A 40,769-nucleotide genomic window follows, 5' to 3' on the forward strand; every position below is an offset into this window, starting at 1 on the left:
CAAGCTGTTCACTATCGAGCGACTGGATCGCAGTCAGCAGGATCAGAGTTGCAAACGGCAGCCACTGCCATGAAACAATAAAGATGATTGAACTGAGCGAGGCATCTTGCAGCCAAACAACCGGTTCCGCTCCGAAAAATCGCCATAAATGTGCGAAAAGGCCATTGACCGGATCCATCATCATGTTTTTCCAGACCAATGCGGACACTGTTGGCATCACAAAGAAAGGTGCAATGACAAGAATGCGGACAATGCCTTGCCCCCACATTGGTTGGTCCAGTAACAGCGCGAAAAGAACGCCGAAGATGATACAAATAGCGAGAACGCCACCGACCATCAAAACCGTAATCTGAACGGATGGCCAGAACGAGCTGGACGAGAAAAACCGTACGTAGTTTTCAAATCCAACCCAGTCGAGACCCTTTGCGATGGAGTCGCCACGCATCGGCAGGAATTTTACGAACGAGAACCAAAGAGTCAGAACCAGAGGCACCAACATCCACCCTAAAAGGAGGACGACAGCTGGTGCCATCATAAGACGAGCCGCGGATCGGGATGCTTTAGTAGCCATAAGAAAATTTCACTTTTTGCAGGCGCGCAGAATTGGCCGCGGGCACACTGGTTTGGGTCATAAAAGCAAATAAAACGTCCAAATAAATCGGAGGGCAAACTCTGTGTTCGCCCTCCGACCTAGGAGGAACTTCTAGCGGTAGCCAGCGGCTTCCATTGCGTCATTGGTGAGAGCCTGAGCTTTTTCCAACGCTTCTTCTACAGTCTGTTGACCTGCATAGGCAGCAGAAAACTCTTGGCTAACTTCAGTCGCGATTCCTGCATACTCTGGAATTGCAACAAACTGGATGCCAACATATGGAACCGGCTTAACGCTTGGGTTTGTTGGATCAGCAGCGTTGATTGAGTCCAGTGTCATCTGTGCGAAAGGCACCTTCAGGTACTCTGGGTTTTCGTAAAGTGATGTACGTGCACCAGGAGGAACATTAGCCCAACCTTCATTTGCTGCGACCAATTCGATGTAGGCTTTAGATGTTGCCCACTCAATAAAGGTCTTCGCTTCAGCTTCTTGCTGTGTGCCAGCAGGGATCGCGAGCGCCCAAGCCCAGAGCCAGTTGGAACGTTTCTCAACGCCTTCAGCGTTTGGTGCCAAAGCGAACCCAACAGAGTCTTTCACGGTTGAATCGTCACCTGTGACAAAAGATGCCGCAACAGTCGCGTCGATCCACATGCCACATTTGCCTTGATTGAAGAGGGACAGGTTTTCGTTGAAACCGTTTGTCGCATAACCTTCAGGACCGTAGTCGTTCATCAAGTTGACGTAAAAGTTGACTGCGTCAGACCATTCAGGTTGATCGAACTGCGCGTTCCAATCTTCGTCAAACCAGCTTGCACCGAAAGAGTTTGCAGTCACAGTGATGAAAGAGCCGCCTTCGCCCCAACCCGCTTTGCCGCGCAAACAGATACCGTTTACGTCGTTTGCAGGATCGTCCATAGCGGCAGCCGCTTCGCGGATGAACTGCCATGTTGGATCTTTTGGCATAGTCAAGCCAGCAGCTTCCATCAGGTCAGTGCGATACATGACCATTGAGCTTTCGCCGTAGAATGGTGCCGCGTAAAGTGTACCATCATGTGACAAACCATTGCGCATCGCAGGCAAGATATCGTCAACGTCGTATTCAGCGGACATGTCGCTTAGTGGCACAAGCCAATCGTTTGCACCCCAGATAGGTGTTTCGTACATGCCGATTGTCATAACGTCGAACTGACCACCCTTGGTGGTGATGTCTGTTGTGACGCGTTGGCGCAAAACATTTTCTTCCAAGGTCACCCAGTCAACGGCAATGCCAGTTTCTGCGGTGAACTGATCTGTATAGCCCTGCATACGGATCATGTCGCCGTTGTTCACTGTCGCGATGGTGATTGTTGCTGTGGGGTCTGCTGCCATTGCACCAGTCGCTGTGACCAATGTAAGCGCGGTTGCCGCACAAAGTGTATTTCTCAAAGACATCTGAAATCCTCCCTGACTAGATGTAGTCCAATCAAGGTAGGGGATAAACTATGCTCGCGTCAATAAATATTTTACGCGCGTAAAATATATGGCAGCTAAGCTGACGCACGCAGGATCAACTTTCCCTCTATCCGCGTGCTTTTCCAAGGATTTTCCTGACCATCGATAGCAGCAAACAAGGCCTTTGCCGCCTGCAATGAGACCGCTTCGTAGTTGTGAGAAACCGTTGTCAAAGGGGGGCAAGTGTAGCGTGTCAGTCGATGACCATCCTGCCCTGCAACCCGAATCGCATCCCCTTCAGACCGACCAACAGAAAGACCATTTTCATAACAGGCTGTCAAAAAACCAATGGCCAAGCGGTCATTGCTGCACAAGATGGTGTTCGTTGAAAACAGCTTGCGGGCCAAGGCATCATTCGCACCTCGGAACCCGATTTCTTCAAAAGCCCAGCCTTCTCCTTCGATAGAGATCACTTGTGGCTCGAACCCGAACGCAGCCATGGCATCTAAATAACTTTGGCGGCGGCGATGTGCATTCGGGTTCGCAGGTGTCTTCATCTCAAAAAAGCACGGCGGCTCCCCCGAGCGACACAAATAATCTGTAATGTCTCTCGCAAACTGCATATTGTCGGAGCCAACAAACTCGATTCCGATGTCCCCGACTTTACTATCAAATATAATTGTCGGTACATCTTCGCAAAATTTTTCCAGAACGTCCCGATCTGATGCACGCCCTAAAGGCGCAATTAAGACACCCGCAGGTTTGAGCGAACGCAGGTTGTCGAGGATTTCAACTTCAAACTTTGGATCGCCGTGCGAACTAAACATCGTCGGTCGATACCCTGCATCGATACAATGCTGTTCAAGGTTTCGTGCAATTTCAGCAAAATATGTATCTGACAATAAAGGCACAACGATACCAATGTTTTTGGTCATCGCTCTGTTCTGGTTCATCGCATAGATGTTGGGTCGATAATTGTATTTATCTATCGCAGCCTCAATGCGTTCGCGCGAAGACCGGCGTACACTATCGGGATCATTGAAATATTTGGAAACGGTCGGTCTGGAAATCCCACTGATCGCGGCAAATTGCTCCATGTTCTTAATACCGCTGTCAGACATGAAACCTCTCCCTATTTTCCGCCATAGCAATTTAAACTTGCCGCGCGCAAAAATTCAATCCTTTGCTGGAAAGCATTTGTAAAATCTAAAAAGCGTGATTTTTTGAACCGTCACGATTCAGGTGCCAATGCCGCACGCGCGACGACACCTAGCGATGACTGCGCTATCCGTCACATTTTGTACGCCCTGCCATTGGAAGGTCAAAGACGAGCCAAGCTGTCGGCGATCTCTGTTGCGATGGCCCGTGCGTCGCAGCCTTCACGCTCAGCAGATACACGCAAGCCCAAAAGGTCCGACTGATATCGCCGCGCGAGCACTTTGGGGTCATGTGCTTCATCGATGTCACCGCATGATTGCGCCTGCGCAAAGAGGTCGGCAAAACCGCCTTCCATGCGCAGCAAATGCTGATTGGCTTCTTTTGCCAAGGGGTGTTTGTGCGCTTGAAGCTCTAACAAGGTTTTGGACAGCATACAGGCTTTCGCTGGCACATCGTCATTATCGATGGCCATCATTGGAAAGCGTTGCAGCGCTTTGAGCGCGCCGTGGTTTTCAACCAACGCGTTGAGGCGTGCAAGCCCATCCGCCGCATATTGAGCCATAGCAAGCTCGAACAAAGCGTCTTTGGACCCAAAGGCGGCATAAAAACTGCCCGGTTTCATTTGCAGAACGGCTTCTAGGTCTTTCAAAGAGGTGCCCGCCCAGCCGCGCCGCCAAAAAAGATCGCGGGAGCGGTTGATCAGGTCAGCCCTGTCATAATTTGGTTTGCGTGGCATTGGGTCACCGATTGTTGAACGATTGCTCAATTATATACTTGAGTGATCACTCAATAAAGCATAAAGATGCGATATACAAACTTTATGAAAGACATTCCAATGTTGAACTTCCCATCACACGATCTCGAAACAGCACCAGAAGCCTCCAAGCCTCTCTTGGAAAATTCACAAAAAGCGTTCGGCCGCCTTCCTGGCTTGCACAAGGTTTTGGCTGAAAGCCCACAAGCCTATGAAGGCTACCAAATCCTTCACAAACTCTTCACTGAGACCGATTTTGACGCGGACGAGCTAACAGTTGTATGGCAGGCCATCAACGTTGAGCACGCGTGCCATTACTGTGTTCCTGCACACACTGGCATCGCTAAAATGATGAAAGTTTCTGATGAGATCACAGAAGCACTGCGCACAGAATCACCTTTGCCATCTGCTAAGCTCGAAGCTTTGCGCACTTTCACCATTCAAATGGTTCGCGCGCGCGGCAACGTGACTGAAGCACAAATGCAAACTTTCTTCGACGCAGGCTATGGCCACCGTGCCGTGCTTGACGTGATCTTGGGCTTGGCTCAAAAAACCATGTCAAATTACATCAACCACGTTGCAGAAACACCTGTTGATGAAGTGTTCAAACCACTTGCATGGACTCGTGGCGACAAACCTCTCGAAGTATAAGATTTTCGAGATTTAAAATTTAAGGGCGCGCTAACACCAAGGTGTAAGCGCGCCCTTTTACATTTCAAAAATTGAAGTATTTAAAATCAGATTAGGTGATGACATCTGGCGCTGTACGGCCAGAAAACCCTTCGATCTGAATGATCGTATGTGCCGCTTTGAGAACATCAGCCAGCGCCTCCTGCGGGTCTTGATCGAAATCTTCCAGATCCAACTTTTCGACATAGAGCCGCAGCGTTGCACCGCTTGTGCCAGTACCAGACAGCCGCACAACAAACCGCGCGCCGCCTTCAAATACCACCCGTACACCTTGATGCGCAGAGGTGCTGCCATCGACAGGATCAAGGTAGGAATAATCATCCGCCGTCTCAACGGTCAGCGCACCAAAGCTTTGACCTTTCAACCCCGCCAAAGCACCGCGCAAGGCGGAGATCATCGCATCGGCCTTGTCGCTTTCAATCGCCTCAAAGTCGTGGCGTGAATAGTAGTTGCGCCCAAACTTGGCCCAGTGATCTTGCATGATCTCAGGCACGGATTTACCCGTGGCAGCCATGATATTGAGCCACATCAGCACAGCCCATACACCATCTTTTTCGCGCACATGATCAGAGCCAGTGCCAAAGCTTTCTTCGCCACACAAAGACACGCGGCCATCGTCCATCAGGTTCCCAAAGAATTTCCAACCCGTTGGCGTCTCGTAACATGCGAGGCCCAGCGCATCGGCCACACGGTCCACAGCCGCCGACGTGGGCATCGAACGCGCAACGCCTTTGAGACCTCCAGCATATCCCGGCGCTACAGTGGCGTTGGCGGCAATCACCGCAAGACTGTCAGAGGGACTGACATAGCAATTGGGCCCAACGATCATATTGCGATCACCGTCACCATCAGAGGCACAGCCGAAAGCTGGCGCGTTTGCCCCCATCATTTCATCCATCAATTCATGCGCCCAAGTCGGGTTGGGATCAGGATGCATTCCGCCGAAATCAGGCAATGGTGTGCCATGCACGACAGAGCCTTTGGCAGCTCCCAGCAGGTTTTCGATAATCGCAGAGGCATATGGTCCGGTGATGGCATTCATCGCGTCAAAGCGAATAGCCGTACCGTTTGCGATCATTTTGCCGATGGCAGGGAAATCAAACAGGCTTTGCATCAGATCAACATAGGCGGTGACCGGATCAACGATCTCGATTTGCATGTCCCCAAGGGTTGCTGCGCCAATTACTGACAGATCAACGGAGCCCCCGTCAAAAATATGGTACTCTTTAATGGATTTGGTCACAGCGAAAATCGCGTCTGTGACGCTTTCAGGCGCAGGACCACCGTTGGCCATGTTGAACTTGATACCGAAATCTTCGTCAATACCACCGGGATTGTGGCTGGCCGACAGGATGATGCCGCCATCGGTCTTCATCGAGCGGATCAAATGCGACGCTGCAGGCGTGGACAGCAAACCGTTTTGCCCCGCAATGGCTTTTGCCGCCCCATTGGCTGCGGCCATGCGCAGGATAATCTCTGTGGCTTTATCGTTGTAGAAACGACCGTCGCCCCCCACGATCAATGTCTTACCTTGAACGCCACCAATGCCATCAAAAATAGCTTGCACAAAGTTCTCTAGATAATGCTCTGTCATGAAAATACGGCATTTTTTACGCAAGCCCGATGTTCCCGGTTTTTGACCTTCAATCGGTGCGGTATTGATCGTTTTTTTCGTCATCATAGAAATCCTTTAGCAAAATTAGGTGGCAGGCATCAGCGCGAAGACACAGACCGAAGCAGCGCGAATAAGTGCGGTATCGCCCGTGACGCATTGTGCGCCCGCATCGGGTGCAGATGTATCAAGAATCAATTCCCATGTCATATCGTCCGCACATGGAGGCAATGTGACTTCTACATCGCCGTCGTTGTTTATCACCAAAAACAACACATCATCAGAGGCACGGTATTCGGGCGTGCCAAAAGATGTGCGCACCTCGGTGCAAATGGTTTTGGTCTCAGCGCTTTCCCACTCTGCGCGTGTCGGCGGCGTACCATCGGGCATCCGCCAAAACACATCTGGCTTACCATCTTTCAGACGAGGTCGCGCATGCAAAAAACGCAACTGGCGCAGAACATTGTGATCGCGGCGCAGTTTTGTCAGCTTTTGAACAAAAGCGAGCAACCCTTCGTCCGCACCCCCCCAATTGACCCAGCCGATAGGGTTGTCTTGACCAAAGGTGTTGTTGTTGCCGTTTTGCGTATTGCCAATCTCATCGCCAGCCAAAATCATCGGCGTACCTTGCGATAAGAACGAACAGGCCAGAAAATTGCGCTGTCGCTGAGCGCGCGCGGCATTGATGGCAGGATCATCCGTAGGGCCTTCAACGCCCATGTTGTCTGAATAGTTGTCGTCTTTGCCGTCGCGATTGTCTTCGCCATTGGCCTCATTATGTTTGGCATTGTAGCTGACGGTGTCGCGCAGAGTCATACCATCATGGCAGGTGATGAAATTGATCGAACTGGTTGCCGCGCGCCCTGAGTGGTCAAAGGTCATCGCACTGCCCAGCAGACGGCGACCGATCAAAGGCATCATGCCCTCATCGCCCCGCCAAAACTTGCGCATATCATCGCGAAATTTGTCGTTATATTCTAAAAACGGATGCGGCCAATTGCCAAGTTGATAACCGCCAGGGCCGATGTCCCAAGGCTCGGCGATCAATTTCACAGTGCTCAACACAGGGTCTTGCCCAAGCGAATCCAAGAAACCGCCCTTGCGATTGAACCCTTCAGCTTCTCGTCCCAGTACAGTGGCCAAATCAAAGCGAAATCCATCGACATGCATGACTTCGACCCAGTACCGCAGACTGTCCATGATCATGCGCAACACCATCGGATGGCGCACGTTCAACGTATTGCCCGTGCCTGTGTCGTTGATGTAGTGGCGTTCATTTTCGGACAAACGATAGTATGATTTGTTGTCGAGACCTTTGAAGGACAGCGTTGGCCCAAACTCGTTGCCCTCGCCCGAATGATTGTACACCACATCCAAGATCACCTCGATGCCAGCGGAATGAAACCGCCGCACCATGGTTTGAAATTCCCAGATGCCTTCTTGCGTCATATAGCGTGGTTCTGGCGCAAAGAATCCCATGGACTGATAGCCCCAGAAATTCGTCAAACCAGCCTCGAGCAAAAACTTATCATCCAAAAACGCGTGTACAGGCATAAGCTGCACCGTGGTGATGCCAAGCTTGGTCAAATAGTCCAGCACAGGCTCGGACGACATGCCAAGAAACTTACCGCGTTGAGTGTTTTGCAAATCAGGAAACTGGGCTGTCATGCCTTTGACATGTGCCTCGTAAATCACCGTGTCTGACGACGACGTTTCAGGGTGGCGATCATCGCCCCACTGAAAGCTTGGGTCCACAACAACACTGCGCTGAACATAGGGTGCTGAATCCCGCGTATCAAAGCTAAGGTCTTTGTCCTTAGCCCCGATCGTATACCCCATGATTGCGTCGTCCCAAATCAAATCACCTGACAGGCGTTTGGCATAAGGATCAAGCAATAGTTTATTGGGGTTAAACCGGTGGCCTTCTTCAGGTCGGTACAGCCCATGAACACGATACCCATAACGCGTTCCAGGGCTCAAACCCGCGACATAGATATGCCAGACATCCCCATCACGTTCCAACAAAGGAATGCGCGCGATCTCATGCTTGCCGTCATCCGAAAACAAACACAGATCGATCCTTTCAGCATGTTCAGAAAATACGGCGAAATTGACGCCCTGCCCGTCATACGTGGCCCCTATTGGGCTAGGCCGCCCTGCTGACATTGAATGGTTTTTAAGCTTGGTCGGCAGGTCGTGTTTGAGATCAAAGATCACTTGGCAACTCGTTCATAAAGGGCGGCATAGGTCGCAGATGACGCGTCCCAGCCCAAGTCTTGGTTCATCCCGCGCTTTTGCAGCCGTGTCCAGTCTGATGTGTTCGAAAAGGCTTCTGTGACACCTTTCAAACAATAGGCGAACGACAATTGATCAACAGGATGAAATTGAAAGCCTGTTGCAACGCCCAATTGGGATGCCGCCACGTTTTGGTTCACCACAGAATCCGCCAAGCCCCCCGTGGCCGCAACCACCGGCACTGTGCCATAACGCAATCCGTACAGTTGCGTCAGGCCACAAGGTTCAAATCGGGATGGCACCAAGACAATATCACCGCCCGCAAACATCCGATGCGACAGCGCCTCGTCATAGCCGATCCGCAAACCCACTTTGCCGGGATGATTGCGCATCAACAACCGCAGCGCGTCTTCGATTTGCGGGTCGCCACTGCCCAAAATCGCCAAAGCGCCGCCGTTTGTGATGAACGCATCCGCAGCGCCTGCGATCAAATCCATCCCCTTTTGCGAGGTCAACCGACTGACAACAATCGCCAATGGACCATCGGCCTTCGACAGGCCAAACTCAGCCATAAGCGCGGCGCGGTTTTTCTTTTTACCCGCCAACGACTTGGCAGAATAAGGCGTGATTTCTGGGTCAGTTTCGGGGTTCCAAACGTCCATATCGATGCCGTTTAAAATACCGGACAGTTCCCCTGCGCGCGCCGCCAGAACGCCTTCTAACCCCATACCAAATTCAGGCCGCATCAATTCTGCCGCATATGTCGGGCTCACGGTCGTTATTGCGTCGGCGTGCACCAAGCCCGCTTTGAGCGTGCTGATCTGCCCCCAGTATTCCAACTCATTTGAATTGAACCCCGCCAAAGGAAGGTCCAACGCCCCAAGCATCGCCGCAGGTGCAAGACCTTGAAACGCAATATTATGCACCGTCATGACAGTACCCACATCACATGGCGTACCGTATTTCAAATAGCTTGGCGCAAGACCCGCTTGCCAATCATGAGCATGTAAAACTTGTGGTTTCCACCCATCGCTTAAGCCGTCACGCGCAATCTCTGCTGCGACAAAAGACAGCGCGGCAAAGCGCTGAGCGTTATCAGCGAAGTCCGTCGGATTGCCATAGGGACCACCCTCGCGATCATACAAATGTGGCGCATCAAGCAGCAAAATGACATTGCCCCCTGCTCTGCCTCGCAGCACCCGTGCTGGCCCGCCGAACAGATCATCGGCTTGCCAAAGCACTTTGTGCGCAGCAGCCTTTTTGATCAGGCCCTTATAGGCAGGTAAAAGCGTTCGCATGTCCCACCCATGGGCCGCCACAGCTGCAGGCAAAGCCCCCGCCACATCCGCAAGCCCCCCCGTTTTCACGAGGGGAACACATTCAGAGGTCACTGACAGAACATTGCGCATTTTCATCACTCCAACACGGATGCCCGTTTATCAAGCATCGACTGCGTGATCAAAACAGTGCCCTCGTCTGTGCGACGGAACCATTTCGCATCCTCAATCGGGTCTTGGCCCACGACCAAACCATCAGGGATTATCACGCCGCGATCTACGACACATTTACTCAACTTGGCTTGCCGTCCGACCTGTACATAAGGCAGAGCCACCACCTGATCCAAGGACGAAAACGAATGACTTCGCACGCCTGTAAACAACAGGGACTCGCGAATTTCAGATCCTGAAACGATGCACCCCCCCGAAATCAAAGAGGATACAGCCATACCACGGCGATCATCTTCGTCATGGATAAACTTGGCGGGCGGCACGCTTTCGGAATAGGTCCAAATCGGCCATGTGTTGTCATACAAATCCAACGGCGGTGTGAATTGCGTCAGGTCGATATTGGCCTGCCAAAACGCATCAATCGTTCCGACATCGCGCCAATATGGTTCGACCTCAAGCCCGCTTGTGACGCAGCTGTCCTCAAAACGGTGCGCTATGGCTTTGCCACCTTTGACGATTTTGGGAATGATATCGTTGCCAAAATCATGGCTCGAATTCGGATCGTTCATGTCCTCAAGCAACAATTCACGCAAGAAATCCCAACGGAACACATAAATGCCCATCGACGCCAAAGCGTGATCAGGATCGCCAGGAATACAGGGGGGATTACTTGGTTTTTCCAAAAATTCCGTCACGCGGTCTTTGGCGTCGCAATGCATCACACCGAAAGCAGAGGCTTCCATACGCGGCACAGTCAAACAGCCGATGGTCACATCAGCTCCTTGATCAAGATGCTGTTGCAGCATGATTTCATAGTCCATCTTGTAGATATGATCACCAGCCAAGATAACAATAAAATCAACACCATAACTATCTATAATATCGATGTTTTGCGTGACCGCATCAGCCGTCCCCAAGTACCATTTTTCTTCTGAGATACGTTGTGACGCGGGCAAAATATCCAAATACTCATTGCGTTCCGCGCGCAAAAAGCCCCAACCACGTTGGCAGTGTCGGATCAAACTATGGGCTTTGTATTGCGTTGCAATCGCCATTTTGCGTATGCCGGAATTGAGTGCGTTGGACAGTGCAAAATCGACGATGCGGGTTTTGCCGCCAAAATAAACAGCAGGCTTTGCGCGATTGTCTGTCAGCTCTTTCAAACGACTGCCACGCCCGCCCGCAAGCACAAATGCCATCGCGCGATTCGACAAGCGCTGGTTCGGTGTCGGTTTCATTGTGTCTCCTCCCCTTCAATTAAAATCACTGCCGATAAAGGTGGCAATGTCAGCTCTGCAGAGTGGGCTTGGCCCATCCATTCAATGTCTTGGGCGTGGACACCTCCCAGATTTCCACGCCCCCCGCCGCCATAAATTTCAGCGTCAGTATTAATCGCCTCGCGCCAAAACCCATCGCAGGGCAAGCCAACGCGGTGTCCTGTGCGTTCAACAGGCGTCATATTCAAAATCGTCACAACACGCGGATCGCCAGCTTTGCCATGGCGCACATAAACGTAAATGGAATTTTCAACATCAGCGCCCTCGATCCAACCGAAACCAGCGGGACGCGTGTCATTCACGTGCAGTGCTGGCACAGAGCGGTAGAGCTTGTTCAAATCGCGCACCAAATGTTGAATGCCAGCATGTGCAGGCGCGTCCAACAAATGCCAATCTAGGCTTTGGTTGTGGTTCCACTCGTTACGTTGTGCAAACTCTTGCCCCATGAACAAAAGTTTCTTGCCTGGATGGGTCCACATGAATCCATAGTAAGCGCGTAGATTGGCAAATTGCTCCCATGCATTGCCCCGCATCTTATCGATCATCGACCCTTTGCCATGCACCACTTCGTCATGGCTGATCGGCAAAACGAAGTTTTCGGTATAGGCATAGCTGATGGAATGGGTCAGCAAATGGTGGTGATGTTTGCGGTTGATCGGGTCTTCTTCCATGTAACGCAGGGTGTCGTTCATCCACCCCATGTTCCATTTGAACCCGAATCCAAGTCCGCCGTGGTCCACCGGTGTCGACACCCCCGGAAAGGCCGTGCTTTCTTCGGCCACGGTCATGATGCCGGACACTTCGCCGTAGACCAAAGAGTTCACCCCTTGCAAGAATGCGATGGCCTCATAATTCTCACGCCCGCCATCTGTGTTGGGCACCCATTCACCATCATTACGCGAATAATCGCGATAAAGCATCGATGCAACAGCATCCACGCGCAGCCCGTCAAGATGGTACTCTTCCAACCAATACAACGCATTGGACCGCATGTAATTGGCCACTTCTGTCCGACCAAAATTATAGATCAGCGTGTTCCAATCTTGGTGGAATCCCTCACGCGGGTCTGCATGTTCATACAGTGCAGTGCCATCAAACTGCGCAAGGCCATGTTCATCGGTTGGGAAATGTGCAGGCACCCAATCAAGCAAAACCCCAAGCCCCTTAGCGTGTGCCGCCGTGATAAGCGCGCGAAACTCTTCTGGCGTGCCATGGCGTATCGTCGGGGCAAACATGCCAATCGGTTGATAGCCCCAAGAGCCATCAAAAGGATGTTCCGTGATCGGCATCAATTCAATATGAGTGAACCCCATGTCGGCGACGTAATCAACCAATTGATCTGCCAACTCAGTATAAGACAGCGGACGATTGCCATCAGCGCGCTTCCAACTGGCTAGATTGACCTCGTAAATTGAAATCGGCGCGTCAATATTTTGCGCCATGGCACGGGTGCTCATCCACGCGTCATCGGCCCAATCGTGAGTTTTGATCTCGCGCACGACAGATCCGGTTTTCGGCGGATGTTCTGAACCAAATCCGATAGGATCGGCTTTCAGTGGCAAGTCCCGCCCATCGGCACTACGGATCGCATATTTATAAACTTCACCTGCCTGCAACGCCGGTACGAAAAGTTCCCAAATGCCCGACTGACCAAGCCTGCGCATTCCGTGTCTGCGGGTGTCCCAAACGTTGAAATCCCCGACAACGGCAACGCGCTGTGCGTTTGGCGCCCAAACGGCGAAGCGCACACCCTCTACCCCCTCATGAGACATCGGCGTGGCGCCCAAGACATCCCAAATGCGGTTCATCGACCCTTCACCCAAATAGTGAAGATCATCTGCCGTCAGACTGCTGTCAAAGGCATAAGGGTCATGAAACACCCATTGCGTTTCGCCAAAGTGGGCTTCAATTTGGTAAGGCGTATCTTTGGGCAGCAATGCACAGAACAAGCCTGTTGCATCAGGCACTGGCACCATTTCTATACGCGTTTTTTTGCCTGTCAAACAAACGCATCTATCGGCGTCAGGCACGAAAACATTCAATCCATACCCATTTTCATGCACCTGCACCCCAAGAGCCCCAAACGGATCATTCAACCGAGCCGATATCAAATCTTGCGCCACATCATGAGGCAATGCAGCATTAAGATCATCGGTTCGGATATTTGGGTTTGGCATGTATCAACTGTCTTTCTTTACATGTTTCATCAAAACAACCTCAGAATGAAACACTCATTTCCGGCACAAATCCTCTGGAGCAAACAGAGCAACGCAATCATTCAGATATTTGTAATATTGTTGCGCAAATCCCCAAAGGTCCATCACATAATGTTTTTTCTTTAGCCAAAGACCTTAGCTGCGTTTGATGTTTCAAAGAATGCAAAGCCGAAAGCGGGCAAGGTCAAAGTTGCTCCAACAACATCCGCATGCGCTTCGCCAACTTGTCTTGCGTCCTCAGCCAAAGGTATAGACTGTGCGGCGTCAGACAGATTGAAAATACCGACAAGGCTCACATCATCCAAAGTTCGACTGACGGCCAAAAGCGGATCGGCGACACTTGGAAATGAGGTCTCCCCCAAACGGAGCTCATCGCGGTCCTTACGGAATGCCAGCGCCGTACGATATGCCAACAATACGCTGTCGTTTTTAGCCACTTGTCCAGAGACAGCCTTCGCAATTTGTGGGGCTTTGACAGGCAACCATGGATCACCGGTTGTGAAGCCTGCATGAGGCTCAGAAGCATCCCAAACCATCGGTGTACGACAGCCATCACGTCCTTTGTTGTCAGGCCAAAAATCGATGTAGCCTAAGTCGCGCAGCTCGTGGAATTCAATGTCGGTTTCGATTTGCCCCAACTCTTCGCCTTGATAGATTCCCAAGGCACCAGGGAAGCTGATCAACATATTGATCGCTTGGCGCGCCACAGTGTTTTGCAGCTCGGGCGTGTTGGCCCAACGCGTGACATGGCGTTGCACATCGTGGTTTGAAAAAGACCAACAGGGCCAGCCATCAGGCGCCTTGTTCAAGAACTCATTGATGCAGTTTTTGAAATGATCTGGATGATGATCGTGGCTGAGCATGGCAAAGGAATAGGCCATGTGCAATTTATCACCACCAGAGGTGTATTCGCCCATAACCTCGACTTGGCGCAACCCGTCTTCGCCCACTTCGCCGATCAACATGCGATCATCGAATTCATCCATCAATGCGCGAATTCGCTGCAAAACTTCAATATTTTCAGGCTGCGTTTTGGAAAACAGATGCGTTTGCGCCTCATAGGGATTGCCTGGAAAGCTGTCCCAATTCGACGCGGGGTTGTCGCGCAGTTTCTTGTCATGCACATAGAAATTCACGGTATCAAGGCGGAACCCGTCCACGCCACGTTCCAACCAAAACCGCATCGCATCGATCAAGGCCGTAACGACTTCAGGATTGTGGAAATTCAAATCAGGCTGCGAGACCAAGAAATTGTGCAGGTAATACTGACGACGACGTGCGTCGAACATCCATGCAGACCCGCCAAAGACAGACGGCCAGTTTGTGGGCGGCGTGCCATCTTTTTTCGGATCAGCCCAGACATACCAATCGGCCTTCGGATTGGTCTTATCCTTGCGGCTTTCAATGAACCAAGGGTGTTGGTCAGACGTGTGCGACAGAACCTGATCGATGATCACTTTCAACCCAAGCGCGTGCGCTTTTGCGACCAATTCATCGAAATCGTCGACAGAGCCGAACAGCGGATTAACGCTGGTGTAATCGGACACGTCATACCCCATGTCTTTGTCTGGCGATGTGAAAAATGGCGACAACCAAATTGCATCGACACCCAAAGACGCCACATAATCCAACCTGCGCGTGATCCCTTTCAAGTCGCCGACACCGTCACCGTTGTCGTCTTGAAAAGACCGTGGATAGATCTGATAAATTACGGCATCCCGCCACCATTCGCGCATGTTTGTCTGTCCCTTAAATAATCCGTTCACAAGCAAGTTTTCGTTCGCAAGCTCGACTGTTAGCGCTAACTACATCGAATGCGCGAAAACACAAAAGCAATACGTGCCCGCTAAAAGAGGGCGCAAAACAGTTGCCAGAATCACACTGAAGCTATGTTTCGAGCCAATTTCAACCCAATTCGAACGCTCATAGCTATTTGGTTCAAACGCGACCTGTGACGTGAGCGCCTCAGGTGGCTTAGGTCAAAAGTGTTTTCATCCAGCTTAGAGAGGCATCTGTGTCACCGTTCGGCTTGTACTCAGCACCAAGTGGCGCGATGTAACCGAGATCACGAATAACCTGAAAAACATGTGCGTAATTCAGCTCGCCATGATCGGGCGCGCCACGATCAGGCACGGATGCAAATTGGATGTGCCCGATCAAGGGAAGCATGGCTTCCAACCGGTGCCCAATGTCGCCTTCCATCAACTGCACATGGTAGCAATCAAACATCAATTTGAGGTTCGGCAAGCCCACATCCGAGATCACTTTTTTCGCCTGTTCGGTGGTCGACAAAAAGTAATTTGGCGCATCATATTTATTCAAAGGTTCGATCAAAATTGTAATGCCATGCTGCGCAGCATTTTCGCAGGCATATGTGAGATTTTCAACAAAGCACTCATGGGCAGCCTGCCCAGATGCAAAGCCTGCCATGACATGAATATTGGGGACATTTAACGCAGTTGCATAAGCCAATGCTTCGTCGATAGCCGCGCGGGCGTCAGCCTCACGCCCGACCAAAGCCGACAGTCCATTTTCGCCTTTTGATGTGTCACCTCGACTGGTGTTCAAGCCAAGCATTGGCAAACCTGTCTCGTTCAGAGCATCCGATATATCTTTAATTTCAGTATTATAAGGCCAGTGGCATTCCACAGCGTCAAAATTTGCCGCCTTGGCTGCTCTAATCGCATCAGGCAGTGAACGATCTGCCCAAAGAAAACCTAAGTTCGCAGATAATTTCATGCATCCCACTCCACATTAAATTTTTGGACAACATTTTCAACCTGCTGATCCGTCAATATATTGGCCTTCATGCTGCGCAGCATAAAGGCAAGCTTGGCACTTTCTTCCAGCTCTTCAATCGCGTTGCAGGCCGCCTCGATGTCTTTGCCTGCGACCACAGGTCCGTGATTGGCCAGCATCACCGCTGAGCGTTTTCCCGCAAGTCCACGCACGGCCTGTCCCATCGCAGGATCACCCGGCAAAAAGAACGGCAACAATTTGACTTTTCCCAGCTTCATAATCGCATAAGGCGTCACAGGTGGGATGAAATTATCAGGATCGACATCTGGCAACATCGATAGGGCCACCGAATGACACGAATGCAAATGCACCACAGCCCCCGCCGATGAACGCGTGTCATAGAACGCAGAGTGAAGGGGCATTTCTTTGGTTGGTTGATCACCACCAATCAATACGCCTTTTGCGTTAAATCGACTAAGCTTGGCCGGATCAAGCTGCCCAAAGCTCGTGCCTGTTGGCGATACCAAAAGCCCGCCGTCTTCCGTGCGCGCAGAGATGTTGCCTGTGCTGCCACCGGTCAAGCCGCGATCAAACATCGACTTGGCAAGAACGCAAATCTGTTCACGCAAACGCGCTTCTGTACTCATGACTGCTCCAATGCGTTCAAAGCATCTGTGAAGAATGTTTCTGTGCCAAAATTGCCCGATTTCAATGCAATAGCAATATCATGTCCACCTGATACAGCATAGCACCACGGGACACCGGGTGCGATTTCTGCGCCAATGGCCAAATCTGAAATACCCAGTGCCAAAGCAATCGCCCCAGAGGTTTCACCACCTGCCGCGATAATGCGTCTTGCGCCTTGATTTCGGGCGGCAATAACAAGTTCGGCCAAAGCCTCTTCGACAATTGCACCAGCGCGGGCCACGCCCAAAGCATCTTGTGCAGCACGTACCTGATCTGGCTCAGCCGAAGCATAGATCAAAGGGGCCATTGTCAAATCTTGCTCAGCCAACCAGCGCAAGGCCGCACCAGCCCCGTGCTCGGCCAGTTCAATCGGATCAAGGCGGAAACTAGGCGCTAACAGACTATAAGCAGCCACCTGTGCCCGTGTCATTTTGGAACAACTGCCAGACAGGATGACAGCTTCATCAGGCAAATTAGGCTTGACGGCAGAAGGCGCATTGCTGGGCAAAAGCCCATGTTTGACATAGATACTCGGCAAAGGCATTGCGACGGCACTGCCCCCCGTCATCAGCTTCATATCCCAACACGCCTCGGCGATGGTTTGTAAGTTCTCGTCTGCCACAGCATCCACGACAACATGAGCGACATTTTCGTCCTGCAATGCTGCAAGTTCGCTGCGCAGCATTTTCGCACCTTGTGCCACGACACGCTGTGCAGCAAGGCCTACAGGCTTGGTGACTTGTGGCGTCAACAATCGCATCAAATTGCTATCCGTCATCGGTGTCAGCGGATGATCTTTCATCGGGCTTTCCGCCAAAGGTTGCTGCCCGACAAACAAATTACCCATGTAAATAGAGCGACCATTTTCTGGAAATGCGGGGCAATAAATCGTTTGTTCCGCACCGATATCAGCCATCAAAGCCTCAGCTACGGGACCGATATTGCCTTCGGATGTGCAATCAAATGTCGAGCAATATTTCCAAAAAAAACGCTCAGCGCCAGCTGCCTTTAGCCATGCCAGCGCTGCACGACATTCCGCGACAGCCTCATCCACCGGCGAGGTTCTACATTTCAATGCAATCACTTCGAATGCCGAAGTGTCCGTGGGCGGCGTAGAGGGCACACCCAAGCGCAGCCGAACAGCGACGCCAGAACGAGACAGCAAGCCCGCCAAATCTGTGGCGCCCGTGAAATCATCTGCAATACAGCCTAATACAGGTTTCATGATTTTGGGTCCGGCAATGTGATGTTGGATTGAGCGGCGTAAACTTTGGTGATGGCCGAGTCATCCTCAAGCCCCAGCCCCATGCCTTGTGCCGTCAAATACACTTGCAAAGCGGCTGACGCGATCGGCGTGGCAAACTGTGATCCGCGCGAAATATCTTGCACGATCCCAAGGTCTTTTGGCCAAATGTTGATCAAACTCGCGGGACTATAATCAGCCGCAGCCATTTTAGGCCCACGATTTTCCAGTGCCCAGCTGGTGCCGGCAGATTTACTGATCACATCAATCATCAATTCGGGTTCGATGCCTTGCGAGATGCCAAAGGTCATCGCCTCTGCGCAGGCGGCAATTTGCACGCCAACCAACAATTGATTCACCGCCTTCATCGCCGAGCCTGCGCCCGCGCTATCGCCCAGTTTAAAGACATTCGATGCAATCGCATCAAGCGTTGGGGCAAGGGCTTCATAGGTTTCTGCACTGCCAGACGACATCACTGACAACTCACCTGTCGCGGCGCGACCTGTGCCGCCGGACACTGGTGCGTCCAAATAGAGCAGTCCGAGATCCTGACACCGTTTTTCCATATCGCGCGCGAAATCTGGCGCGACAGTGGCGCTCGACAAAATCGCAGCCCCCTTGCGCAGTTTTGCGGCAATTCCGTTTGATCCGAACAAAACAGATTCAGTCTGAGCCGCGTTCAGGACAATGATCACCACGGTATCGAGATCGCCAGCAACCTCTTCCATCGTGCCTTTAGATCCACCAAGCGACTGAAAACGCTCGACTTGCGCGGGATTGATATCAAAACCATGAACGGTGTGCCCTGCACGCAAGGCAGATTGCGCCACGCCGAACCCCATAGATCCAAGGCCAATCACGCCAACTGTCTGTTTAATTCCGCTCATATTCCGCCCCATCTTTGTGAAATTTTGAAATCAAAGTCGCATCACGCGAACTGATTGCTTGAATTTGGTATACCAAAATGCATATTCGTATGGCAATGCACAATTCGCGTCAGATGCTTTGGCCGACGCAAAGGGAGGATCGCCGCATGAAAGCTCAGCTGCAATTTGCAGACAGTCTGTCACGTCTCGGAACAGAATCCGCTTTCGAAGTTTTGGCACGCGCTCAAAACTTGGCAGCGCAAGGTCGCGACATTATCAATCTTGGCATCGGCCAACCCGATTTTCAAACGCCCGAAAATATCGTCGAAGCGGGCATCAAGGCCTTACGTGACGGGCACCACGGCTACACACCTGCAAACGGTCTGCCGCAACTGCGCGAAGCTGTGGTCGCAGATTTACACCGTCGTCACGATGTTGAAGTCGATCCGAAAAATATTGTCGTCGTCCCTGGAGGCAAACCGACAATGTTTTTTGCCATCACGATGTTCGGCCAACCTGGCGTGGAAATCATTTACCCCAACCCCGGCTTTCCCATCTATGAAAGCGTGATCAACTATTCAGGGGCAACCCCTGTACCAATGGCGTTGAAAGAGAAAAACGGGTTTGCCTTTTCTGCTGAAGATGTGCTTGCCCAAATCACCGACAAAACACGATTGATCATCATCAACAGCCCCGCCAACCCAACAGGCGGTGTGACGCCCAAAGTGGAAATCGATAAGCTGGTCGCGGGGCTGCTAGAACATCCCCATGTGGCGTTGATGTCCGATGAGATCTATTCCAACATGCTATATGGTGGGCGCGAACACGTCAGTCTTTTGCAATATCCGGAAATACGAGATCGACTGATCATGTTAGATGGTTGGTCAAAAACATATGCCATGACAGGATGGCGCATTGGCTATGCCGTTTGGCCGGACTCTATGGTCGATCACGTCACGCGCCTGTGCATCAACGATCATTCTTGTGTCAATGCCGCGACACAATTTGCGGCGATGGAAGCATTGAATGGACCGCAAACTGCTGTGCACAGCATGGTTGCTCAGTTCGATGCGCGGCGCGAAGTCATCGTGCGAGACCTCAACTCCCTGCCTGGTGTACGTTGCCCCGATGCCGCTGGCGCGTTCTATGCCTTTGCCAATATCGAAGGGACAGGTATGACAGCTGTCGAAGCACAAAATAAATTCCTGAACGACGCGGGTGTCGCGACCGTTGCAGGGACATCATTCGGGGCTTGGGGCGAAGGATTTTTGCGTTTTTCTTATGCGAACTCAACCGAGAACATCATCGAAGCCATCCGCCGCATTCGTGGCCTACTGTAAATTTTTGAAAGGGCATTCCAAATGACCGACACACCACTTCTTATCCTTGGCGCAGCTTTTTCAGACGAAGAGCGCACCCGCCTTGAGACGGCACATGCCACCTGCTTTGCAGGTGCGCCCGATGAGGTTGCGAACTTGTCTGAGGCATCACGTGCCACAGTCAAAGCCATCGCGTTCAAAGGCCACACCCCTTTGAACGGCGCAGTCATGGATTTGCTACCAAACCTTGGAATCATCGCGAACTACGGCGTTGGCTATGATGCGATCAATGTTGAAGATGCCTCTGCGCGCGGCGTCAAAGTGACGAACACACCGAATGTTTTGAACGATGATGTGGCAGATATTGCCGTGGGCATGATGATCGCTCAGTCCCGCAACATGGTGGCAGGCGACGCTTTGGTCCGTTCTGGCAAATGGGCTGCGGGTGAAAACTTGCCACTGAATCGCAAAATGTCTGGGTCTACCGTTGGGATCGTCGGGCTTGGTCGGATTGGTCGCGATATCGCGGACCGTTTGGCGGCGTTCAAAATGGATATTCACTACCATACGCGTTCTGAAAAACAGACGCCGGGTTGGACATATCACGCGGATGTGGTGTCTTTGGCCACCGCGGTTGATTATCTTGTCGTAGCACTTGTTGGCGGCAAGGCGACCGAGAAATACATCTCGCGCGAAGCCATCGCAGCCCTTGGTCCACGCGGCGTAATCGTCAACATTTCACGCGGCAGCACCATCGACGAAGAGGCCCTGATCGAAGCCTTGGCCAATGGTACAATCGCCGGTGCCGGTCTTGATGTGTTCAACGATGAGCCCAAAATTGACGAACGGTTTTATGCCTTGGAAACAGCTGTTTTGCAGCCACACCAAGGATCAGGAACGGTTGAAACACGCCGCGCGATGGCCGAATTGCAGCTGGAAAATGTGTCAGCGCATCTTGCGGGTGCGGACTTGTTAACCCCCGTCAACTAAACCGAACCAAAACACCAAAAAAGGGCGCCTCAATCGGGCGCCCTTTTTCATATCTATGTCTTTAGCAAAGACGATCACGCGTTGGGCTGATCATCTTCGATGTAGTAACGAATGTTGTCTTCAAAGCTCTCATCAGCGGTCAAGCCAAGTGCAAGTGCTTTCTTGGTTTCAAACTTAAACTGCCAGCCTTTGGCGATGGCCCAAACAGCATCGTCAGCCTCGTAGGTGATCAGTTTTTCAGGCTCAGGCCCTGCTACAGCTGTCATCGCATCGATCATTTCACCAATGGTCAAATTCTGACCTGGCATGGTCATGCAGCGGTTTGGACCAAAGTCTTCGGCAGGGATTTCGGCCCCCTTGATCAGGTTTTCGATGCATTTACGTGGCGACAGATAGAAGTGTGGGAAATCACGGCTGACGGGGCAATTGGATGCGATCCCGTTCAAAGGCTCACGGAAAATCGACGACATGAATCCAGAAGCCGCGCGATTGGGTTTCCCAGGGCGTACAGAAATCGTTGGCAGGCGGAAACCGCGCCCATCGATCAAACCACGGCGGGAATAGTCGTTGACCAGCAATTCGCCGATGGCCTTTTGCGCACCGTAAGATGTCTGCGGATTGAGCAAGGTCTGATCCGTAATCACATCTGGCAAATCGCCACCGAAACAGGCCACAGAGGATGTGAACACAACCACAGGCGCGTGCGGCAAAGCACGGCAACGCTCAAGAACATTTAGCGTGCCCATCATGTTGATACGCATTCCCAGATCGAGGTCTTCTTCGGCTTGACCTGACACAATGGCGGCCAACAGATAGATGACATCAACATCTTCGGAAATCAGTTGGTTCACTTGCGCCGCATCCGAGATGTCGCATGTGGCTGTTTCAACCGCAAAAGGCGCTTCAACAGTCGCGGGATCGACAACATCCGCCAATACAAGCGTGTCGATCGTTTCCCCACGCATTGTACCGTGCGCGGCAAGTGAATGTGCCAGTTTTTGACCGACGAAACCGCCGCCCCCAACAATAAGAATTTTCATAACCTATCTCCCAGTTTTATTAGATTAGATCGCGTGCGGCGAGGTTGCGCATCAAAGCTGATGTGCCGAACGTCCACGCCGGACATTCCGTTGATAGGCGCACCGTATTGGTGAGCGCCCCGAGCGTAGGTTCCGAAATGGTCACCACGTCGCCCATTTTATGCGTAAAGCCCTGCCCCTTAGTGTCGCGGTCTTTGACCGGCGCAAACAGCGTGCCAAGAAATAGGAAAAAGCCGTCGGGGTATTGATGATGACGGCCTATAGTTTGGTCGACAATGCTTTGCGGCGTGCGCGAGATTTTGTTCATCGAAGACCGCCCATCCATCACAAAGCCATCGTCGCCGGTGACTTTCAAATCCACCTCAGCGTTTTGTACAGTTTCCATGCCAAAGTCGTCATCGAACAACCGCACAAAAGGCCCAATGGAACAGGAAGCATTGTTGTCTTTGGCCTTACCCAAAAGCAAAGCCGAGCGCCCTTCAACATCGCGCAGGTTCACATCATTGCCCAAGGTCGCGCCCACAACTTTGCCCGTTGATGTGACTGCCAAGACGATTTCGGGTTCGGGATTGTTCCAGCTCGACATCGGATGCAAGCCAACAGAAGCGCCCCAGCCTACGGCCCCCATGGGTTGCGACTTGGTGAAAACTTCTGCGTCGGGGCCAATGCCCACCTCCAAATACTGAGACCACAGGCCTTCGGCTTGCAAGATCGATTTGATCTCCATCGCTTTGTCGGACCCCGGTAGGATGCCCGACAGGCTATCACCGATACGAGCTTTGACGCGTGCGCGAATTTCTTCGGCGCGATCCGCATTGCCTGCGGCCTGCTCTTCGATCACCCGCTCGACCATGCTTTCGGCAAAGGTGACGCCAGAGGCTTTGATCGCCTGCAAATCTGATGGCGGCAAAAAATGCAAAGCCGTGTCGTCCGCACCTTCTACAGAGCCTTTGGCAACATCACTCAATGTCGCAATAACTTCGCCCTTGGCCGCACGCACGAAGGCAAGCAGATCGTCACGTTCCAAAAGATCGCGCATGGTGGGCGCATCTTTTGACGTGATGTCGATCACAGCATCGCCGCGCAAGACAACAACACAAGGACCGATATTGGGGCGCCACACGCGACCTACGAAAGTGGCATCAGGTGTTGGATTAGAAAAGGGAATCATAGCGTTACTTTCACAAGTCTGCGGCAGGAAAAATCTTGCCGGGGTTTAGAATGTTATTGGGGTCCAGCGCAGTTTTGACGGCGCGCATAAATGCGACCGCAGGTCCGTGTTCGGCTTCCATATATTTCGCTTTGCCAAGGCCGATCCCGTGTTCGCCAGTCACAGTGCCACCAAGGCGCAGCGCAAGCTCACACAGATTGTCGCTGAAGGCTTTGACCCGCGCGAGTTCCTCTGCATCTTCAGGATCGACACCAATGCCACAGTGGAAATTTCCATCTCCAACATGGCCAACAAGTGTCGAGGTCAGCCCCAAACGCAGGCTGCTGTCTTTGGCTTCCATCACAGCTTCGGCCAGTCGCGAGATCGGCACGCAAACGTCGGTAGACATCAAATGCTTGCCCGGGCTCAGCGCCCGTGATGCGTAATGGGCTTTGTGACGCATCGCCCAAAGAGCTGTGCGTTCTTCGGCTTTAGACGTCCATGAAAAGGCCTGCGCTGAAAACTCGGCTGCGATATCGCCAAAGCTTTCCGCTTGTTCGGCAACAGATGAAGGTGAGCCATGGAATTCAACAAACAGATGCGGTTTCTCAGGCAGATCACTTTTAGAGTACATGTTAAAACCGCGGACCATAACGTCATCCAACAGTTCGATACGCGCCATCGGGATGCCCGATTGAATGGTCAGAATCACGGTATTCACCGCGTCCTCGATACTGTCAAAATAACAGGTCGCAGCGGACATCGCCTCTGGGACACCATGCAATTTGACGGTCAATTCTGTGATGATGCCGAGCGTGCCTTCGGACCCAATCAACAGATGGGTGAGGTCATACCCAGACGACGTTTTGCGCGCGCCTGTGCCAGTGCGAATGATTGAACCATCGGCCATCACGGCCTCAAGCGCCAAAACATTGTCACTCATTGTGCCGTATCTGACAGCCGTCGTGCCAGAGGCACGCGTTGCGGCCATGCCACCAATCGATGCATTCGCCCCGGGATCGACAGAAAAGAACAACCCCGTGTCGCGCAAATGCATGTTCAACTCTTCACGTGTCAAACCGGGTTGGACCGTTACTGTAAGATCTTCGTCATGCACCTCTAAAACAGTGTTCATCTTAGAAAAATCAAGCATCACGCCACCTTGAACTGGCAAGTGCTGCCCTTCCAGACACGTGCCTGCACCATAGGCCACAATCGGACAGGCGTGGGTGTTACACAGCTTGACGATCTGCGACACATCTTCGGTGTTCTCGGGGAAAACAACGGCATCAGGCGGCGTATGGGGAAAGTATGTTTCATTCTCGCCATGCTGTGCACGCACGGCGTCAGACGTCACCAAACGATCTCCCAAAAGTCGTTCAAGCGCCTTAAGAGCAGATTGAATTGTCATATGAAAGTCCTTGTCATGGCGCAGGTTAAAGGATGCATCACCCTGTCCCGCGCATTGAAAGTATGGCCAAAGCAACGACCAACATCATAGAAGCTGCCATGACGTAATTGATTCTACGCTGGGTCTTTTCAGCCAAGTCCAACCTGTGCAAAACAACCCCTGCATAGAGCCAGCCCAGATGTATCGGTATCCACAGCAGCGCGATTAAGGCAAGCTTGACACCTGCCTCCAAAATCAAGTTGTCGGGAATAAATGCAAAACCCGAAAAGAACGCGATATTGACGCTATAGGCCTTGGGGTTGATAGCTTGCAGCAGAATTCCTTGCCTTATGCCCGGCGCGTTTTGAGCCTCGATAAAGGCTATTTTCGATCCTGCAAACGCAATTTTGGCCGCGAGATACGTCAAGTATATGACCGAACACACCAACAACACAGTGCGCACGGCGGGCTGGGACAGCAGCACAGCGGCAATGCCTGAGATGGATGCCAGCGCCACAAGATTAGACCCAATAAACAATCCCACAACATAGCGCAGACCGACACGGAACCCGAAAGCAGCGCCGACACCTGCTGCCGACAAAACACCGGGCCCAGGGGTGACAATAAGAAAAAAGACAGCGCTCAGAAAGATCAGCATTTTACGACAGCCGAAGTTGAATTCGTTTTCATGAGGATCCTCTCCCGCAAAGTCGAGAACGGACTTCGCACATGTCTTGCATAACTTCCAAAATGGTATACCATTTTTTAGAAGCATCAAGACCAAGTTGCAAGCTTACAAATAATAACCCACTCAAAGGACATCACCCCCCTATGAAACTGTTCGATCTCACCGGAAAAACCGCCCTTATCACTGGCTCATCAATGGGCATCGGCTTCGCGCTTGCACGCGGGCTATGCGAAGCAGGGGCGCAAGTGATCCTCAATGCACGCGGCGCAGACAAACTTGACGCCGCAGCAGCAGAATTACGCGCCGAGGGCCACGCCGTTTTCACTCTGCCGTTTGACGTCACAGACCATGCTGGCGTTGCTGCCGCAGTTGACGGCTTTGAAGCAGATCACGGCCCTATCGATATCTTGTTCAACAATGCAGGCATGCAGCACCGCACCCCATTGCATGAGTTCCCCGCAGATAAATTTGAACAGCTGATGAAAACCAACGTGACATCTGTGTTTAATGTTGGCCAAGCTGTTGCGGTTCACATGATCAAACGCGGCACTGGTAAAATCATCAACATCGCGTCTGTTCAAACCGCGCTCGCGCGCCCCGGTATTGCGCCCTACACCGCCACAAAAGGCGCAGTTGCCAATCTGACCAAAGGCATGGCCACGGATTGGGCTCCGCTTGGATTGAATTGTAACGCCATCGCGCCGGGATACTTTGACACGCCACTCAATGCCGCCCTCGTGGCTGATCCAGAGTTCAGCTCATGGTTGGAAAAACGCACACCTGCTGGGCGTTGGGGACAAATCGAAGAACTTGTGGGCGCGGCAGTGTTCTTGTCGTCCAATGCATCGAATTTCGTAAACGGACATACACTATTCGTCGACGGCGGTATCACCGCATCGCTTTAAGCTAATATTGCGACGATCCATTTCACTGATCCTTTGGGAGGAGGAAACGATGACAGAGAAACCAACAGTTGGCTTTATTGGCGTGGGCTTGATGGGCCACGGTATGGCGGCCAATATCCTTAAAGGCGGCTATCCGCTGTACATTAAGGGCAATAGCAACCGCGAACCGATTGAGGATCTTGTCTCAAAAGGTGCGGTTGAAATCACCAACCCCAAAGAAATGGCCACGCTGTGCGATGTCATTCATTTGTGCCTGCCAAACAGTGATTCCGTTGAAGCCGTCATTCGCGGCGACGATGGCATTTTGGCTGGCGGAAAAGCCGGACTGATTGTTGTTGATTCCAGTACAGCCAACCCAACTTCGACGGTCATATTAGCTGAAGAACTGGAAGCAGCAGGCATGCACATGGTCGACGCCCCTTTGGGCCGTACGCCAAAAGAAGCCGAAGCTGGCATGCTGGATGCTATGGTCGGTGCAGATGAGGCGATTTTTGCCAAGGTCTTGCCCATCATTGATTGCTGGGCGGGAATCATCAATCACGTCGGCCCTGTGGGATCGGCGCATAAGATGAAACTTATCATGAATTTCATATCCATGGGCTATGCCGCCCTTTATGCTGAAGCCCTTAGCATCGGCGTCAAATCAGGTGTCACACCGCAAGTTATCAATGATGTGATCGGTGCCTCGCGTTTGTCGAACGGGTTCTTTGAAACCTTCATGGGCTGCGCTGTTGGCCGCGATATGGACATCCATAAGTTCTCGATCACCAACGCCTCAAAAGACGTGCATTATGCCTCTGCTATGGCTTCCAGCACACGCACATTGAACCCTGTCGGCGAAGCGGTGAAATCATATTACACCTATGTCGAGGCCAACGGACATGGTGCCGATTATGTGCCGCATCTGGCAGATCATGTCGCGAAAATGAATGGGTTTGATTTGGCCGAAGTCGTCCGAAAAGGCGCAAAGTAAACACGCCATTTCAAACCATAGAAACGCCGCCCCAGCACATTATATGGGGCGGCGTTATGCATCAGTCGACGTATTTGACTTGGTCGCTATCGAGCATTTCCAAAATGTCTTCCGGTACTTTCAGCCCCTCTTCGACCTTTTGATCAAGCGCCGTTTCAAGCGCCGTAATATCGACGAGCCGCGCAATCACGGTATCGATTTCAGCGAAAGGCACCACGACCACGCCATCACGATCAGCCACGATCATATCACCTGTCTCAACTTGACGCCCACCGATATGGACACCAAACCCGACAGTCCCCGGACCTGTGATCATAGGTGAATTAGGGTTCAGTCCCGTGCACCAACACGGCAGGCCAATCTTGGCCACGCCTTCAAAATCACGCATGGTACCATCGGTAACATAAGCCACAGCGCCGCAGTTTTTGGCCATGCCAATAACGCGATCGCCAACAGAGGCGCTGCCTTGAAAGCCATCAACACTGCCCACCAGAACATCCCCTGCTTGGATAAAGCTCAACGCAGCAAGTGTGGCCAGCACATCTCCCGGACCATTATAGGCGGTCAATGCGGGCCCTGCGGCCACGAAAGGTAGCCCCTCGCCAACGCCCAGTGCCTGAATGCTGTGATGCATCGCGCCAATGCCGTCCATGGCATCTGCGACAAATCCTGTAGGAACCCCTTGAAACGCATCGATCTGGGCCTGACTGGGACGTGGGTTAAGTCGTTTAATTTTTAGTTTTGCAGGTTGCTCAAGCATTAATACATCCTTTGTTTCAATCTACGGCGTTAATCATTTCAAATTTTCAGATTGTGCGAACAGCTTGGCAAAGACCAACCCGTTAGCGGTCGCATCACAACGTGCCGCTGCGACTTGCGTCTGCTCGGACGGTGCGTCTTGCAACATCGATAGCTCTGTCATCCGCTGACATTGCAATTTGTTTTGCAACAGATCGAATTTCACTTCGATGCCAGCGATAGCGGCTATATCTTCGCCGCCTTTGTCTAACACAAGGTCCATGCGCGCGCCGATATACTGTGTCCATGTTGCTTGCGCCTCAAGAAAACACTGCAATGCAGCTTGCGGCGCATCTGCTGTGAACTGAATACAAGATCCAAGCGCTTCGTTCACGCAGGCAATGACGGGACTGCCACTTTGCATCTGTGTTGCCAGACAGGTTTCAACCTGACTTTGCGATTGCAGCATTTCATCTGCACTCAGTGGAGCGGTAGGGGCAACATAAATTGCCGCGATCAAAGCCAGTCGTTTCATTTGATATCCCGATCTTCAATTGACGCAAGCGTCATCCATAATTGCTCTTGCATTTGGTATACCAAATCGCGATGCTATGCAAAGCAACAATAATTACGTGGCCTATTTTCGGGTCAAGGAATCACGACGGAGGGGCAAAAGATGAGCAATACGAGGGCAGGAAAAAGGTTCAGATCACAAGAATGGTTTGATAACCCGAATAACCCGGGCATGACGGCGCTCTATCTAGAACGCTATCAAAATCAGGCTTTTACCGTTGAAGAACTGCAAGACGAACGCCCGATTATCGGTATCGCGCAATCTGGTTCTGACCTTGCGCCATGCAACAAAATCCACGTGTTTTTGATGGATCGGATCAAAGCTGGCATCCGTGACGGCGGCGGCATTCCGATGGAATTTCCTGTCCACCCGATTCAAGAAACGGGCAAGCGCCCGACAGCTGCACTTGATCGCAACCTGTCCTATTTGGGCCTTGTCGAGGTCTTGCACGGCTATCCAATTGATGGCGTTGTTTTGACCACGGGCTGCGATAAAACCACGCCCGCGATGTTGATGGGAGCGGCTACGGTTGATATTCCCGCCATCGCGTTGAACGGCGGTCCGATGTTGGACGGCTGGTGGAAAGGCGAGCGTGCTGGTTCAGGCACGATCATCTGGGAAAGCCGCCGATTGCTCGCTGAAGGCAAGATTGACTACGAAGAATTCATTGAACGCGCCTGTTCATCTGCCCCCTCGCTTGGGCACTGCAACACCATGGGTACTGCTTCGACAATGAATGCGATGGCCGAAGCATTGGGCATGTCTTTGACAGGAAACTCTGCCATTCCTGCGCCGTTCCGCGAGCGTATGAACATGGCTTACGAGACTGGAAAGCGCATCGTCGGTATGGTTTTGGAAGACCTCAAGCCCTCTGACATCATGACGCGCGAAGCATTCGAGAACGCAATTGTCACCAACTCTGCCATCGGTGGCTCCACCAACGCGCCGCCCCATTTGCAAGCCGTTGCGCGCCATATCGGTGTCGAGTTGAACGTGAAAGACTGGGAAACAGTCGGTTTTGATGTGCCGCTCTTGGTCAACATGCAGCCCGCTGGCGAGTATCTGGGCGAAAGCTTTTATCGCGCGGGCGGCGTGCCTGCTGTGATGGCTGAGTTGCAAAAAGCTGGCCGCATTCATCAAGGTGCCATGACCGCCACAGGCAAAACGATGGGCGACAACCTGAACGGTTTGGAATCCGAAGACACAAACGTGATCAAAACCTATGATGCGCCGATGCGTGAAAACGCTGGTTTCATGGTGTTGTCTGGCAACCTGTTTGACAGTGCTTTGATGAAAACATCCGTGATTTCAAAAGATTTCCGTGAACGTTTTCTGTCAGAGCCCGGCAACGAAGGCGTCTATGAAGCCCGCGCTGTGGTGTTCGAAGGACCGGAAGATTACCATGACCGAATCAACGATCCTGCCCTAGAGATCGACGAGAAAAGCATCTTGTTCATCCGTGGCGTTGGCTGTGTCGGCTATCCGGGGTCCGCCGAGGTTGTGAACATGCAGCCACCAGACGCGATCATTCGCCAAGGCATCAATCATTTACCAACCGTGGGCGATGGCCGTCAATCAGGCACATCTGAAAGCCCATCCATTTTGAACGCTTCGCCAGAAAGTGTTGTTGGCGGCGGCTTGGCCCATTTGAACACGGGCGACATGGTCAAACTTGACCTGAATGCGCGTGTGCTGAACGCTATGGTAGACGACGCCGAATGGCAGGCCCGCATAGATGCATGGACCCCGCCAGAACTGCGCAATCAAACACCATGGCAAGAAATTTACCGCAAAAACGTCGGGCAACTGTCTGACGGCGGCTGTTTAGAGCTGGCGACAGCCTATCAAAAAGTCGGGCAAGATTTGCCACGCGACAACCATTAGGAGCACACTGAAATGCAAACAATTATTGTAACAGGCGCAGGCAGCGGCGTTGGACGCGCCACGGCACATGCGTTTTTGAAAGCAGGCTGGAAAGTTGGACTTGTTGGGCGCCGCGAAGCACCTTTGCATGAGACCGCAGAAGGGTATGAGCACGCTATGGTTTTGCCATGCGATGTCACCAACGAGGCCGAAGTCGAGGCGCAATTTGGCAAAGCTTACGCCGCATGGGGCCGCGTTGATGCGCTGTTCAACAATGCAGGTGTTGGCATGAAAGGTGCGCCAGTGGATGAGTTGTCCGTCGATGAATTCCGCACCCTGATGGATGTGAACGTTAGCGGTGCATTCATCGCAGCGCGCGCAGCCTTTGGCTTGATGCGCAAGCAATCGCCACAAGGCGGTCGGATCATCAACAACGGATCGGTTTCATCTTACGTACCGCGCCTAGGTTCTGCGCCCTACACGATGTCGAAACATGCCGTGCTTGGCCTGACTCGCACGCTTTCCCTTGATGGTCGTCCGTTCAACATCGCTTGTGGCCAGATCGATATCGGCAACGCCCTAACAGACATGGCGCAATCCATGACCACAGGCATGCCGCAAGCCAACGGATCAATTGAAATCGAACCGGTAATGCATGTGGATAATGTCGCGAATTCCGTGCTGCATATGGTGACTTTGCCAGAAGGCGCGAACGTACAGTTCATGACCGTTATGGCCACCAACATGCCCTACATCGGGCGCGGCTAAACAACACCAGAGTTCCTCCCAGAAGCGGGCTGCGTCATTACGATGCGGCCCGCTTTTGTGTTTAGGCCATCTTGGATCTCTCGCGTTGCCAGATGTAGATGCCCGAACCGATGATAATCAAGCCCCCCACCAGCGTCCACAATGTTGGCCATGTGCCGAACACCAAAAAGCTGGCGGCCGCCGCCAAAAACAGTTGGATATAAACAACTGGCGACAGAATCGATGCATCTGCCAGACGGTGCGCATAGGTGGCGCTGATATGGCCAAAGGCGCCAAACATTCCAATAAGCCCCAAGACAATAAGATCTACGATCTGCGTTGGCCAAACCCAAATTGGTAAAGCCACGGGCGCAAGGCATAGGGTGGACAAACCAGACGACCAAAGCTGCATCGTTGAATTGCGTTCAATCCCCGCCAACAACCGCGTCATCACAAAATACATCGCAGCCAATGCCAAAGCGGCAATGTTCAAAAACATCGCAGGATGAAAGGCCGTCCCCCAAGGCTGCATCACCACCAACACCCCGATGAAACCAACACAGACAGCGATAACACGGCGAATGCCGACTTTTTCTTTTAGCACAGGAATGGCCAAAAGCGTCACCACCACGGGGGCTGCAAACATGATCGTCGTGGTCACGGTGATCGGCAGATATTTCAGCGAGGTGAAATTGCAAATCGTCGACCCAAATAAGAACGCGGCCCTAAAGAACTCTTTCCAAGGATTGTTGGTGCGCAAGGCATCAGTGCCTTCTTTGGGAAGGAAAAGCACCAAGGATAATAAGAAATGGACAGCGTATCGGGCGAACACGACCTGAAGTGCGGGCAAGCCCGCCAAGATAAGCCATTTCGCCGAAGTGTCGATGCAGGTGAAAAAGAAAATGGCGAGCGCCATCATGGCAACGCCAAGCCCGACTTTATCTTCGCGCGGGGCAATCGTTTTCAACACAGAGCGAGGCATATATGCATTCCTAATCCGACGCGTTCATAGCGCGTTGTCGTTAAAACCTTCAGGCACGCGGCCTAAATTGACTGTTCTGATATATTTGAACAAAAGCATAGACAGCTTTGCCTCAACCAAGATCAATACATATTTTACGCGCGGACCAAAACACGCAGGCAACTGCAATCAGATCATTATTCTCTGACGCAGCTGCAACGCGCATTGGACACGCCCAATAGCCCCTTTGCAAATCGCGCAAAGAGGCGTTTAGATCATTACATCACAGCGCCGACGTTCCAAGGTACGAACTCGTAATCGCCAAGACCTTGCGCCTCTGACTTAGATTGCCCGCCTGATGCCATACGCAACCAAGCGTCGTAGATCTCGCGACCAACCTCTTCGACTGAGGCGCCTTCGGTCAGAATACGACCCGCATTGACGTCCATATCCTCAGACATGCGCGTATACATTTCGGTGTTTGACGCAACTTTGAGCGTTGGCGACGGTTTGGAGCCAAACGCAGACCCACGCCCCGTTGTGAACACCACCAAGTTACAGCCAGAAGCGATTTGCCCAGTCACAGAAGCTGGGTCATAACCCGGGCTGTCCATAAAGACAAAGCCGCGCTCTGTGACGGTTTCCGCATATTTATAGACACCATTCAAAGGCGTTGTGCCACCTTTGGCCGCAGCGCCCAGCGATTTTTCCAAGATGGTGGTCAAGCCACCCTTTTTGTTGCCCGGGCTTGGGTTGTTGTCCATGCTGCCTTTGTTGATTGATGTGTACTCTTGCCACCAATCGATCAGGCCAAGCAGCTTGTTGGCCACATCATCGCTTGAGGCACGCGCCGTCAAAAGGTGTTCCGCGCCGTAAATTTCAGGGGTTTCAGCCAGTACGCCCGTACCGCCTTGCGCCACCAACAGATCAACAGCATGCCCCACAGCTGGGTTCGCCGTGATACCAGACCAAGCGTCAGAACCACCGCATTGCAGCGCAACCATCAAATCAGACGCAGGGCATTCAGTGCGGTTGTCTTCATTGACGATCGGCAACATGGCTTCGACTTTTTTGATGCCAAGCTCGACGGTTTTGCGCAGACCGCCAACGTCTTGAATGTTCATCGATTGAAAGCGCGGACCAGGCACCAAACCATAGGATTCAATCAACCAGTCAATCTGCATCATTTCGCAGCCCAATCCAGCCATCAAAACACCGCCCACGTTCGGATTTTTTGCATAGCCCCAAAGCGTACGTTGTAAAAATTCAAAGCCCGTGCCATCGCCCCCCATAGCGCAGCCTGTGCCGTGGCAGAAGGCCGCGACGCCATCAACATTGGGATAATCGGCCAATTTTTCGTCGGTAAAATGCGCGGCAATCATTTTCGCGGCAGTGGCAGAACAGTTCACCGAGGTCAGGACGGCGATGAAATTACGGGTGCCGACACGGCCGTTTGCGCGCTTGTAGCCCATGAATGTATCGGGTTTAGCCACGGGCGTCGCTGGCAACATATTGGTGCCAAAAGCGTGCTCTTGGTCCACATTGCGAAAATCCAGATTGTGAACGTGAACATGCGAGCCTTTGGCGATATCTACAGCAGCGTAACCAATGATTTGCGCGTATTTGTGAACGGCATCCCCTTTGGAAATGTCCGCAGTCGCGATTTTATGCCCGCGTGGGATCAGCTCGATAGCCCCTTCTTCGCCGGTTTGAAGGGCACGAACAGCGGTCACGACATTGTCGCGATCTGAAAGTCTAACAGTGTTGATGGGGGCAGTTATCATAAGAATTCGCCTGAGATTTAGGGAGGTTACAGATCATCGGTCAAAAATGAGCCGGAGCGGGTACGCCGCTCCGGCAAGGTTTGCAACATCAGATTGCACGTTTAAATTTTGGTACGCGGTGCGCGTATCACAAGAACACTTCAATCAGTGACGGCCACATGATCAAGACAGCCAAAGCGAACAATTGGATCGCGATGAACGGCAAGAAGCCTTTGAAAATATCGACCAAAGTGATGTGCGATGGCGCGACAGATTTCAAATAGAACGCTGCAGGGCCAAAGGGTGGTGACAGGAACGAGACCTGCATATTCATACAGAATACCACACCGAACCAAATCGCCACGTTCTTAGGGTCCAACGTTCCAAACACACCAATCTCTTCGATTGGCAGTTTCAAAACGATGGGCAAGAACACAGGCATAATCAAAAGCACGATACCAACCCAGTCCATAAACATCCCCATGATGAGGAAGATGAACATCATCACAAGAATGACACCCATGGTTGGAAGGTCCGCCCCCAAAATCAAGCTGGCAACGTAAGTCGGGCCACCGGCCAGAGTGTACGCCGCGGCCAATGCAGCCGCACCGATGGTCACCCAGATGATGGTCCCTGTCGATTTCAATGTGCGCATCAAACTGTCGTAGACGATATCAAAGGTCATCTCGCGACGCAGCGCAGAGATAGTGAACACCGCGATAACGCCCATACCTGCCGCTTCAGTAATGCCCGTAATGCCGCCATAAATGGAGCCAAGAACAACACCGATCACAACAGTTGGCGCGATCAAGCCTTTGCCCATCTGCCAACCCTCGTCAGTGCGTTCTTTGCCAACGACGAAACGCATCACGACATAAGACAATGCAAAGGCAATTACGATGAACGGCAGATCACTCACCATCCCAAGGAAGATCGGATCAACGCCTTCTGCCACTACATTTTCACCTGTGAGCGTAAAGAACATCGCACGGACAAAGATGACACCTGTGATCCACATCGAAAACTTAGCCATAAAGCCAAGGAACATCAGCGATTTTTCAGACCCGTGTGGCGCTTCGGGATCTGGCTCAGGCAACGGTGCCAAAGATGGATTCAGCCGCACTCGGATGATGATGTAAATAATGAAGAAACTCGCCAACATAAAACCAGGCAGGAATGACGCCGTAAACAAGGCTTTGATCGATGTCTCAGTGATGAGACCATAGAAAATCAAAACGATAGAGGGCGGAATCATTGTGCCCAAAGACCCAGAGGCACAGATCGTCCCGATGGCCAAGTTTTGGTTATACCCAAGACGTAGCATCTGTGGCAAAGCGATCAGACCAAGCAGCACAACTTCGCCGCCGATGATCCCAGACATCGCCGCCATGATCACCGCCATAACAGAGGTCACAACAGCAATACCACCGCGTGTACGTGCCAGCCAAACATTAAGCGATGAATACATATCACGCGCAATGCCGGTCCGTTCCAACAAGGACGCCATAAAGATAAACAGCGGCACCGATATCAGAACATAGTTCGTCATCTGTCGATAAACGGCCTGCCCCAACACGTTGAACGGGCCACGACCAAAGTCACTGAACATCAGCTCAGGGCCGAATTTCATCACCAAAGTTGCAACGGCCAAAAAGGCAGAGGCAAAGCCAAGCGGCATACCCAGCGCCAAAAGCGCAAACATGCCAAGCAAGAGCAGGAGCGAAAGCGTGCCAATATCGGTCACTTTCATCCATGCGAAGGCTTCTAAGAATTCCATATCAATCTTCCCTCAACGTCGCGCGGATATTTTCGATTTCAGTCTCATCAATATCGTCATGCGCGGCGGGCTCTTTGTGCCAATCAGCAATGAGATTGGACAAGGCTTGCAAAGCAACAAGACACATGATGATCAAAATGGCAGGTTTGAGCGTCGCTGGAATGGGTGGATCCCATGCTGTGCCAAATGTTTCCATGCGCATAAATTTGAGTTTCGCTTCATCAAAGCCGCCCCAAACAAGTGCGAAGGTAAAGACCCAGATCAAAAACAACGAAATAACGTCAGCCATCTTCTTCATCCAGCGTGGCAGGATATCATAGATGACGTAGATACGGATGTGACTGCGTTGTTGCATGGCATAAAGCCCCGCAAGCAAGAACAAAAACGATGCCATCCATAAGGACATTTCATTGGCCCAAAGCGTTGGCGTGTTGAATCCGTAACGCGAGACGACTTCGTAGAACATCACCAAAACAAGACAGACAACACCAATCATCGAGATGCGTGAACACACCAGAGACAAGATATCAAAAAACCCTTGCGGTTTTGATTCAATCGGACCGACCGTGTCGGACAGGTAAATGGCTGTCAGTAAAACCGTGCCCGAAAATGTGAACAAAATCATCTGCGCCAAAAAGACGCCAGACGGGCTGAGTAGATCGTACATTGTCACGGGCTCCGCTGCGACAAAAGTCTGAATCGCCATCCACGCAAAGGTGATGGCGGCAGCTATGGCAAATCCAATCATTCCAAAACGGATTGGTTTGCGCATCGAGCCGAGCCATATGCTCTCGCTTTCCATGTGCTTAGCACCCCACTATTTAAGTTTTTGATTTTTTTGAGAAAGAGAGGGCGAACCAAATGCAATTCAGTTCGCCCAAATATTCCATGATCTTAGATCATTATGCCTGTCTTATTCGGAAAGCAGACCCAATTGCTTGAGGTAACCACGGTGGCTTTCAACCAACGCAACAGCTTTTGGTGACCCTTCAGCAAATGTGTCCCACGCTTTTTGAGCTGTGGTACGGAACTCCGTTTTATCTTCATCGGACCAATCGTGCAAAGTCACGCCTTGGGTTTTCAACTTTGCAGCCGCTTCAGCGTTTAGCTTTTCATTGGAAAGCGCTGTGTGCAGCGACAGTTTTTGCATTGCTGTGTCCATGATGCGGCGTTCTTGCTCGCTCATGCCGTCCCAAACAGCTTTGTTACACGCAAGGTGGTCAGATGGCATAGAGTGGAAGCCAGGGTAGTTGGCGTGCTTAACGATATCGTACAAGCCAAGGCCAACGTTGTTGGCAAGACCGGACGCATCAGCGCCATCGATGATGCCAGTTTCAAGCGCTGTAAAGATTTCAGTGAAATCCATCACGATTGGAGTTGCGCCCATTTCAGTGAAAATAGCTGTTTCAAGACCTGGAGGCGAACGGAATTTCCAACCTTTTAGATCTTCTGGACCTGTAAGGGGACGGGACGAGGCAAATGATTCTTGACCGTAGAGCCACCAGCCAACAAGCTGCATACCTTCAGAGTTGTAGAGGGCTTGTGCCGCGTCATAGCCGCCACCGTAGTAAAGCCAAGACAACTGCTGCCAAGGTGTGTCGTAACCGCCCATGATGTCACCAACGAACTGGAACGCTGGATCTTTACCAGTTTGGTAGGCGCCACCAGTCATGTCACAATCAAGAATGCCGTTAACGGCCGCATCGAATGTTTCAACAGTTGCCACAACGGATGATGAATAGAACATCTCGATGGTGATTTCGCCACCAGACATAGTCTGAACGTCATCAACGAATTGCGCTGCAAGTTTACCTGATGGGTGCTCGGTCGCGTAATGCGTTTGGATACGCAGGTGAGTTTGCGCACTGGCTGCGCCAGCCAATACGGTCGCAGCAGCGGTCGCTGTCAAAAGTGTCTTAAATTTCATTGTCGTCCTCCCAATCGGCGCTTTCGCCGGTTATCTTCATCGACAGAATCCTCAAACTGTCGTCGAGATGGTATACCATCTAGAAATAGGCTAACGATGTCGCATTCGACAATCAACAGAAATTTGGTATACCAAATACGATTATTTCACTTTTCTCTGGACCAAAGATCATTAATCGCGCAACAACATTGAGCTAGCCAGAACACATAATCACCGTAGGCTATAGAAACGATGAACGATAAAGCACTGCCAGACCAAATCGCCGACAAACTGCGCCGCGACATCCTGAAAGGGGCCCTCGCCCCTGGTCAGCAAATAAAAGAACGTGATCACGCCACCGATTTGGATGTCTCTCGGACACCCATGCGCGAAGCGATTCGCATTTTGGCCAAAGAAGGTCTTGTGCTGCTGCGCCCCTCGCGCAGCCCCATTGTTGCAGATCCGTCATTTGAGGAAATTTCTGATGTAATTGAAGTCCTTACAGCCCTTGAACTGCGCAGTGGCGCCTTGGCTTGCCAGAATGCAACCGAAGAAGACATCACGCGTATTCAAGCCATGCAAGACCACATGGACAGCTGTCAGGGCAAGATAGATCGTATCGATTTTTTCGAACTTGATATGGAATTTCACATGGCGATTGCAGCAGCCTCTAAGAACGCTGTTCTCGCGGAAACGCACAGCGCGTTTGTGCGCCGTCTGTGGCGTGCGCGCTATTTGTCAGCGTCCCGCAAAGACAGTTCTGACCGTGTCAAACGCCAACATCATGACATCATGCAAGCCTTTAGTGACCGCGATCCTGAAGTGATGTGCGCAAAAATAAGCGTTCACCTTGATGCTCTGCTCGAAAATGTAAGAGACAAATATGCCAAAGAATCTGAGGTCTAACAGAGCTGCATCAAGCAGGGGCCCAGCCATCATTAAGCTGAGCTACAATCATAGTTAAGTCATCATAATAGACATCACACATTTTCTGACCTTATGATTAAAAACACCCTCCCCTCGACACTGTCAAAGGGAAGTCACAATGGCCCTCGCATTGCGCCTTCCCTCCTCAAGTACCAGCCTTGGAACATGCAATATAGCCAGCCCCAATGTCAGCTGTACCTCACCAGCTCGACAATCTGAGTGCGCTTCGTCGGCTTCGACGATCAGAAAGCGAATGGAAATGATTCGAATATGGTGCAGACCGCATTCGATGCTGCGCAAACGATCAAGACAAACGAAGGACAAATACTATCGCGCCCCAAGTTAAAGCGTAGACGTTAGATTGATCTGAACGATGGATCGTTGACACACAAAAATGCTTTGCTGTTTATGGACGTTTTGATCCCCAAAACACTTCAGACGGCGCCTTGATCACATCGACACTCAAACCATGTTGATCCAGTAAGTGTGCTGTCAGGGCACGATGTGCATCGGCTTGCTGTATCATCCACGACACAAATGTGACCGCTGCACGCCGCTTCATATGTCGTGCAGGGCAAACCACCCAATAGGCTGGAAATTCGATCACAGGCAGCGACGGCGTCAACGGCACAAGATCGCCGTTCTCTAATTCTGTCGCAGCAACCGCCAATGATTCAAGTACTACTCCAGCCCCATCCACAGCCATTTGCAGCGCAAGCGACGAGCGATCCAACAAAATTGACTTGATATTCGAGCTCACCGTCAGATCATTCCGGTGCAACCAAAAATCCCATTGGCAAATTGCCCGTGCGCTGTCGATCAATTGCGCGCCGTCCAACAGAGCTTCGGGGTCGGCACCAAAACGCTTGTGCAAATCATCGCGCATGGTCGGACTGCACAGCGGTAGAACTTGATCGGGCAAAATCGGCTTGCAATGGAACCCACCCCAATCGGACAGGCCATAGCGAATATCAAAATCCATTATCTCGCGATCAAAATCTGTCGGATCAGGGGCAGCATCGACGCGCAAATCCCAACCGGGGTGGTTGTGTACAAAATCCGCCAAACGTGGCCCAAGCCACCGCACCCCAAAACTGGGGGTCACGCGTAAATTAAGCCTGCGCGCCTCATGTTGCCTGCCCAAGTGACGTTCTGCGTCTTTCAACATACGAATGGCGGACGCACTGGCCAAAAACAATTGCTCACCTTCTAACGTCAGACTTGAATTTCGCCCCTCTCTGCGAAACAATTTTATGCCCAATTGCTGCTCCAGCAACTTGATTTGCTGACTGACGGCAGAGGGTGACACCAATAACTCTTCTGCCGCGCGTGTGACAGATTTCCGTCTCGCGACAGCTTCAAAAAATACGTAACTGTTCAGACTGTTCATGCGCGCCATTATTCGCTCCAATTTGGTATACCATTTTAAACAGGCATCAGAAGCAAGAGCAACTCTTCTCGCAAAAAAGAGAGCGCCCTTTATCTCAACTCTCAAAAAGAGGCCCCGATTAGGGCCCAATTCATTCAAGCATGCGACACCTTTTCCAAGACTTACACCCGCCCCCCCTCAGGACGAGTCGCTCTGAGACGGCAACTTGCTATTGCGCGATGCTCCGACATGTCCCCCAAAAACACCTGCGGACTTGATGTAAGCGCCCTCATTTCCTCACATAAACACCTCGCCCACCATGCAGTTAAAGCTGAACAGCGCTCAAGTAATTGTAAATCAAATACTTTTCACGAGCAGTAAACAATTTTTACAAGCATTACCCCCATATAGAAAAAACATTTACAAAAAAATCTAGCATGACCAGTAAGTTACAAGATATTTGACACCAATGGCTGTAAAAAGCCTGTAAGTGGCGGTCTATCGACTTGGACCGCACAGTCAGGGAGGACGATCATGACGACGAAGACTTATTCACCCGATGCCGCATTTACGGCGTCTGCTCATGTTGATCGCGCGGGCTATGAGGCGATGTATGCGGCCTCTGTGGCGGATCCTGAGGCGTTTTGGGGCGAACAGGGCAAAATCTTGGATTGGATCACGCCCTACACGACCGTCAAACAGACCAATTTCAACTTCGGCCAAGTCGATATCAAATGGTATGCC

General features: G+C 51.7%; 35 protein-coding genes (1 of these 35 only partly in view). 9 read left to right on the top strand and 26 right to left on the bottom strand.

The features are described from left to right. The 4 genes from KO503_RS11535 to KO503_RS11550 form a co-directional block, all read right to left on the bottom strand. Positions 1-571: the 5' portion of a carbohydrate ABC transporter permease gene (locus KO503_RS11535; protein WP_215991694.1), read on the bottom strand. The gene continues 308 nt to the left of window position 1, outside the view; the window shows 571 of its 879 coding nt (coding positions 1-571); the start codon lies at positions 569-571; the stop codon falls past the left edge of the window. A 132-nt stretch (positions 572-703) separates the two neighbouring features. Beyond that, a complete protein-coding gene (locus tag KO503_RS11540; protein ID WP_215991695.1) occupies positions 704-2,020 on the bottom strand; it encodes an ABC transporter substrate-binding protein in 1,317 nt (438 codons plus the stop codon). 95 nt (positions 2,021-2,115) lie between these two features. Further along, positions 2,116-3,141: a LacI family DNA-binding transcriptional regulator gene (locus KO503_RS11545; RefSeq protein WP_215991696.1), complete on the bottom strand. Its 1,026-nt coding sequence runs from the start codon at positions 3,139-3,141 to the stop codon at positions 2,116-2,118. A 200-nt stretch (positions 3,142-3,341) separates the two neighbouring features. After that, positions 3,342-3,914 carry a TetR/AcrR family transcriptional regulator gene (locus KO503_RS11550; protein WP_215991697.1) on the bottom strand — a complete coding sequence of 191 codons (573 nt, stop codon included), beginning with the start codon at positions 3,912-3,914 and terminating at the stop codon, positions 3,342-3,344. Between the two features lie 99 nt (positions 3,915-4,013). On the opposite strand from KO503_RS11550, the gene KO503_RS11555 reads away from it, so the two are divergent. Further along, positions 4,014-4,583: a carboxymuconolactone decarboxylase family protein gene (locus KO503_RS11555; protein WP_215991739.1), complete on the top strand. Its 570-nt coding sequence runs from the start codon at positions 4,014-4,016 to the stop codon at positions 4,581-4,583. A gap of 91 nt (positions 4,584-4,674) precedes the next feature. Here KO503_RS11555 and KO503_RS11560 read toward each other — a convergent pair whose 3' ends face one another. The 10 genes from KO503_RS11560 to ltnD form a co-directional block, all read right to left on the bottom strand. Continuing rightward, positions 4,675-6,300 carry an alpha-D-glucose phosphate-specific phosphoglucomutase gene (locus tag KO503_RS11560; RefSeq protein ID WP_215991740.1) on the bottom strand — a complete coding sequence of 542 codons (1,626 nt, stop codon included), beginning with the start codon at positions 6,298-6,300 and terminating at the stop codon, positions 4,675-4,677. 21 nt (positions 6,301-6,321) lie between these two features. Next, complete coding sequence (gene glgX, locus KO503_RS11565; RefSeq protein ID WP_215991741.1) at positions 6,322-8,400, bottom strand: glycogen debranching protein GlgX; 2,079 nt, start codon at positions 8,398-8,400, stop codon at positions 6,322-6,324. Between the two features lie 47 nt (positions 8,401-8,447). Then, positions 8,448-9,878, bottom strand: a complete 1,431-nt coding sequence (gene glgA / locus KO503_RS11570) for a glycogen synthase GlgA (protein WP_215991698.1) — start codon at positions 9,876-9,878, stop codon at positions 8,448-8,450. Positions 9,879-9,883: 5 nt separating this feature from the next. Further along, the gene (gene glgC, locus KO503_RS11575; RefSeq protein WP_215991699.1) at positions 9,884-11,155 is read right to left on the bottom strand and encodes a glucose-1-phosphate adenylyltransferase; all 1,272 of its coding nucleotides are present in this window, start codon (positions 11,153-11,155) and stop codon (positions 9,884-9,886) included. Further along, positions 11,152-13,371 carry a 1,4-alpha-glucan branching protein GlgB gene (gene glgB, locus KO503_RS11580; protein ID WP_215991700.1) on the bottom strand — a complete coding sequence of 740 codons (2,220 nt, stop codon included), beginning with the start codon at positions 13,369-13,371 and terminating at the stop codon, positions 11,152-11,154. The genes glgC and glgB overlap by 4 nt, the downstream gene beginning before the upstream one ends. A 161-nt stretch (positions 13,372-13,532) precedes the next feature. After that, positions 13,533-15,146 carry an alpha-amylase family glycosyl hydrolase gene (locus KO503_RS11585; protein ID WP_215991701.1) on the bottom strand — a complete coding sequence of 538 codons (1,614 nt, stop codon included), beginning with the start codon at positions 15,144-15,146 and terminating at the stop codon, positions 13,533-13,535. Between the two features lie 238 nt (positions 15,147-15,384). Beyond that, positions 15,385-16,149, bottom strand: coding sequence for a hydroxypyruvate isomerase family protein (locus KO503_RS11590; protein ID WP_215991702.1), 765 nt, complete (start codon positions 16,147-16,149; stop codon positions 15,385-15,387). Then, positions 16,146-16,796, bottom strand: coding sequence for a 3-oxo-tetronate 4-phosphate decarboxylase (otnC, locus tag KO503_RS11595; protein ID WP_215991703.1), 651 nt, complete (start codon positions 16,794-16,796; stop codon positions 16,146-16,148). The genes KO503_RS11590 and otnC overlap by 4 nt, the downstream gene beginning before the upstream one ends. Next, positions 16,793-18,061, bottom strand: coding sequence for a 3-oxo-tetronate kinase (gene otnK / locus KO503_RS11600; protein WP_215991704.1), 1,269 nt, complete (start codon positions 18,059-18,061; stop codon positions 16,793-16,795). Before otnK ends, otnC begins: the two co-directional genes overlap by 4 nt. After that, positions 18,058-18,966, bottom strand: coding sequence for an L-threonate dehydrogenase (gene ltnD, locus KO503_RS11605; protein WP_215991705.1), 909 nt, complete (start codon positions 18,964-18,966; stop codon positions 18,058-18,060). Before ltnD ends, otnK begins: the two co-directional genes overlap by 4 nt. A 146-nt stretch (positions 18,967-19,112) precedes the next feature. Between ltnD and KO503_RS11610 the strand changes: the two genes are divergently transcribed. Together KO503_RS11610 and KO503_RS11615 are read left to right on the top strand one after the other, a co-directional pair. After that, positions 19,113-20,285 (top strand): pyridoxal phosphate-dependent aminotransferase, encoded by a 1,173-nt coding sequence (locus tag KO503_RS11610; protein ID WP_215991706.1) that lies wholly within the window; start codon positions 19,113-19,115, stop codon positions 20,283-20,285. Positions 20,286-20,306: 21 nt separating this feature from the next. Continuing rightward, positions 20,307-21,254, top strand: coding sequence for a 2-hydroxyacid dehydrogenase (locus tag KO503_RS11615; protein ID WP_215991707.1), 948 nt, complete (start codon positions 20,307-20,309; stop codon positions 21,252-21,254). Between the two features lie 74 nt (positions 21,255-21,328). On the opposite strand, the gene denD is transcribed toward KO503_RS11615, so the two are convergent. Genes denD through KO503_RS11635 form a run of 4 tightly spaced genes read right to left on the bottom strand, consistent with a single transcriptional unit; the run spans position 21,329 to position 25,492 of the window. Further along, complete coding sequence (denD, locus tag KO503_RS11620) at positions 21,329-22,294, bottom strand: D-erythronate dehydrogenase (RefSeq protein ID WP_215991708.1); 966 nt, start codon at positions 22,292-22,294, stop codon at positions 21,329-21,331. Between the two features lie 19 nt (positions 22,295-22,313). Next, positions 22,314-23,465 carry a fumarylacetoacetate hydrolase family protein gene (locus tag KO503_RS11625; RefSeq protein WP_215991709.1) on the bottom strand — a complete coding sequence of 384 codons (1,152 nt, stop codon included), beginning with the start codon at positions 23,463-23,465 and terminating at the stop codon, positions 22,314-22,316. 10 nt (positions 23,466-23,475) lie between these two features. Beyond that, positions 23,476-24,855, bottom strand: a complete 1,380-nt coding sequence (locus KO503_RS11630) for an FAD-binding oxidoreductase (RefSeq protein WP_215991710.1) — start codon at positions 24,853-24,855, stop codon at positions 23,476-23,478. A gap of 37 nt (positions 24,856-24,892) precedes the next feature. Further along, positions 24,893-25,492, bottom strand: coding sequence for a LysE family translocator (locus KO503_RS11635; protein ID WP_215991711.1), 600 nt, complete (start codon positions 25,490-25,492; stop codon positions 24,893-24,895). Positions 25,493-25,665: 173 nt separating this feature from the next. Between KO503_RS11635 and KO503_RS11640 the strand changes: the two genes are divergently transcribed. Continuing rightward, positions 25,666-26,427, top strand: a complete 762-nt coding sequence (locus tag KO503_RS11640) for an SDR family oxidoreductase (protein WP_215991712.1) — start codon at positions 25,666-25,668, stop codon at positions 26,425-26,427. 49 nt (positions 26,428-26,476) lie between these two features. Continuing rightward, positions 26,477-27,400: an NAD(P)-dependent oxidoreductase gene (locus KO503_RS11645; protein ID WP_215991713.1), complete on the top strand. Its 924-nt coding sequence runs from the start codon at positions 26,477-26,479 to the stop codon at positions 27,398-27,400. 61 nt (positions 27,401-27,461) lie between these two features. Here the strand turns inward: KO503_RS11645 and KO503_RS11650 are convergent, their stop codons facing one another. Both KO503_RS11650 and KO503_RS11655 read right to left on the bottom strand, forming a co-directional pair. Continuing rightward, on the bottom strand, positions 27,462-28,160 hold the full coding sequence (locus KO503_RS11650; protein WP_215991714.1) for an RraA family protein: 699 nt from the start codon (positions 28,158-28,160) through the stop codon (positions 27,462-27,464). A gap of 33 nt (positions 28,161-28,193) precedes the next feature. Next, positions 28,194-28,673: a hypothetical protein gene (locus KO503_RS11655; RefSeq protein ID WP_215991715.1), complete on the bottom strand. Its 480-nt coding sequence runs from the start codon at positions 28,671-28,673 to the stop codon at positions 28,194-28,196. 141 nt (positions 28,674-28,814) lie between these two features. Here KO503_RS11655 and KO503_RS11660 point away from each other — a divergent pair, with 141 nt between their 5' ends. Further along, positions 28,815-30,596 (top strand): IlvD/Edd family dehydratase, encoded by a 1,782-nt coding sequence (locus KO503_RS11660; RefSeq protein ID WP_215991716.1) that lies wholly within the window; start codon positions 28,815-28,817, stop codon positions 30,594-30,596. Between the two features lie 12 nt (positions 30,597-30,608). Next, positions 30,609-31,343: an SDR family oxidoreductase gene (locus tag KO503_RS11665; protein WP_215991717.1), complete on the top strand. Its 735-nt coding sequence runs from the start codon at positions 30,609-30,611 to the stop codon at positions 31,341-31,343. Between the two features lie 61 nt (positions 31,344-31,404). Here KO503_RS11665 and KO503_RS11670 read toward each other — a convergent pair whose 3' ends face one another. The 5 genes from KO503_RS11670 to KO503_RS11690 form a co-directional block, all read right to left on the bottom strand. Continuing rightward, positions 31,405-32,304, bottom strand: a complete 900-nt coding sequence (locus tag KO503_RS11670; RefSeq protein WP_215991718.1) for a DMT family transporter — start codon at positions 32,302-32,304, stop codon at positions 31,405-31,407. A gap of 257 nt (positions 32,305-32,561) precedes the next feature. Then, positions 32,562-34,067, bottom strand: coding sequence for a UxaA family hydrolase (locus KO503_RS11675; RefSeq protein ID WP_252731048.1), 1,506 nt, complete (start codon positions 34,065-34,067; stop codon positions 32,562-32,564). Between the two features lie 127 nt (positions 34,068-34,194). Then, positions 34,195-35,823, bottom strand: coding sequence for a TRAP transporter large permease (locus KO503_RS11680; RefSeq protein WP_215991719.1), 1,629 nt, complete (start codon positions 35,821-35,823; stop codon positions 34,195-34,197). A gap of 1 nt (position 35,824) precedes the next feature. Beyond that, a complete protein-coding gene (locus KO503_RS11685) occupies positions 35,825-36,625 on the bottom strand; it encodes a TRAP transporter small permease subunit (RefSeq protein WP_215991720.1) in 801 nt (266 codons plus the stop codon). A 111-nt stretch (positions 36,626-36,736) separates the two neighbouring features. Further along, on the bottom strand, positions 36,737-37,750 hold the full coding sequence (locus tag KO503_RS11690) for a TRAP transporter substrate-binding protein (protein WP_215991721.1): 1,014 nt from the start codon (positions 37,748-37,750) through the stop codon (positions 36,737-36,739). Positions 37,751-37,981: 231 nt separating this feature from the next. Here KO503_RS11690 and KO503_RS11695 point away from each other — a divergent pair, with 231 nt between their 5' ends. Next, complete coding sequence (locus tag KO503_RS11695; RefSeq protein ID WP_215991722.1) at positions 37,982-38,635, top strand: GntR family transcriptional regulator; 654 nt, start codon at positions 37,982-37,984, stop codon at positions 38,633-38,635. 427 nt (positions 38,636-39,062) lie between these two features. On the opposite strand, the gene KO503_RS11700 is transcribed toward KO503_RS11695, so the two are convergent. Then, positions 39,063-40,055: a LysR substrate-binding domain-containing protein gene (locus KO503_RS11700; RefSeq protein WP_215991723.1), complete on the bottom strand. Its 993-nt coding sequence runs from the start codon at positions 40,053-40,055 to the stop codon at positions 39,063-39,065. Positions 40,056-40,559: 504 nt separating this feature from the next. On the opposite strand from KO503_RS11700, the gene KO503_RS11705 reads away from it, so the two are divergent. After that, positions 40,560-40,769, top strand: a 210-nt coding sequence (locus KO503_RS11705) for an acetyl-coenzyme A synthetase N-terminal domain-containing protein (protein WP_290122927.1), incomplete at its 3' end; no start/stop codon positions are given.

The sequence above is a fragment of the Pacificibacter marinus genome (assembly GCF_018860505.1).
Lineage (GTDB): Bacteria > Pseudomonadota > Alphaproteobacteria > Rhodobacterales > Rhodobacteraceae > Celeribacter > Celeribacter marinus_B.

Excerpts from the sequence above, each read along its gene's own strand:
- KO503_RS11540 (WP_215991695.1), bottom strand. The coding sequence starts at position 2,020 with ATGTCTTTGAGAAATACACTTTGTGCGGCAACCGCGCTTACATTGGTC.
- KO503_RS11545 (WP_215991696.1), bottom strand. The coding sequence starts at position 3,141 with ATGTCTGACAGCGGTATTAAGAACATGGAGCAATTTGCCGCGATCAGT.
- KO503_RS11550 (WP_215991697.1), bottom strand. The coding sequence starts at position 3,914 with ATGCCACGCAAACCAAATTATGACAGGGCTGACCTGATCAACCGCTCC.
- KO503_RS11555 (WP_215991739.1), top strand. The coding sequence starts at position 4,014 with ATGTTGAACTTCCCATCACACGATCTCGAAACAGCACCAGAAGCCTCC.
- KO503_RS11560 (WP_215991740.1), bottom strand. The coding sequence starts at position 6,300 with ATGACGAAAAAAACGATCAATACCGCACCGATTGAAGGTCAAAAACCG.
- glgX (WP_215991741.1), bottom strand. The coding sequence starts at position 8,400 with ATGTCAGCAGGGCGGCCTAGCCCAATAGGGGCCACGTATGACGGGCAG.
- glgA (WP_215991698.1), bottom strand. The coding sequence starts at position 9,878 with ATGCGCAATGTTCTGTCAGTGACCTCTGAATGTGTTCCCCTCGTGAAA.
- glgC (WP_215991699.1), bottom strand. The coding sequence starts at position 11,155 with ATGAAACCGACACCGAACCAGCGCTTGTCGAATCGCGCGATGGCATTT.
- glgB (WP_215991700.1), bottom strand. The coding sequence starts at position 13,371 with ATGCCAAACCCAAATATCCGAACCGATGATCTTAATGCTGCATTGCCT.
- KO503_RS11585 (WP_215991701.1), bottom strand. The coding sequence starts at position 15,146 with ATGCGCGAATGGTGGCGGGATGCCGTAATTTATCAGATCTATCCACGG.
- KO503_RS11590 (WP_215991702.1), bottom strand. The coding sequence starts at position 16,149 with ATGAAATTATCTGCGAACTTAGGTTTTCTTTGGGCAGATCGTTCACTG.
- otnC (WP_215991703.1), bottom strand. The coding sequence starts at position 16,796 with ATGAGTACAGAAGCGCGTTTGCGTGAACAGATTTGCGTTCTTGCCAAG.
- otnK (WP_215991704.1), bottom strand. The coding sequence starts at position 18,061 with ATGAAACCTGTATTAGGCTGTATTGCAGATGATTTCACGGGCGCCACA.
- ltnD (WP_215991705.1), bottom strand. The coding sequence starts at position 18,966 with ATGAGCGGAATTAAACAGACAGTTGGCGTGATTGGCCTTGGATCTATG.
- KO503_RS11610 (WP_215991706.1), top strand. The coding sequence starts at position 19,113 with ATGAAAGCTCAGCTGCAATTTGCAGACAGTCTGTCACGTCTCGGAACA.
- KO503_RS11615 (WP_215991707.1), top strand. The coding sequence starts at position 20,307 with ATGACCGACACACCACTTCTTATCCTTGGCGCAGCTTTTTCAGACGAA.
- denD (WP_215991708.1), bottom strand. The coding sequence starts at position 22,294 with ATGAAAATTCTTATTGTTGGGGGCGGCGGTTTCGTCGGTCAAAAACTG.
- KO503_RS11625 (WP_215991709.1), bottom strand. The coding sequence starts at position 23,465 with ATGATTCCCTTTTCTAATCCAACACCTGATGCCACTTTCGTAGGTCGC.
- KO503_RS11630 (WP_215991710.1), bottom strand. The coding sequence starts at position 24,855 with ATGACAATTCAATCTGCTCTTAAGGCGCTTGAACGACTTTTGGGAGAT.
- KO503_RS11635 (WP_215991711.1), bottom strand. The coding sequence starts at position 25,492 with ATGCTGATCTTTCTGAGCGCTGTCTTTTTTCTTATTGTCACCCCTGGG.
- KO503_RS11640 (WP_215991712.1), top strand. The coding sequence starts at position 25,666 with ATGAAACTGTTCGATCTCACCGGAAAAACCGCCCTTATCACTGGCTCA.
- KO503_RS11645 (WP_215991713.1), top strand. The coding sequence starts at position 26,477 with ATGACAGAGAAACCAACAGTTGGCTTTATTGGCGTGGGCTTGATGGGC.
- KO503_RS11650 (WP_215991714.1), bottom strand. The coding sequence starts at position 28,160 with ATGCTTGAGCAACCTGCAAAACTAAAAATTAAACGACTTAACCCACGT.
- KO503_RS11655 (WP_215991715.1), bottom strand. The coding sequence starts at position 28,673 with ATGAAACGACTGGCTTTGATCGCGGCAATTTATGTTGCCCCTACCGCT.
- KO503_RS11660 (WP_215991716.1), top strand. The coding sequence starts at position 28,815 with ATGAGCAATACGAGGGCAGGAAAAAGGTTCAGATCACAAGAATGGTTT.
- KO503_RS11665 (WP_215991717.1), top strand. The coding sequence starts at position 30,609 with ATGCAAACAATTATTGTAACAGGCGCAGGCAGCGGCGTTGGACGCGCC.
- KO503_RS11670 (WP_215991718.1), bottom strand. The coding sequence starts at position 32,304 with ATGCCTCGCTCTGTGTTGAAAACGATTGCCCCGCGCGAAGATAAAGTC.
- KO503_RS11675 (WP_252731048.1), bottom strand. The coding sequence starts at position 34,067 with ATGATAACTGCCCCCATCAACACTGTTAGACTTTCAGATCGCGACAAT.
- KO503_RS11680 (WP_215991719.1), bottom strand. The coding sequence starts at position 35,823 with ATGGAATTCTTAGAAGCCTTCGCATGGATGAAAGTGACCGATATTGGC.
- KO503_RS11685 (WP_215991720.1), bottom strand. The coding sequence starts at position 36,625 with ATGGAAAGCGAGAGCATATGGCTCGGCTCGATGCGCAAACCAATCCGT.
- KO503_RS11690 (WP_215991721.1), bottom strand. The coding sequence starts at position 37,750 with ATGAAATTTAAGACACTTTTGACAGCGACCGCTGCTGCGACCGTATTG.
- KO503_RS11695 (WP_215991722.1), top strand. The coding sequence starts at position 37,982 with ATGAACGATAAAGCACTGCCAGACCAAATCGCCGACAAACTGCGCCGC.
- KO503_RS11700 (WP_215991723.1), bottom strand. The coding sequence starts at position 40,055 with ATGGCGCGCATGAACAGTCTGAACAGTTACGTATTTTTTGAAGCTGTC.